Below are 57,243 nucleotides of genomic sequence, written 5' to 3' on the forward strand. Positions count from 1 at the left end.
CAGCGGACGGAACTACCTGGCCAACGCCTGGTGGCTGACGACGTTGCCCGGCCTGACGGTGGTCGCGACTGTGCTGTCGACGAACCGGATCGCCCGGGCGCTGGACGGCGAGTGGGCGACGCAGCGATGACCGCCGGCCAGACCCCACCCACCACCTCCACGGACGACAGCCTGCTCGCGATCCGCGGGCTGTCCGTCTCGTACCAGACCCGGACCGGGCCTGTCCCGGCCGTCCGCGGCATCGACCTCGACATCCGCCCGGGTGAGATCGTCGCGCTGGTCGGCGAGTCCGGCTCCGGGAAGAGCACGACGGCGCACGCCGTCATCGGCCTGCTGCCGCCCGGCGGCCGGATCGACGCGGGCAGCGTACGGTTCGGTGCCCACGACCTCGTCGGGCTCGGCGCGAGCGGGCTGCGCGCCATCCGCGGCGCCGGCATCGGGCTTGTCCCGCAGGACCCGGCCGTCTCGCTCAACCCGGTGCAGCGCATCGGCGACCAGGTGGCCGAGGTGCTGCGGATCCACCACCTCGCCGGACGCCGGGAGGCGGGCAGGGCGGCGGTGGGCCTGCTGGAGCGGGCGGGCCTGCCGGACCCGGAGACCAGGGCCCGGCAGTACCCCCACGAGCTGTCCGGCGGGATGCGGCAGCGGGCGCTGATCGCCATCGCGATCGCCGCCGGGCCGAGCCTGATCATCGCCGACGAGCCGACGAGCGCCCTGGACGTCACCGTGCAGCGGCTCATCCTTGATCACATCGAACGGCTGACGACCGAGYTCGGCACCGCCGTCCTGCTCGTCACCCACGACCTCGGCGTCGCCGCCGACCGTGCCCAGCGGATCGCCGTGATGTCGCGCGGCCGGATCGTCGAGACCGGCCCGACCGGGCAGATCCTCGACGACCCGCGCGACCCCTACACGCGCCGCCTGCTGCGCGCGGCCCCCAGCCTGGCCGCGGCCCGCGGCTGGCGACCGCCCGTCGCCGCCCACCCGCCCGCGCCACTCACGAAGACCGCTGACCAGACCACGGCGGGCGAGGCCGGCGCCCGGCCGCTGGTCGTGGTCGAGAACCTGGTCAAGGACTTCCCGCTGCCCAGGACGGCCGGCGGGGCGCGCGTGCTGCGCGCCGTCGACGACGTCAGCCTCACCGTCGGCCGCGGCGAGACGCTGGCGCTGGTCGGCGAGTCGGGCTCGGGGAAGTCGACGACCGCCCGGCTCGTGCTGCGGCTGGTGGACCCGACCGGCGGGCGGATCACCTTCGACGGCGACGACATCACCCGCGCCGGCGGCGGGCGGCTGCGGGCGCTGCGCAGGCGGGCCCAGCTCATCTACCAGAACCCGTACGCGTCCCTGGACCCAAGGTTCACTATCGAAGAGGTGATAAACGAACCGCTGCGGGTGTTCCACGTCGGCGACCGCGCGTCCCGCCTGGCCAGGGCCCGCGACCTGCTCGACCGGGTCGCGCTGCCCGCGTCCGTGCTCGACCGCCGCCCGGCGGAGCTCTCGGGCGGGCAGCGCCAGCGGGTCGCGATCGCCCGGGCGCTGGCGCTCGCCCCCGAGCTCGTCGTCTGCGACGAGCCGGTCTCCGCGCTGGACGTCTCGGTGCAGGCCCAGGTGCTCGAGCTGCTCGCCGAGCTGCAGGCCGACACCGGCGTCGCCTACCTGTTCATCTCGCACGACCTGGCCGTCGTCCGTCAGATCGCCCACCGGGTCGCGGTGATGCGCTCCGGCCGGGTCGTCGAGACCGGGACCACCGCGCGGCTGTTCGCCCATCCCGAGCACGAGTACACACGCGCCCTGCTCGACGCCATTCCCGGCGCCGCCCACGCCACCGACCAGCCCACGACCGCCCTGGCCGCGGCCGCCACCACCGGCCAGCCCGCCTGACCACCGTGCGGCGGACCGGCCCGCCACCGTTCACGAGGGAGCCACGATGACGAGTGCACCGGCCAGCGCGCCGGCCGTCGCCGACGGCGTGAGCCTGGCCGAGGTCCGCGGCCTGGCGGAGGCCCGCCACCCGGCACCGGCGGCCGAGGGGCCGGCCGGCTCGCCGGGCCGGCTGGCGTCGCTGGCGTTTCTGACGCCCGGGAACTATCCGGACGACGACCCGTACGCGGGCCTCGAGGAGACACTGGAGCTGTTCGAGTACAGCGAGCGGCTCGGTTTCGACGGCGGGTGGATTCGCCAGCGGCACCTGGAGCACGGGGTCTCGTCGGCCGCGGTGTTCCTCGCCGCCGCGACCCAGCGGACCTCGCGGATCGAGCTGGGCACCGCGGTGATCCAGATCGGCTACGAGAGCCCGTTCCGGCTCGCCGAGGATCTCGCGACCGTCGACGTGCTCTCCCGCGGCCGGCTGCAGCCCGGCTTCAGCGCCGGCAGGCCGCCGCACGCGGACCTGATGGGCGACCTGGTCTTCGACGGCGACTGGCGCAGTTACGACCTTTCTCACGACCGGATCGCCCGGCTCGTCGAGATCCTGCGCGGCGGCTACCTCGGCGACGAGGACACGGTCATCCACTCGCCGGGCAACGTGCAGCGCCCGCGCCAGCAGCCGCACGCCGCGGGGCTGACCGACCGGGTCTGGTACGGCGGGGCGAGCCTGCGCTCGGCGCGCTGGGCGGGGGAGCACGGACTGAACCTGCTGACCGGCAACGTCATCGACGGCTTCGTCGCCGACGGCCAGGGCAGCGACGACTTCGTGTCGGCGCAGCTCGCGCTCATCGGCGAGTACCGCCGGCTGGTCGGCGTCGACCGGCCCGGCCGGATCGCGCTGGGCCGCGTCATCGTCCCGCTCGACAGCGCCGACCGGGTGACGCGGGAGCGCTACCGCGCCTACGCCGCCAGCCGCTACGAGCGCACGCTCGCCGCCCATGGCGACCGGCGGACGCTGTTCGCCCTGGATCTCGTCGCCCCCGCCGCCGAGATCGTCGAACGGCTGCGCGCGGACGCGGCGGTGACCGCCGTGAACGAGCTGCGGATCGAGCTGCCATACGAGTTCGGCCGCGCCGACTACGAGCAGATCCTGCACGACGTCTCCACGCTCGTCGCCCCCGCGCTCGGCTGGCGGCCCCGATGAGCCCACCGGCTGTTCGACCACGCAGACCGAACGGGGACTGACACGCGATCACCCGCGCGCCGCGAGGGACCGAGCAGCGCGCAATCACAGGAGGCACGCCATGTCCGATGTTCCGCTTTCCGTTCTCGACCTCATCCCGGTCAGCGCGGGCGCGACCCACGCCGAGGCGCTGCGCAACGCGGTCGACCTCGCCCGGCAGACCGAGGCATTCGGCTACCGGCGTTACTGGTTCGCGGAGCATCACCTCGCCAGCGGCGTGATCGGCGCCTCCACGGCGGTCACCATCGCTCTGGTCGGCGGCGCGACGAAGACGATCCGCCTGGGCTCGGCCGGCGTCCAGATCGGGCACCGCACCCCGCTGTCGGTCGTCGAGGAGATCGGGCTGCTGAACGCGGCGTTCCCCGGCCGGCTCGATCTGGGCATCGGCCGGTCGCTGAGCCGGCCCGCGCCGAAGGGCGACAACGGCTCGGCGCCCGCGGGCGCGGAGCTCGTCACGTCCGGAGCCGCGACGAGCGCCGCCGCCGCGAGCGCCGCCGCCGCGAGCGCCGCCGGCGCGGACGCCGCCGGCGCGGCGGCCAACTACGTCGCGTCCCTCGGCGGTGCCGACCACACCGCCGACGAGTACACCGCGGGTGGCCTCCTGCTGCCGAAGAAGTTCGACATCGGCAGGCTGCTCGCCTCCGACCGGCTCGCGCTGACGTTGTCGCTGCTGCAGCAGCCCGGCGCCCACGCCCCGGAGTACGGCGAGCAGATCGACGACGTGCTCGCGCTGCTCGCGGGGACCTACCGCTCGCCCGGCGGCCTCCCGGCGCACGCCTGCCCGGGTGAGGGCGCCGACGTCGAGATCTGGATCCTCGGCGCGTCGGGCGGCGTGAGCGCGCAGGTCGCCGGCCAGCGCGGGCTGCCCTTCGCGGCCTCCTACCACCACAGTCCGAGCACCGTGCTCGACGGGATCCAGGCCTATCGGGCCGCGTTCCGCCCCTCGGCGCGGCTCGACAGGCCGCTGGTGGCCGTGTCCGCCGACGTCGTCGTGGCCGAGGACGACGAGACCGCCCAGCGGCTGGCCGCCGGCTACGGGCCGTGGGTGCTGGGCATCCGCGCGGGCTCGGGCGCGATCCCGTTCCCCGCTCCCGAGGACGCCCTCGCGCGCACCTGGACGGACGAGGAGCGGGAGCTGGTCGCCGACCGGGTGCGGACCCAGCTGGTCGGCTCGCCGCGCACCGTGGCCGACCGGCTGGAGCAGCTGCGCGACGCGACCGGCGCCGACGAGCTCGCGATCACCACGATCACCCACCAGCACGCCGACCGGGTGCGCTCCTACCAGCTGCTCGCCGACGAATGGAGCCGCCGCTGACCGCTCGGCCCGCACCCACACCGACGGGACCCGCGGGCCGGCCCAGGCGCGACCGCCCACGAGCCGACCGCCCACGAGCCGACCGCCCACGAGCCGACCGCCCACGAGCCGACCGCCCACGAGCCGACAGCACGCGACGCCGATGAGAAGGAGACCAGCTCCCCATGGCAGATCCGGCGACCACCGACCCGCTGCACCTCGCCGTCGCGCTCGACGGCGCCGGGTGGCATCCCGCCGCCTGGCGCGAGCCCGACGCGCGGCCGACGGAGCTGCTCACCCCGGGCTACTGGCTCGGCCAGGTTCTCGAGGCCGAACGCGGCCTGCTCGACCTCGTCACCATCGAGGACTCACTCGGCCTTCAGTCAGCCGGCTTCGGCGGCCCGGACGACCGGACCGACCAGGTGCGCGGCCGGCTCGACGCGGTGCTCATCGCGGCCCGGGTCTCTCCGCTGACCAGCAACATCGGCCTGGTGCCGACGGCGACCGTCAGCCACACCGAGCCGTTCCACGTCTCGAAGGCGATCGCCACCCTCGACTTCACCAGCCAGGGCCGGGCCGGCTGGCGGGTCCAGACGTCACGCCCGCCGGAGAGCTCGCACTTCGGCCGGCGCACGGTTCGCCCGTTCCGGCTGGCCGACTACCAGAAGCMCGAGGTGCAGGCCGTCGTGGCCGAGTCCTTCGACGAGGCCGCGGACTTCGTGGAGGTCGTGCGCCGCCTGTGGGACAGCTGGGAGGACGACGCCGAGATCCGCGACGTCGCCACCGGCCGGTTCGTCGACCGGGACAAGCTGCACTACATCGACTTCGAGGGCCGCTGGTTCAAGGTCCGCGGGCCTTCCATCGTGCCGCGCCCGCCGCAGGGCCAGCCGGTCGTCTCGGCGCTCGCGCACGCGACCATCCCGTACCGGCTCGGCGCCCGCGCCGCCGACATCGTGTACGTGACGCCGCCGGACGAGGCCGCGGCGGCGGCGATCGTGGCCGAGGTCCGCGCGGAGCAGGAAACGGCCGGAAGGGCCGGCGAGACCATCCACGTCTTCGGCGACCTCGTCGTCTTCCTCGACGACACCGCCGCGGCGGCCGCCGCCCGCCGGGACCGCCTCGACGAGACGGCGGGGGAGGAGTACACCAGCGACGCCCTCGTCTTCACCGGCACCGCGGCGGAGCTCGCCGACCTGCTGCTCGGCTGGCGACGCGCCGGCCTGTCCGGCTACCGGCTGCGGCCCGGCGCCGTCCCGCACGACCTCGAGGCCATCACCCGCGCCCTGGTTCCCGAGCTCCAGCGCCGCGGCGCGTTCCGCACCGCGTACGAGGCGAACACCCTGCGCGGGCTCCTGGGCCTCGCCCGGCCCGCCAACCGCTACGCGGCCGCCGCGGCCCAGGCGGCCGCCCACTGAACCCGGCGAGGACGCGAACCGAACAGGACGGTGGCGGACGGCAGGTCCGGGGGAGGGAGGCCCTTTTGCCGAGCTGGCCGGTCGGCCGGCCGGGCGGCGGCGCCTTCCGGTCAATCCGGACAGTTGGCTGCGCTCGTGGAGCTGTCTCGACGTCTGGCCATCGCCGGCGCGAGGTCCATGACAACGTCCACCGGAGAGCATTGTTTGGTTGTCCGACGGCCGGTGACCGGATCCGCCGACCGACAACGGGACGGGCGGGGCCGCCGTGTTGCCTGAGCGGGAGACGAACTATCTCCGCCACATCACCGAGTTACTCCGCGAGCTGTTCGCCGAGCGACTGGTCGCCGTCTACCTGTTCGGTTCGGGGGCCTACGGCGACTACGACCCGGGGCCCAGCGACATCGACGTTCAGGCGGTCATCGACGGCGCCCTCGAACCGGCCGAGCTGACCCGGCTCGTCGAGGGGCTCGACCACGCGGTGTTCCCGTGCCCGGCCCGCCATCTCGAGTTCGTCTGCTACGACGTCCAGGACGTCTCGCCGTCTGCTCGCCACCCGCGTTACCAGCTCAACCTCAACACGGGCTCGGACATCGACCGCCACGTCTCGACGGATCCCGCCACCGAGCCGAGCCACTGGTTCCTGCTCGACCTGGCGATCGGCCGCGCCCTCGGCCGGGCCCTGCACGGACCGCCGCCCGCGGACCTGCTGGCGGAGGTCCCCCGGACCTGGCAGCTGTGCGCGATCCTCGACTCGCTCTCGTGGCACGACACCAGCGAGCCGGCGACACCCAACCGCGTCCTGAACGCGTGCCGGAGCTGGCGGTACGCCGAGACCGAGACCTGGGGCTCGAAGCGGCAGGGAGCGCGCTGGGTCGCCAGCCGTCATCCGGATCTCACCGTGGTGGCCGCGGCGCTCTCGGGCCGCCGCGGCTACGGGGTCGTCGACCCCGCCGCCGCCGATGATCTCGTCACCAGGACGCGTGCCGCGGTCGACGCCGCGATCGAGACGACCAGCTGACCCCACTGAGGCGACTCGTCCAGCGGCGACTCGGCGAGCGCGGGCCAGCCGGTCGTCGGCGGGGAGGCGCTATCTGCCCAGGGCGGTGTCCCAGCCAGGGAGGACGGCGGCGACCTCGGAGAAGGTGGTGAAGTCGGTCGTCGCCTGGAACGCGGGGAGCTGGTAGAGGTGGCGGGCGTAGGCCCACAGGTTCGGGTAGTCCGACAGCGGCGGGAGGCGGTCCAGGTCGCGGGTACGGCCGCGGTAGCGGACCAGCGAGACCCACAGCCGGACGTCGGCCTCGGTGAGCTGCCTCCCGACCAGGTAGCGGGCGTCGGCGAGGCGGCCGTCGAGCCTGGCGAAAGCGTCGAGCAGCGTGGCCCGGACCGTCTTGTCGTGGGCGGCCTGGTGGACGCCGCGGTTCACCGCCGGGCCGATCCAGGAGTCGAGCTCGGTGATCTCGGCGCGCAGGTGCTCCGGATAGGTGCCGGCGTCGTTGGACCACTCGCCGAACCGGGTGGCGAGGTCGATCCCGAGGGTGATGAAGTCGTTGCTCACCACCTGGCGGGTCTCGCGGTCCCACAGCGTGGGAACGGAGACGTGGCCGTCGAACCCGGGCTCGGTCGCCTCGTAGGCGTCGCGCAGCAGGGTGAAGCCGTTCACCGGGTCCGGGCCGTAGGTCTCACGGAACGCCCAGCCGCGGGCGTCACGGCTGTTGTCGACGTAGGACACGCTGACGAGGTCTTCCAGGGCGTTGAGCGCGATCTGCAGGGTGATCCGCTGCGCCCACGGGCAGAACCAGCCGGAGTAGATGTGGTAGCGCCCCGGCTCGGCCCGGTAGCCGCTCGACCCGTCCGCGGTGATCCGCCCGGTGAACCGGTACAGGGGCCGCGGGTCGGCCGGGTCCCGCCTGATCGTGTACGCGCCGTACGTGTCGACGTCGGTGGGGGTGGCATAGCCGGTGAGGCCAGCCGTGATGTTGAGGCGGGCGGTGCTGGTGGGGCGGGCGGTGCTGGTGGGGCCGGCATGGATGGCACTCGCCGTCTGGGACACGGTCATCCTCCTCGTCAGGCGCGCCAGCGGCGGTGCCGCGAGCCCTCGCTGCTATTCCGGCCGGGCTGATGCGGAAAGCGGCCGGTCTCCCCGTTGAAGTCGCCGGTCTCCTCGCTGGAGGAGACGTACCCGCCGGGCGTCATGCCTCGTCATGCCTCGTCGCGCCGCGCCGGGCCTCGCCGCGCGCCTTGGCCTGTACGGCCCGGTCGCTCATGATCTGGTGGGATCCTCGGCGCTGGAACTCCCAAAATCGCACCAGATCATGAAAGCGGCTCGGTCGCGTCAGCCGGTCAGAGCCCCAACACGCCGGAGCCGGGTCAGCCGCCGATGACCTTGCGGTAGACGCGCGGGCCGTCGTAGTCGTTCACCGCGTAGTGCCAGGTGGCCAGGTTGTCCCAGAGCACGAAGTCGCCGGGTTTCCAGCCGAAGCTCACGGTGTAGTTCGGGGAGGAGGCGTGCGCCACGAGGAACGGCAGAAGGGCCTCGCCCTCGGCCTGGCCGATGCCGGTCAGGCGCAGGGCGTGCGAGCTGATGAAGAGCCCCTTGCGGCCTGTGTGCCGGTGGGTGCGCACGACCGGGTGCTCCACGGTCTCCGTCACCGCGGGCCGGTCATAGGTCCCGTCGCCGGGGTAGGCGCTGTACACGGCGCTGACCGATTCCAACAGCTCCTTGAACGGCTCGGACAGGCCGTCGTAGGCCGCCTGCAGGTCGGCCCACAGGGTGTGGCCGCCGACCTCCGGCACCACCTGGTAGGTCAGGGACTCGATGTTGAACGGCGGGTTGCGCCAGGTGCCGCCGACGTGCCACGCCGACGCGGCGCCGGCCTTCTCGAGGTTGAAGGTGTACACCAGCCGGTTGTCCTCGTGGCGGTAGAGCCACTGGGGATGGTCGAACGGCTCGTCGAAGATCTGCACGGCTCGCACGTGCGCGTCCGGCGAGAGGTCCTGGCCGCGGAACACCAGGACCTTGTGCTTCCAGAAATCCTCGCGTAGCGCCTCGGCCGTGGTGTCGTCGACACCACCCGCCAGGTCGACTCCGACGATCTCGGCCCCGAGTACAGGRCTGGCCTGGCGGACTTCATAAGGCGCGGTACGGACGGCGGTCACCGTAACCCCCTCTGGCTGGGATGCAACAGCTGCCACATCGATAGCGATCGGTCTGAAATCAGCGCACCGCGGCGCGGTCGCCAGTACCTCGTTCAGGAAGCGCAGAAAGACCCGGCGCTCATGGTCGACGGTGAGGCCGTTCGCGTTCAGCGTCGAAATGCGCGCACCAGGGATCGCCTGGTTGGGCGGACCTCGGTCGAGAGGAAAGAATGTCGCGGCGCGGCAGGCGAGAAGAGGCGAGAAGTGAGGCGAGGCGAGGCAAGCGACGAGAAGTCTCGCTCCGGACTCTGCCCACGAGAAGCCTGGCTGGTCCTTCGCGGCTGTCGGCCGTTATCGGGTCACGGGTGGGCCGTCAGATCAACAGAGCGCGGCGGCGACGCGCCCCAGGTCGATGTACCGGCGAACGTGCGCGCGGAACGTGGGCACAGCGGCGGGAGGTCGGCTGGTAGGCATCGACTCGCGGATCACCGGCACTCACACCTCCCTGGACGAACCGCCGCCATGCGACAGTCCGACGTTAACCCCGACGCCACCAATTCCGCAATCCCCACCGGATTTATGAACAAAGTGCCATGCGGACGTAGCGCCCGCGAAACAGAACCACGGCTCGCGGGCCTCAGGAGCGCGGTGGGTGGTGGGATGGGCAGGGCCGCGCCGGGTCGACCGCGTGGCCGGACGGTGACGGGTGGAGCCCAGCGCCTGGGACGGCTGGCCGCGGCTCGGGTGTGACAACACCCGTGAGGGGACAGTCCTGTGGTGGTCGGCGCCGGCGCCTGCCCCCCTCGGGACTGGCGCACCCCCGCCCCAGGCCCTCGTGCCAGGTGACGACGAGAGGACGACGATGGGTCACGACCCCGCAGAGTTCGGCTTTCTCGCGGAGGAGGCGGCCGAGGTAGGCGCCCCGCCCGAACTTCCGACGGTGCGCCGCGTCGATGTGACGACCTCGGACGGTGCCCTCAGCGCGCTGCTGTGGGGTGCCTCGCCGGAGCTCACCCTGCTGCACGGCGGCGGCCTGAACGCCCACACCTGGGACGGGACACTGCTTGCCCTCGGCCGCCCGGCCCTCGCGCTGGACCTGCCGGGCCACGGCGACTCGGCCTGGCGCGACGACTTCGACTATTCCCCGTGGCAGAACGCGCGGGCCGTGGCCGCCGTCCTCGACGCCACCGCGCCGGGCGCGCCGCAGACCGTCATCGGGCAGTCGCTGGGCGCCCATACCGCGATCGCGCTGGCGCACGCGCGCCCGGACCTGGTCCGCCGGCTGGTTTTGGTGGACGCCAGTCCCAACCAGCGGCTCGAGGACGCGGCGCAGGTGACCGACTTCCTGGCCGGGCCACAGGTGTTCGGCTCCCGCGAGGAGATCGTGGAGAAGGCCCTCGCCGCCGGCATCGGCTCGTCGCGGCCGGCGCTGACCCGGGGCGTCGTGCTCAACACCCGGGTCCGCGACGACGGCACGGTCGTGTTCAAGCACCACCTCGCCAGCCCGCCGCCGGGCGCGCGGTTCAGCATCGACCTGGGCGACCTGTGGCCGGGCCTCGCGGACCCGACGGTTCCGGTGCTGCTCATCCGCGGCCGGCACGGGTTCCTCTCCCCGGAGGTGGTCGAGGAGTTCCGCGTCCGGGTGCCGCGGGCCGAGGTCGTGGAGCTGGAGACGGGCCACAACATCCAGGAACAGCAGCCGGCCGAGCTCGCCGCCGCGATCAGCCGCTTTCTCGCCGCCACGGAGGGCTGAGCGGCGGTTGGATCGCGGCGACGCCGCCGGTCGCCTACGGGACGGTCGCCGACGGGTCGAAGTACTGGTAGGTGGCGATGGTCTTGGTCTGCTGCGGCCCGGTGAGGTCGATGCCGTGGGCGGTCAGCACGGTGGCGGTGCGCGCGGCGGCCGACAGCACGTCCGCCGGGCGGCAGCGGGTGGACAGTTCGATGAGCCGCGTGTCGTCCGGGTAGGTCCAGCATTCGGCGAGGAACGGCACGTCACACCCGTCCGGACGCAGCGTGCGCCGGCGGACGCTGACCGGGCCGATCGCCCGCAGGCCCCTGAGGTCGGCCAGGTCGACGTCGGCCGCGGACAGCCGCGCGCCGACCAGCCGTAGCTGGGTGGCGGACAGCAGCCGGCGTGGTGAGTGGCCGTGGCGTACGACGCGGTCGAGGTCGGATGAGCCAAGGTGGGTTTTCAGCGCGGCTGAGCAGACATAGCTGCCCGGCATTCCGTCGACCTCGACCGTGAACCGTTTCGACGCGCGCATGGATGGTGAGATCTCGGCGGGTACGGCCGGGCGCAGTTTGACCACCGCGTCGTCCGGCTGGTCCCGCCGGCCGCGGGCGCGGATGATGACGCCGTGCCGTTGCAGCAGCCGGTCCGGGCTGTCGAAGTAGTAGACCTGATGCTTCGGCGCGTGCCGGAACTGGACGCCGAGGGCCGCGCAGGCCGCGTCGTGGGCCTGGTGTGGCACGGTCAGCTTGAGCTCCACCCGGTCGACCTGGCGGGCTAGCGCGACCAGCTCGTCGAGCTCGTGCTCCGGCAGCCGCCAGAACCGGCGTGCCTCCGGCGTCGGCTTCGGTGGGGCCGTGGGCCTCGGTACCGTCCGGCGGCCGGATGACGACTTCCGTCGGTCCCGGGTCGTCCGGCTCGTCGGCACAACACCCCCTGCGTTCGGCCCGCTCCCCTCCAGGACCGCGGGCTGGTGCTGGTCCGTGAGGACCCGTTCCGACCATTGTGACGGATCGATGAACGGAAGGCGGCTTTCGATCACGCCCGATCGCGTCATTCGCGTAACCGGGCGGCAAGCGGGACGAGCTGGATGGTTCATTCCCCCAGCGTGGACGCACCTCGACAGGCGGCTGACCCGCGGCGGCGGCCCGCCCGGCGCGCTCACCGCGCACCTTCCAGCGGGCCGAGCGCCCGTGGCCCAACGGGGGTATACCCCGGCGGCTCGGCGGAGGGATCGGGCGGAAGGAGACGGCGTGACCTGGATCCAACTTTCTTCACTGGATCAGTGAAGAAGATGATAGTTGTCGAGGGTGAAGTCCTGGGCTTCGCCGGCCGAGCGRGAGACGAGTGATGAGATGCGGGCTGCCCGCGGGGCCGTTCGGCGYTGGAGGCCGCGAACCTGTCGCGGTACTGGCGCGACGCGCGCACCCATACATACCCTGCACGACCCCGCCCGCTGGAAACTTCAGCACATCGGCCGCTGGCTGCTGCGCGGAACGCCACCGCCCCGCCACGGCCTCCTGTGACCCCGCCGCTCAGGAGGTGCACATGAGATTCCAGGTGCTCGACATCCTGCCGAACATCCAGAACCCGGTGACCGGTCGGCTCGTCAGCACGGCCGAGCGGTACGCGCAGGCGCTGGCCTCCGCCCGCCGCGCCGAGGAGCTGGGCCTCGACGCGGTCGCGATCGGCGAGCGGCACGCAGGGCCGGTTCTCTCGTCCGGGGTCACGGTCCTGCTCGGCGCCATCGCGGCGACCACCTCGCGCGTGCGCATCCAGACCGGGGTGAGCGTGCTGTCCATCCTCGACCCGGTGCGGGTGGCCGAGGACTACGCGACCATCGACCAGCTCTCCCGCGGCCGCCTCGAACTGGTCATCGGGAAGGGCAACGAGCTGCGGCAACTGCCCCTGTTCGGCATCGAGGCCGGGACGCAGTGGGACGCGCTCGCCGAGAAGTACGAGCTGCTGCGGCGGCTGTGGCGGGAGGAGAACGTGACCTGGTCCGGCCGGTTCCGCCCGCGGCTGCGGGAGGCGACCACGCTGCCGCGCCCCTACGCCGGCGCGCCGCGCGTCTGGCACGGTTCGGCCACCACTCTGGCCTCCGCCGCGCTCGCGGCCCGGTGGGGTGACCCGCTGTTCAGCGCCAACGCTATCCAGCCCCGGAACAACTACACGGTCCTCATCGAGCACTACCGCGAGGAGTACGCGCGGCACGGGCACGACCCGCGCTACGGCTACGTCGCGGCCGGCGCCGGCTTCCTCTTCCTGGCCGACGCCACCGCGCAGGCTCGGGAGCACTTCGGCCCTACGTACGAGAAGATGGTCGAGTTCTTCAACCGGCCCGGCAACCACACCCCGGGCAACGAGATGGTCTTCCACGACATCGACCACGCCATCGCCGAGGGCCCGGTGCTGGTCGGCAGCCCGCAGCAGATCATCGACAAGATCATGTACTTCCACGCCGGGTTCGGCCATGACCTGCAGGCGTTCAGCCTGCCGACCATGATTCCGCACGAGCAGCAGCTGGAGATGCTCGAGCGCCTCGCCACCGAGGTGATTCCCGTCGTCCGGCGGGCGGTGCCGACCACGCTGTGGACCGACGAGGACCCCTATGGCGGCCGTCCGGCCTTCACCGGCGGCCAGGTCGCCGACGCCGCCGCCGTCATCGACGAGGCCGGGCGGCGGACGGCGGTGTCCCGATGACGGCGGTGTCCCGATGAGGGCGCTCACTGTTCGAACAGCACGCGTTTCATATACGAGGTGTCGCAGTACTCCGTGACCGAGGTGATCAGCCCGTCGCGTACCTGGAACACCACCGCGTAGTCGTTGTCGTAGGGTGTCCCGTCGCGGGCCTGGGCGTGGCTCGTCCATTCGGCGACGGCATGCTCGCCGTCGGCGATGATGCGGTGCAGGGTCTGTGTCACGGGCACCGTGGGGTCCAGCGTCGCGACGACCTGGGCGAGGAACCCGTCCAGGATCTCGTCGGCGCCGGTCCAGGTACCGGCGACCGGCAGGTCGCCGCGGATGGTCCACGTCGCCTTCGGCGCGAAGCTGGCTCGCAACGCGTCGACGTCTCCTCGCCGCAGCGCGGCGACATAGTCGGCGACGGCGGCGCGTGTGGTCTCGGTGGTCATAGGAAGGGCCCTTTCCTGGGAGGGTGCCGCGCGGGCGCCTGTTTCGGCGTCATCGAGCCGGACTCGCGCCACCGGGCCAGTCGACCAGCCTGGCCGTTCGCCTTCAACGAGCAACCATCCTCTAGTCTCATCACGACTCGTGATGAATCGAGGGCGCGGACATGGAGCTTCGGCAGCTGCGCTATTTCGTCGCCGTGGCGGACAGCCGGCACTTCGGGCGGGCCGCCGAGCAGCTGCACATCGTGCAGCCGGCCGTCAGCCAGCAGATCCGCCGCCTGGAACGCGAGCTGGGTGTGACGTTGCTCGACCGCTCCACCCGGCGCGTGGCGCTCACCGATGCCGGTCGAGTCTTCCTTGACCACGCCCGGGAGGCGATCGCCGCCGCCGACCGGGCCCAGGCCGCGGCCCGCGAACTCGGTGCCCCCACCGTCCGCACGCTGCGCCTGGGCACCAGCGCCGGCCTCGGTGATTATCTGACCCACGTGCTCCGCGACTTCGCGCGGCGCCAGCCGAACATCACCGTCGACCTGGTCAGGCTCGCCGAACGCGAGCGGATCGCGCACCTGTCCGGCGGAGACCTCGACGCCGCTTTCGTCCGCCGCCGCCCTGACAGCGAGATGGCCCGTCACCTTCGCTATGTGCATGTCCGGGCCGATCTGCTCGTCGCCGCGCTGCCCGCCGGCGTGACCACGGCCCGGCGCCGCACCGTCCGCCTGGCGGAGCTCGCCTCGCTGCCGGTGCGCCTCCCACCGCGCGACGCCAACCCACTGCTCGTCGACGCCGTRCTCGGTGCCTGCCGCGAGGCGGGATTCGAACCCGGCCACGCGCCCGCCAGCAACGACCAGGACATGCTGGCGCTGATCGCCGCCGGCGGCCCCAGCTGGACGGTCTTCTACCCCGACCAGGCCTACCTTCTCGCCAGGCAGGCCCTACCGGGGATTGCCTTCCGCCGCCTGGCCAGCCCTCCCATCAAGATAGAAACCGCTCTGGTCCACCGGGCTGTCGACCACAGCCCTCATCTCCTGGACCTGATCGCTGCCGCCCAGGYCGTCACGCCCAGCGATCCGACGGCCAGGTGAGAAGGAAGCCGTCTAGACAAGATCTACGGGAAGGTCTCAGCCTCTGGTGAGAGGCAGGCGGACCGCCGGCGGGAGCGGCGTCGGCACGGGGCTCGCCTGGAAAGACTGAATCATGAGCGCGGCGAAGCGGCGCGATGCCGCGACCCTCACTCCGGGTGACTCCGCGCGGATACCCTCGTTCGCCATCAGCGCCAGGACGATGTCCTCCAGGACGAAGTCTCCGCGCAGCGAACCCGCTTCCTTCGCGCGCCGCACGAGCTCGAGCAGCAGACGCAGCGTGTGATCGCGGTCCTCGGCCAGGCCGACCGCCGAGGGAAGCTGAGAAGTGAACGCGCGCGCGAAGCCCCGGTCGAGAGCGTGCATTTCCATGAGCTTCTCGATCACCAGGCAGAACCCGGTCCACGGGTCGGCCGCCGCCAGCCCTTCGCCCACGACCTGCGAGCACAGGGCCATCTGCTCGCCGAAGGCCTCGGAGAGCAGGGCCTCCTTGGTCTGGAAGTGCCGGTAGACGGTGGCGACGCCGACCTGCGCCCGCCGGGCGATCTCCCGGATCGGCACGTCGAGGCCCTCCGCGGCGAAGGCCGCGCGTGCGACGAGGAGGATCCGCGCGCGGTTGTCGCGGGCGTCCGAGCGAAGCATCGGCATCACCGCGGTGTCGATATCACTTCGGTGTCGATATCACTTCGGCCGTCACCGCTCTCACTTTAGCGAAACGGACGGGGTGCTCCGTTACGGTCGGCCGACCAGCCCAGACACATCCCAGAACCGGAGGCAACCGTGAAGGCAGTTGCGATCAGGGCGTTCGGAGGACCCGAGGGCCTCGCCGTCATCGAGATCCCCGACCCGGTTCCCGCCGCCGGGCAGGTACTGATCGCCACCGAGGCGATCGGTGTCGGCGGCGTCGACGTCATGATCCGAAGCGGCGCTGTCGCCGCCTACGGGTTCGAGAAGGGCCACATCCTCGGAGGCGAGGTGGCGGGCACCGTGGCCGCGGTCGGAGACGGCGTCGACACGGCCTGGGTCGGTCAGCGGGTGTGGGGGTTCACCGGCCTGGGCGGCGGCTATGTCGAGCGGGCGATCGCGCCGGCCGAGACGCTCGTCCCCCTCCCGGCCGACCTTTCCGCCGCCGACGCGGTGACGCTGGGCAGCTGCGGGCGGGTGGCCCACTTCGGCCTTCGCCACGCCCACCTCACGCCGGGCGAGTCGGTGCTGGTCCGCGGCGCGTCCGGCGGCATCGGGATCATGGCCGTCCAGCTCGCCGCCCGCCAGGGCGCGGGCACGGTCGCGGTCACGACGTCGTCGCCCGAGCGGGGTGACCGGCTGCGCAAGCTCGGCGCGACCCATGTGCTGGACCGCGCCGGCGAGGGGCGGGGCGACGAAGCCCAGGACGCTCCCGCCGGCCACGACGTCATCATCGACGTCGTGGCCGGCCCCGACCTGCCGTCGTTCCTCGCCAGGCTCAACCCGAACGGCCGCATGGTCGCCGTCGGCGCGGTCGCGGGCCCTCCACCGGCGGACTTCGCCGCGCACCTGTTCGCGGCGTTCCAGAAGTCGATGTCGTTCGCCACCTTCAGCACGGACACCATGACCGAGGCCGCCCGGCGCGCCGTGACCGCCGAGCTGTTCACCGCCGCGGGCCGCGGCGAGCTGCACGCGGTGGTTCACGAACTGCTGCCCCTGGAGCAGGCCGTGCTGGCCCATCAGAAGCTGGACGCCGGTGAGGTGTTCGGCAGGATCGTGCTCGTGAACTGATCGACGCCCAGACCGTCCGACCGGAGACGCCAGATCACCGGACTCCGCGGATCATTCCTGGAGGATGACGCGTTCACCCTCACCCACGGGCTCCTGGAGGTCGGCGAAGTAGCGTTCCAGGAGCTGGTCGGAGACGGTGACGCTGTTCGCGCCGTCGCGCCGGTTGCGGAGGGCGAGCCGGCGCCGGAGTGTTCCGAGGTCGGCCTTCAGACGGACGAGTTCCCACCGGCATCCGTGGCTCTCGATCGTGGCCTTGTACCGGTCTCGGGTGGCGCGGTTCCAGAAGCTGTAGTCGATGACCACGGGCGCCTTCGCCCTCATCAGGCGGATCAGGTCGTCCCACAGCTGCCGCGAAGCGGGCCGGCCACTCGGCCGCGAGGCCGGGATGGTCGGCGGCGGTGAATCCGGTGACGGTGAGGCGCTTGCCCGCGACGGTCATCGTGTCCACTGTCAGGGACGCGGGCTCGTGCGCGGCCTGGTGGGCCAGCGCGCCGCAGATCACGATCCGGCCCCGGGGCCGGGCCGCGTGGACCGCCGCGCGTAGCTGCGCACCGCCGACGTTGTCGAAGACCACGTCGACGCCGTCCGGGGCCGCGGCGCCCAGAGCATCGCCGATGGGACCGCGGCGGTAGTCGAGGGCCTGGTCATAGCCCAGGACGCCGGTGGCATAGTCGGCCTTGGCGGCCGAGCCGACGGTACCGATCACCTGGCCCGCGCCCAGCAGCCGGGCGAGCTGGCCGGCCACGCTGCCGACCGACCCGGCGGCGCTGGTGACCAGTACCGGCTCGCCAGCCGCCAGGCGTCCCGCGGCGATGAGGCCGGCGTAGGCGGTCAGCCCCGAAGACAGGTGAGCTACCGGATCTGGGTACAGGTCCGGGTCCAGCCGCAGGAAACCGGAGGCGGGGCCCACGCGTGCTCCCGCCACCCCGACCGGTGCCGCACCAGGTCCCCGGGCGCAAACCCCGGGTCGGTGGACGCGACCACCTCGCCGAGCGCCGGCCCCTGCATCACCTCCCCGACCCGGTACATCGGCAGGGGAACATCCTCGTCCGACATCAACGTCCGCATGGCCGCGCTCAGCGCCAGGTACGCGTTGCGTACCAGCACCTGCCCCTCGGCCAACGGCGGGACGTCCACCTCGACCAGGCGGAAGTCCGCGGGGATGGGCGTCCCCTCCGGACGGTGGGCAAGCAGGACCTGAGGCGAGGTCCGAGTCGTCGACACGGCGGCGACGCTAAGCCCTGACGCACACGTCAAGGTCAACGTCCGTCGCCGGCGGGCTTCTGCGCCCGTCCATGAGGCCTGACGCCGTGGTCTCCGCCTTTACGACTCGCTTCCGCGACGCCCTTGCGGTGATCGGACCATGGTGAAAGGAAAAAATTCTAGACTGAACGTTCCTATATCGGTACGCTGGCCGGGTGGGTAGATCGAAGGAGTTCGATCCTGACGCGGCGCTGGACGCCGCGCTCGAGCTGTTCTGGAGCCGTGGCTACGAGGCGACGTCGATGGCCGATCTCGTCGAGCACCTCGGCATCGCCCGGGCGAGCATCTACGCGACGTTCGGCTCCAAGAGCGACCTGTACATGAAGGCGCTCACCCGGTACCGCGATCGGGTCGACATGCGCCTGATGGCGGACCTGTCGTGGCCGGGCCCGGCACTGCCCGGTGTGCGGGCGCTGGTGGAGCGCTTCGCCRCCGAGGCGAGCCAGGACGAGCGCYGGCGTGGCTGTCTGGTCACCAACACAGCCGTGGAGCTCGCCTCGCACGACAACGTGGCGCAACAGCAAGTGCTCGCGAGCTGGGACGTCCTGGAGACCGCGCTCACCTCAGCGCTGCTGCGTGCCCGCGCCCAGGGTGAGCTACGCGTGGAATCCGACCCCAGAGCGCTGGCACGCATGCTCCTTGTGCTGATGCAGGGCATGCGAGTGGTCGGCAGGACCTCCGGCGGGACGGGGCGTCTCCAGGACGCCGCCCACGAGGCCCTCTCACTGCTCGCCTGACCCGCCAGGCCTCACCCGACCCCCGCGCCCGCCCGCGATCTGTCGCTCTGTCCGCGCCCTGGTCGTGCCCGTGGCACCGGCCGGCCTGTCGTCGTGTGGTCGTAGTCCGAGCAAGATCTGGATCGAACGGTCTAAAAAGACGACCGCGCCCCGCGGAAGACGCGGCAACCTTGGCATGACCTACTTCAGGGAGCACCTATGGCGAGTGGACGTTTCACTGACCGGACCGTACTGGTCACCGGGGGTGGATCCGGCATCGGTCGCGCGATCGCGCTCAGCTTCGCCCGAGAGGGGGCGGCGGTGGTCGTCGCCGGGCGTTCGGCCGGGCCGTTGAAGGGCACCGTCGGGCTCGTCGAGGCGTCGGGAGGCCGGGCGGGGTACGTGGTAGCCGATGTCACCCGCTCGCCGGACGTGTCCCGGATGGTCGAACGGGCCGCGAACCGCTTCGGCGGCCTGCACGTCGCCGTGAACAACGCCGGGGTTCTCGCTGGCGTGGCTCCTCTGGCCGACGTCCGCGAGGACGACTGGCGCAGGCTGGTCGAGGTCAACCTCACCGGTACCTGGCTGTCGATGAAGCACGAGATCGCCTACATGCGTGCGCACGGCGATGGCGCGATCGTGAACGTCTCATCCAACCTCGGCGCCCATCGCCGGCGGTCGAACCTCGGCGCCTATGTCGCGACCAAGGCCGCGGTCAGCGCGCTGACCCGGAACGCGGCGCTCGACCACGTCCACGAGGGTGTGCGGATCAACGCCGTCAGCCCCGGGGCGACCGACACGCAGGTGTCCTTGCTGCCGGGGGAGAGTGAGGCGGAGCGCGCCGAGCGGTCGAAGGCCGCCGTTCCCGTCGGGCGGGTCGGCAGGACTGAGGAGATCGCCGCGGCGGTGCTGTACCTCGCCTCGGACGACGCGGGCTTCGCTGTCGGCGCCGACCTCGTGGTCGACGGGGGTGTCACCGCGTAGACGTGGCGGTCAGTGCTGGCCCACGAGCCGTGCGTGAGGCGTTCGTCACCGCGTTGACTTGGCTGCCTGATGTGCTGCCAAGTCCACGCTCCACGCTCGGACCGCGTCCAGCACGGGTTCGAGGCGGCGCTCGCCGACGTGGATCTCGACGTGCCCGCCGGGCGGATCACCGCCGGCTGCTCGCCGACGTGCTCGCCCTGAACGACCGCCGCCGCCGTCCCCGCGCCGCCGTCCCCGCGCCGCCGTGAAACCCGGCTCCACCGCGACGCCCCGCCTCACCACCGTGCGGCCCGGCTCGGGTGCCCAGGCCGCGCTCCCTTCCGACCTGGGCGTGCCACCCGTGGTGTCGGCCGCCTGRCTCGCCGAGCACCGTGAGGAGGTGGTTCTGGCTGACGTCCGCTGGTACCTCGACGGTCGCAGCGGCCGCGACGCCTACCTGGCCGGGCACCTGCCCCGGGCCGTCTGGGTCGACGTCGACACCGACCTGTCCGCGCTCGCCCTCGACTGATCGGGGTCGACGGCGCCGCGCTCTACCCCGGCTCCTGGTCGGCCTGGTCCGCGGACCCGGCCCGCGCCGTCGCCGTCGGCGCGGATCCCGGGCCACCCCCGGTGCCGGCCCGGGATCCCCGGGGGCGCGGTATGAGTGGCCTGTTCGGGTCCCGGCTCGTGTTCGGCGCCGGCGGGGCCGTCGCCGGGCTGACCGCCCAGCGAACCCTGGACCTCGCGCAGAGCGCCGACGAACTCGGATTCGAGCTGTTCAGCCTCAGCGACCACCTGCACAGCAACAGCACGACCGTCGAACCACTGGTCACGCTGAGCTGGCTCGCCGGGAAGACCCGCCGCATCGAGCTGGCCACCAACGTCCTCGCGCTGCCCTACCGGCCGCCGGCGGTGGTCGCCAAGACGGCCGAGACGGTGGACCGGCTCTCCGGTGGCCGGTTCGTCCTCGGGCTGGGCGGCGGCGGGTTCGACCAGGAGTTCCACGCCTTCGGCCTGACCGAACGGACGCCCGGCCAGAAGATCACCGGCCAGCGGGAGGCGATCGGGATCATCCGCGGCCTGTGGGCGAACGAGTCCACGACCCTCCACGGCCAGGAGTTCGCCGTTGACGACGCCCGCATCGACCCGCTGCCGGACCACCCGATCCCGATCTGGCTGGGCTCCTACGGGCCCAGAGCGCTCGCGCTCACCGGCGAGCTGGCCGACGGCTGGCTGCCCTCGATCGGCCGGATCGGTCTGGACCGCGCCCGGCAGATGCGGCCCGCCGTGCTCGCCGCCGCGCGCGATGCCGGCCGTGATCCGGCCGCGATCACGTGTGCCTGCAACGTGATCGTGCGTCTCGACCCGGTCGCGCGGCCCAGCCCCCAGGCGGTCGGCGGCGGCGTTCCGGCCGTGGTCAAGCAGCTCGTCGAGATCGTGGCGGCCGGTTTCACCGCGCTGCTGCTCGCCGTCCCGACCGTCGCCGACCAGGAGATCCTCGCCCGGGAGGTGATCCCCGCCGTCCGCGCGCAGGCAGCCGCGCGCGGTCTCGTCGCCGTGTAGCGTGCTCCCGCCAGGATCTCTAGCCGTTTTCCTTGGCGATCGCCGCGCGCACCGCTGGGACGATCTCCTGGGCCCAGCGGGCGACGGAAACAGCGTCCGGCGTGCCACCGCCGGGCGAGAAGAGCAGGAAGCCTGATGCTCCATACCCGAGCACGGCCCCGGTCAGTTCCTCGACCCACTGGTCGGCGCCGCCGCCGGTCCAGCGGCCGTCACGGTCGCGGGTGGCGGCCGTGGGCCGGTCGGTGATGCGTCCTGGGACGTTGAAGACCGTCCGGATCTCGCGCGGGTCGCGGCCCGCGGCGGCCGCCGCCTCGTCGACCCTCGGCCGCGACTCCCGGTAGCGCTGACTGAGCCAGTCCGCCGCGTGGCCGGGGATCCAGCCGTCGGCCACGCGTCCGGTGGCGGCCAGGGACTTCGGGCCGACCGATCCGGTCCACACGGGGGCGGCGGCCACCGGAGCCGGCTCGATCTGGTTCACCTGGTAGTAGCGGCCACGGTGGGTGACCGGCGGGCCGCCACCGGACAGCTTCCTGACCAGGACGATCGCCTCCTCGAAGGCGCCGACGGCGTCGCCAGGCGACAGATGGGGCACGCCCATGTCGGATATCCGGTCCCACAGCCCGCCCACGCCCATGCCGAGCACGACGCGGCCGCCGGAGAGCGCCKACAGTGACGTCACGGTCCGCGCCAGCATGGGAGCGGGCCGGGTCGGCAGGTTCGTGACGTTGGCGAAGGCCGCGAGATGCCTGGTCTGTCCGAGGACGAATCCGATGGAGGCGTAAGCGTCCAGCCGCCCGCCGAGATAGGGATGATCCGACAGCGAGAAGATGTCGAGCCCGTCCCGGTCGGCCTGTTCGGCCAGGCGCAACAGCTCCGGCCCGTCGTCGATGCCGCTGTGCGCACCGAAGCCGAAGACGACTTCTGGTACAGACAATGTCCTGCCTTTCGGTCGAGAGGCTGATTCGCAGCTGATTCGCATGTCGAGCTCGACGTCTTCGAGCGCCTTTTCCGACTGTCCCGGTCCGGGACGCGGCCGAGAAGGCCGGCCTGAGGGTGGTAGCGGCAGGGACACCATCCCGCCGACGAGCCGACGAGCCGACGAGCCGACGAGCCGACGAGCCGACGAGCCGACGAGTCGACGAGCCGAGTCGGGCGGACCGGGGTGGCCAGGACCTGGTTGTCACCGCCGTAGCCGACCGCCGTCCCGGCAGGCGGCGAACGGATGGCCTTGCGCGGGTGAGCGCCGCTGTGCCGCGCTCTCCTCGTGCATCAGGTCAGGCGTCCCTGGAAAGGCGGGAGGCCGGCGTCGCGGCGCTGGTGCGATGGAGCGAAAGCAGGCACATCCGGACGGAGATCGCCGAGCGCTCGGGCTGCGAGCTGTCGCCGCGCGAGCTGCGGTTGCTGGAGTTCTTCGACCTGGCCGAGCCGCTGCGATCAGAGCGCTCTACGCCTACGTCACTGGTGATCGCCGAGGGGGAGCCTCGTGACGTCCGGCCAGGCCATGCGCAGCTTGAGCGGCGCGCCGTGGAGCCGGGCCGGGTCCTCGCCGGGGGGTGACACCGGCGCCGTCCCCTCGGCGGTGGCTCCGAGCGCGCGGTAGAACTGCTGCGCGGCGGTGTTCTGCCGCAGTACCCAGAGATACATCGCGTTGTCGGCCCCGTGCCCGGCGACGGCGCGGGCGGCCCGGCGGAGAAGCTGTGTGCCGATACCCATCCGGCGGAGGTCGTGGGTCACGTGCAGGTTGTCGACGAGGCTGCCCCACCGCGGATCGTCGTCGAATCCGACGTGGACGAAGCCCACCACTCGGGCGTCCTGCTCGGCGAGGATCGTCTCGCTGTTGGCCGGTCCGCCCAGCCGTGCCGACCACACAGCACGGCGGTCGGCTTCCACATCACCGTCGAGGAACGAGTCGGCATAGGCGCCGCGGTAGTTGCGGCGCCAGCTGTCGGCGTGGAGAGCGGCGATCTGCTCGGCGTCGTCCACACCGGCGCTCCGGAACCGCGCCGATCGCGGCAATGGGTTCTGTTCGTCGGGCGTGGCGGTGGCGCCGAAAGATGAAGGCACGGCCGGGAAGCTCCTTGGGAACGCGGCTTGCCCGACACATCACGTGCCGAGCCGGGTCCTCACCCGGAGCACCCCGCCCGCGAAGGAGGGTTGCCGGCCAGCAAGCCGGGGCTTCACGCTGGCGCTCGTGACCTGTCCGTGAGCGTAGCAGTCTGGTCGCATGGCCGGCTCGGCCCCTACTCGGCCCCCAGGTCCGTGAGCTCGGCTCGGTCGGGTAGCGCCCAGTGGGCACCGGTGTGGGTGCTGGCCGATGCGGCGGTGGGCCGGCCACCGCACTGGTCGTCAGGTCAGGCGGGATCCGTCGGCCTGGTCGTAGGCCCGGATCTCGGACAGGCGGCGGTCGCGCAGCTTGGCGGTCCAGCCCGGGTCGGACAGCAGGGCGCGGCCGAGGGCGACCAGGTCGAACTCGCCGCGGTCGAACAGCTCCAGCAGCGGGGCGAGGCTCAGCGTCGCCGCAGGGTCCTCGGCGTCGCCCCGGAAGGCCGTGGGCACGCCGATCGAGCCGATCGCGATGGTGGGCAGGCCGGTGAGGTTCTTCGCCCAGCCGGCGAGGGTGCGGGTGGAGCCCTCGAAAGCCGGCAGCCAGWAACGGCGGGTGGAGACGTGCAGCGCGCTGGCCCCGGCGTCCGCGAGCGGGGTGAGCAGCGCCGCGAGCTCGTCGGGGGTCTCGGCGATCCGGGCGTCGTAGTCGGCGCCCTTCCACTGGGAGAACCGGTAGATCACCGGGAAGTCCGGTCCCACCTCGCCGCGGACCGCGGCGACGACCTCGGCCCCGATCCGGGCCCGTGCCGCCAGGCTGCCGCCGTAGCCGTCGGCGCGGCGGTTGGTCCGCGACCAGAAGAACTGATCAAGCAGATAGCCGTGCGCCCCGTGCAGCTCGGCGCCGTCGAACCCGGCCCGGCGGGCGTCGGCCGCGGCGCGGGCGAAGGAGGCGACCACCTCGTCGATCTCCGCGGTGCTCGGCTCGGCGCCGACCACCGTTCCGTCGGGCCGCAGGCCGGATGGCGAGAACACCGCCGCCTCCGGATGTGGGGGATCACCAGCCGTCCGGCCGGCGCCGAGGTGCCACAGCTGCGGGACGATCCGCCCGCCGACCGCGTGCACGGCGTCCACGACCTGGCGCCAGCCCGCCAACGCCTCATCGCCGTAGAACCGTGGAACCCGGTCGCTGGCCCCGGCCGACGGATGATCGACATAGGTGCCCTCGGTCACGACCAGGCCGACGTGCTCCGCCCTCCGCGCGTAGTAGCCGGCGACGTCCTCGCCCGGCACTCCGTTCGGGGAGAACTGACGGGTCATCGGCGCCATCACGAACCGGTTGGCGAGCTCGACGCCGGACAGCGAGAACGGGGTGAACAACGGCGCCGCGTCCACCCCGTCCAGCAGGCGCTCGCTGCTCAGCGGGGACGCGGCCGCCGTGACGCTGGCCGTAGCACTCGAAGACACAGTCACATCGCGTTCAATCCAGGCTCCGCCGCCGATGTTCCGCCGGGATCTGTGGTGTTCGCCCTGCCTGCTCGCCCATCCGACGTCAGTGTGCCCGCCCGGTCGTGGAACGTCAGGTTGGCCAGTCGAGTTGCGAATCGGGGATGCCGTGAGCGCGGCCGTATTCCTCGGCCTCGGCGCGTCCCTGCGGATCCCCTCGTCGGTAGCGTATGACTCGCCCGGGGAACACGATGAAGCTGTCCTGGGCGGTGTGAAGGTCGACATACCACCCGGGTGCAGCCAGAGCGTCGCTCAGTTGCGTGGCCAGGGCCTCAGCTTCGGTATCGGCGACGTCGAAGAAGACGAGCGTCCAGACGGGTGGCTGGTCGGCGGTGACATTCCCTGGCGCCGACCGTTGAATCTTCCGGACGATGAGCGAAACATCGTCCAGATCCGTTCCGGCACGCAGGCTCTCCGCGATCAGTACTCCGGCGGCCACTGGAACCTCCCATGGGCAAGGTCAGACCCGGCTGACAGGACGCTCCGCGTCTGTTCGCCTTCGACGCATTACCATTACTGCACCGTCAACCTGGGACGGATTCTCAGGTACCGCGCGAGAAAGCCTAACCACTGCTCATTCTCTACTCACGACGCGCCGGGCGCCGTCTTGGGGTGTCATCGCTCTTACCCGTCCGTCAGAGGTCGGCGGAAGGTCACCATGGGTCGCCCCGGGCCGTTGTAGTCCGACACGGGACCGCCAACGACGAAGCCGAGGCGGCGGTGGAACGCGATCGAGCTGGTGTTGCCCGGCCCGGTGATCGCGTGGACCTCTCGGCAGCCCGCCGCCCGGGCGCGGTGGAAGAACTCCTCGTAGAGGCGGCGTGCCCAACCGCCGCGGCGCTGGTCGGGCCGCACGCCGACGAAGTGGATGTAGGCGACGTGTGGCTGAGATGGTGAGAAGAAGGCGACGAGTAACGCCGCCAGGCCGTGGTCGTCCTCGACGACCCGGCTGGACTGGTGGAAATGGTCGAGGAAGAGCCGCGGGAACGCTGCCCCGATGGGCCGGCCCCACCAGTCGTCCGCCACCGCCGCGATGGTGTCGTAGTCGTCCGGCCGAGCCGCCCGGACCCTGAGGGCGTTCATCCGCCCACAATTCCCGATGCGGCCGGCTTGGTGCCCGTTGAGGCTGGCTCGACTGCTCCGCCGTACCGGATACCCGAGGGCGCCGGGAAGAGGAGGGCCGGGGCGCGGCCGTTGACGAAAAGATCGCCGATCTCGCCCGGTCAGTAGTGGATGGGGCCGGGGGTGCCGCCACCGGCGGCGAGGGACTCGCCGGTGATGGCGGCGGCGACGGGTGAGGCGAGGAAGGTGACGACGGCCGCGACCTCGTCCGCCGTCACGACCCGGCCGATGACGATGCCCTTGGCCGCGGCGGCGAGCTGCTCCTCGGTCACCGTGATGGTGCCATCGTGCCGGTCGGTCCGGGTGAAACCGGGGTGGACGGCGTTGACGGTGACGCCGTGGGCGCCGAGCTCGTCGGCGAGGGTCTTCGTCAGCGCGACGATGCCGGCGTTGCGGATCGAACCGGAGACGAGGCCGACCTGGCGGGCGGCCAAGCCGCCGATGTTGATGATGCGGCCCCATCGCTGTGCCGCGAAGTGCGGAATCACCTCCTGCGCGGTCCGCAGGTAGCCGAGCACCTTCACGTTGAGGTCGGCGGCGGCGTCCGCCGTGGCGAGGCCGCGGACGCCACCGGGGCCGCCCGCGCCACCGACGCGGGCGGCGTTGTTCACCAGGATGTCGACCCCGCCGAACTCGTCGACCGTGCGCGCGACCAGCTCACGCACGGACTCGTCGCTGCCGGTGTCCGCGACGACCGGGACGACCACCGCGCCATCGACGCCGGCAGCCAGCCGGGCCGCGGCCGCCTTGAGCCGCTCACCGTCGCGCGCCGCGATCACCACCCGGGCGCCCTCGGCGAGCAGCGCACCGGCCACCGCCAGCCCGATGCCCCGGCTGCCGCCCGTCACGATCGCGCGTCGCCCCGCAAGTTCAAGATCCATGATTCATCCCCTGGCCCTGGCCGCCGCGGTGTCGGCGGCGCTGGTGAACTCATTGCCGGACTGCTGGTCATCCCGTCCAACCGCCAGCTCTCGCCCCAAATGCCTCCGCTACAGCCGTGTTGCCGCCAGAATGCATCCTGAAAGCTGGGGCGCCCACGGGCTCCGCTAGTAGGTGTGCCAGGAGCGGCATGGTGCGCCTCCCGAGGCGGTGGTTCGGTTTCCAGGTCCGACGGGACGGACCCAGTGATCAGGCGGGCGGAGCCGGGGCGGATGTCATCGCCGGCGTCGGGTTTCCGGTGTGGAGGGCGTGCGCGGCCGCCTGCGCGAGGTCGGTGAGACGGYCGCGGTCCGCCGTGTCCAGTGAGCCGCAGCTGTCGGTGATCGCTTCGGCCACCGCGGTGCGGATCTGGGGCGCGAGAGCCGCGCCCTGCTCGGAGAGCGTCACCCGGCTGACCCGGCGGTCGGCCGGGTCGGGGGTCCTGCGGACAAGCCCACGCCGTTCGAGCCGGTCGACCATCCCCGTCACGTTGGTCTTGTCGCAGCCGAGCATGCCCGCGAGCTCGCCGAACGACGGGGCGCGGCTGTCCAGGTGGCAGAGCAGCTCGATCTGCTGGGTGGTGAGCCCGAACCGGCGGGCGATCACCCCGTACAGGACGTCCACCTGGCGGTGCAGCGCCGACAGCGCGGCGGCCAGATCGCGATCAGCCTTGCTGGGTTGCACCCGTGAAGTCTACCTGGTCGACAGTTGACATCCTCGACCATATTTGTCGATGATATCGACTATCGGTGTACTGGACTATGGAGGCCGCGTGTCCGACAGGGTCGCGATCGTGACGGGAGGCTCGCGGGGCATCGGTCGCGCGATCGCGCGGCGGCTCGGCGCCGGCGGCGCGGACGTCGTCGTCAACTACCGGTCGGACCGCCCGGCGGCCCTGGAGGTCGTCTCCGCGGTGGAGGCCGCCGGTCGGCGCGCCGTCGCCCTGGCGGCGGACGTCGCCGTCCCGGACCAGCTGCGCGGGCTGTTCGACGCGGCGCAGCGGCACTACGGCGGCATCGACATCGTGGTCAGCAACGTCGGGCTCGCCCGGTTCGCGCCGATCKCGGACACGTCCGACACCGACTACGACCAGATGTTCACCACGAACACCCGGGCGACGTTCATGGTGCTGCGCGAGGCGGCCAAGCGGGTACGCGACGGCGGCCGGATCGTCGTCGTGTCCAGCGGAGCGGCCGTGACCCACCGCCCCGGCGCCGGTGTCTATGCCGCGAGCAAGGCGGCGGGCGACGAGCTCGTCCGCGTCCTCGCCCGGGAGCTTGGACCACGCGGGATCACCGTCAACAGCGTGCTGCCCGGCGCGACCCGGACCGAAGCGCTCACCGCGACCCAACCGCCAGCCGTGCTCGAACAGATCGCCGCGCAGAACCCGTTGCGGCGCCTGGGTGAGCCGGACGACATCGCCGAGATCGTCGCCTTCCTCGCCTCGGACGCCGCCCGCTGGCTGACGGGCCAGACCGTGCACGCCGGCGGCGGCCTCTTCTGATCGGCACCGTGAGCCGTGACCGTGGACCGATGAGCCGTGAGCCGTGAGCCGATGACGTGGTGGTCGGGCCGGCGGTGGCCTCTTCCGCCGGTCGCCGGGGAGCAGGTGCCGGCGCACGGTCGGGCGACTCATCCTGTCCGGCGTCACGGGGAATCCTGGCAGACGTCAGGGGCACCACCGGCACCGTTTCGTGGCCCTGGCGTCAGACAGGAGGTCCGGATCTCCCGGTGTCGCTCGCCAGTTGATCTGAGGCGTTGCCAGCATGTCTGAGGCATCCCGGTGCTTCTGCCACTTGTGTTGAGGCACACCACGTTGATCGTCGTCTCAGTTAGTGGTGAGCGTGGGCGGGTGGCTGGGCTGCGTGTCGCGACGGACACCATCTCGGCCGCGGCCAGGCGTCGCTCCGCGGCCGAGCAACGGAGTTGACCTCAACCATGGTTGAGGTATGAGAGTGTCATCATGATTCTCGCCGAGGTTGAGCGCCRGTATCTCGCCACGCACCCGCTGCGACGTCTCGCCGGCATCGGGCCATAGGGTGCGCCGCACATCCACGCAGTCGCCCTCTGGATGAACCTCGATACCGAGACGATCGATATAGGCGGCCCCCGCGCTGCGCCGCAGCCAGAAGTTCCGCGACGTCCAGGCCGACCCGCGGATCTCCCTCATCGTTGACGATCAAGTCACACCCGAGGAATCGGTAGGGCCGGGTRGTCAGACGGGGCGCGGCCTGGAGATCCGCGGCAGTGTCGAGATCCTCGTCGTCGAGCAACCGCTGATGTCTGCGTTCGACAACGACGTGCTCCGAATCCACCCGCACAAGATCATCTCCTGGAATCTCGACGGACCGGGTTTCACCGCACGCACCGTCTCGGCGGCCGACACAACCTCACCCAAGCGCTGGGTTCGGCCTCCGCCGAACAGCGGCGAACCTGCTTAGCCGAGGAGCCCAAGGACCGCAGCCTCATCTCAAGGAATGGAGTACCGATGATCCTGGTGACCGGAGCGACCGGCAAGGTCGGTGGTCACGTCGTGGCCCAGCTGCTGCGCGACAGCGTGGAGGTACGGGCGCTGGCGCGAAACCCGGAAGCCGCCCGCCTGYCCGACGGCGTGCAGGTCGTACGCGGCGACCTGGCCACACCGGCCGGTTTGAAGGACGCGCTGGACGGGGTGGAGGCGGTGTTCCTGCTCTGGCCTACGCTGGCGGCCGACCACGCCGCCGAGGACGCGATCGCCACGATCGCCCAGCACGCCGCCCGCATCGCCTACCTGTCGTCGCGAGGCGTACCCGATGACGATCCGGCGACGATCCTCGGCTCGCACACCATGGTTGAGCGGCTAATCGAGGACTCCGGAATGGAGTGGACCTTCCTGCGGCCCGACGGTTTCGCGTCGAACGCGCTGATGTGGGCCCAGCAGATCCGCGAAGGGCTCGTCCGCTGGCCGTACGCCGACATGTCGAGGCCAGTGATCCATGAGCACGACATCGCGGCCGTCGCCGTCCGGGTGCTTCTCGACCGCGGACATGCTGGTGCCAAGCACGTACTGACCGGACCCGAGCAGGTGACCCAGGCTGACCAGGTCCGCCTCATCGGCGAGGCGATCGAACTTCCGGTTCGTTTCGAGGAACTGTCCCCGGAGGCCGCCCGGGAGAAGCTGATCGGTGACGGCTGGCCGCCGGAGGCCGCGAATCAGGCTCTGCAGGCGTGGGCCGAGATGCTGGCCGCGCCGCTGCCGGTCACCTCCACGGTTGAGGAGATCACAGGCGAACTTCCGCGCACGTTCCGCGAATGGGCCGCCGATCACGCCAAGGACTTCGCACCGTAGGTGAGAGCTTGCCGCAGGTGGAAGCCGTCACAGATGGCCGCTTGAGGGCCGTTTCTCAGCCCACCGGTAACCGCGACTTGCCTCAGATCTCACGGCAGATCAAGGCCCGCGACTCCGCCAGTCAATCTGAGGCACCCCAGATCACGGTCATGATCCTGCCTCACCTACGTTGGCGGACGACACCCGGGTGTCCAGCGCGCCTGACGCGGCGGGCCAGAGGGCGAAGGCGCGCAGGAAGGTGTCGACGCCGGCGGTGATGACCGCGTCGAGCTGTTCCGGTGGGGCGGGCCGGGTGCCCAGCGCGGTCAGTGCCGGTAGCTCGTCGCCGATCAGCGCGATGAAGCGGACGCGGTTTCGCCGGTCCGGTGAGCTGAACAGCGGGCATCTTCTCCCGGTGCCGTTGACGCGGACCTCGCTGGCCGTGACCGTCGAGAATGCCCGCATCGCGCGGGACGCCCTGCCAGTGCCACTCGCCGTCGAGAACGTCGCGCCCCTGTTCGGCTGGACCGGCGACGAGCTGTCTCCGGTGTCCTTCCGACCGAGCTGGTCGACCGGGCCGGCGTCGACCTCCTGCTGGACGTCGCGAACCTGGGCGCCGCCTGGATCAACCTGGACCACGATCCGATCTCCTGCTGCGGGACCTGCCGGTGGAGCGGGTCGCCTATGTGCATGTCGCCGGCGGCGAACCGCGGGACGGACTGTGGTACGACACGCACGCACGCACGCACGCCCGTCCGGTTCCGGAATCCGCCTGCGACTGCTCGCGGAGCTGACGGCGCGGTGCGACCCACCGGGAGTCCTTCTCGAACGCGACCGTGACTACCCACCCGCGGGGGAGATCGCCGCCGAGCTGGCACTGATCCGGAACACGGTCGAAGAGGCTCGCGCCTCCCGGTCGGCCACCGGACCGCGTGCCCCCCGCGTCCGCTCGCGCGGCGGCCACCGTCTCGGCCCGCGCCAGGCGGTCACCCGCCGCCTTCCGGGCGAGGTACGGGACCGCCTGGGTAAGGCGCAGCACGACCTGCTCACCGCCCTGGTCGGGAACGGCCCGGTGCCGGCCGGGTTCGACGCCCCCCGCCTCGGCGTCCAGGCTCGGGCCCTGGTCGAGCGGAGGGAAAGAATGGTCAGCCCGCTCCTGCCCGGTCTGGTCTGGGACCTCGGCGCCCGCTTCGGGACGCTGTTCCGTGCGTACGCCGCCGAACACCCACCGCCGGTCGAGGGCCCGCGGTACGACGCGGACACGTTCGCCCGCTACCTCGCGAGCCGGACGAGATCGGCGAGATCGTCGTCCTCGCCTCCGACGCCGCCCGCCTGCTGACCGGCCAGACCGTGCATGCCGACGGCGGTCCCTTCTGACGCCGATCGTGAGTGCCCTCCGAGGCGCTGGCCGTCTCAGGTTCGGGAGCCTCTCGGCCGGACGTCGGGCCGGCCCGGCGGCGCGTCGGGCTCGGCGGCGTGACCGCCCTCGACCCGCAGGCCGTCGAGAATCACCGTGGTCAGGTGGTCGTCGGCGCGCGCGCCCGGGCGGCAGAGCATGACGTTCAGCAGGCCGACGACCTCGGCGGGCGGGATGTCGGCCCGCAGCGACCCTTCGCGCTGTGCCTGCGCGGCGGTCCGCTCCAACAGCGCGTTCAGCTCCGTGACCAGCTCCTGGACCGGGGGGCGCGGTGGCTGGCCGCCGGCCAGCTCCTTGATCAGCGCCAGCGGCAGGTCCGTGCAGCGGCGCACCAGCTGGAGCAGGACCTCCCACCCGGTCAGGCCCCGGGCGTGTTCGGCCCGGCCCGCCGCGAGCAGTTGCCCGACGGCGTCGGCGGCGATGTCCTCCAGGAGGGTCCGCCGGTCCGGGAAGTGCCGGTAGAGCGTCCCGACGCCGAGGCCGGCCGCGCGCGCGATCTCCTCCATCGACACCGCGGCCCCGCGCTCGGTCAGCAGCCTGCTCGCGGTAGTGACGATGAGCTCGCGGTTGCGGCGGGCGTCGGTGCGCACGACGGCGACCCCCTCGGGCGAACCCCTCGACGAAACGGAACTGGAAGTTCATGTTACGGTCCACCTGATAGCGGAACCGGAGCGTCCGATTCACCTTGGAGAGATCGTGAAGATCGGTCTGTACGTCAACGGGGTCGGCCCGAGCCCACAGGCGCTCGTCGACCAGGTCCGGGCCGCCGCGGCGGCCGGCCTCGACAGCGCCTACTTCAGCCAGATCTTCTCCTGGGACGCGCTCACGGTCGCCGCCCTCAGCGCGCAGGCGGCACCGGGCCTCGCGCTGGGCACGGCCATCGTGCAGACCTACCCCCGGCACCCGATCGCGCTCGCGGGGCAGGCGCTGACCGTCCAGGCGGTCAGCGGGCAGCCCTTCACGCTCGGGATCGGCCCGAGCCATCCACCGCTCATCGAGGGCATGTTCGGCTACTCGTACGACAAGCCGACTCGCCATGTCCGCGAGTACCTGTCGCCGCTGCTGCCGCTGCTGCGCGGCGAGCAGGTGGACTACCACGGGGAGACGCTCACCGCGGTCGGCGCGGTCGACGCGCCGAACACGCCGGCGCCGTCGGTGCTGCTGTCCGCGCTCGGGCCGGTGATGCTGCGGATCGCCGGTGAGCTGGCCGACGGAACCGTGACGGTGTGGACCGGCCCGAAGATGATCGGGGACTACATCGTCCCGGCCATCACCGAGGCGGCCGCGCGGGCCGGGCGGCCGGCTCCCCGGATCGTGGCGACGGTGGTGGCGAGCGTGACCGCGGATCCCGACGCCACCCGGCGGTGGGTCGCCGAGCAGGTCGGGTTCGCCGCCCAGTTCCCCGGCTACCGGGCCGTGCTGGAGCGCCAGGGCCTCTCGGGCGTCGAGGACACGGTCGTGGCCGGCGACGAGGACACGGTCGCGCGGGCCGTCGCCGAGTACGCGGCGGCCGGCGTCACCGAGCTGGTCGTCGGCCCGGTCGGCGAGCCGCTGGACTGGGCCAGGACGGTGGAGCTGCTCGCCAACCTGCGCGGCGAGCTCACCCACGTGACCTGAGCCGCACGCCCCTGGCCCCGGCAGGCGGACGGGCTAGGCGTCCTCCGGGAGCGCCTGGCCCAGCGCCCGCGGGCCGCGGCCGCCGCGCGCGACGACGACGAGCACGGCGAGCGTCACGAGGTAGGGGAGTGCGGTCAGCACCTCGACCGGTACGGCCATCGCGGCGCCGGACTGGATCGCGACCGAGTCGAACAGCGCGAACACGCCGGCGCCGGCGAGCGCGCCCCAGGGGGACCAACGTCCGATGATGACCGCGGCCAGCGCGACGTAGCCGCGCCCCGCGGTGACGTTGGCGTCGAACGAGCCGAGGTAGCCGACGGTGATGACCGCTCCGCCGAGGGCCGCCAGCGCGCCGCCGAGCGCGAGCGCCGCCGTCCGCGTCGCCCGCACCGGCACGCCGCGCAGCGCCGCGCGGGCCGGGTCGTCGCCCGCGGCGCGCAGCGCGAGCCCCGCCCCGGTGCGCCGCAGCGACCAGGCCAGCGCGACGGCCAGGACCACGGCCGCGTAGCTGAAGACCGACTGCTCGAAGAGCGCCGGCCCGACGAAGGGGATGTCGCGCAGGCCGGGCACGTGCACCGTGGGCGCGAGCGGGATGTTCGGCGCCTCGGTGCCGGTGGGCCGCCACAGCTCGTACAGGTAGGTCGCCGCGCCGGTGGCGGCGAGGGTGATGGACAGCCCGACGACCAGCTGGTTGGCGCGGCCCCAGAGGGTCGCCAGCGCCGTCACCAGGCCGAGGAACACGCCGACTCCGAGCGCCAGCGCGACGCCGGCGCCCCAACCGGCCTCGGAGGCGCCGTAGGCACCGGCGAGCGCCCCCGCCAGCATCGTGCCCTCGATGCCGAGGTTGATCGTGCCGGACCGCTCGACGACGGCCTCCCCGAGCGCCGCGAGCGCGACCGGGGTCGCCAGCCGCACGGCCCCGGCGAGGATCAGCTCCGCGTCCATCGCTACGCCACCCCCCTGCGGCGACGGCGGGCCTCGAAGCCGATCGCCACGAAGAACAGCAGCAGGCCCTGGATCACCGTCGCGAGGGAGGCCGGCACGCCGGTGTCGATCTGCAGGCCGTCCGCGCCCGCGCTCAGCGCGCCGAACACGAGCGCCGCGACGAGGATCCCCGCCGGCCGCAGGCCGCCGAGCAGCGCGACAAGCACACCGCTGAACCCGAGGCCGCCACTGACGCTCGGGTAGAGCGTGCCGTCCACACCCGCGACCTTGAGCCAGCCGGCGAACCCGGCCGCGGCGCCGGCGACGACCATCGCCCCGGCGACCGCCCGGCCGCGGCGCACCCCGACCCGCGCGGCGAGCGCCGGGTTGGCGCCGAGCACCTCGTAGGCCAGCCCCCGCGGGGTGCGCATCCACCAGGCCAGCGCGGCGGCGGCCAGCGGCGCGGCCAGGACGCCCCAGTGCAGCCGGGTGCCGGTCAGCAGGTTGGGCAGCATCGCGGGGGCGGGCAGCGGATCGCTCTGCAAGGTGGAGTCGCCGGTCGAGGTGCCGAGCCAGGTCCGCAGCGAGTAGTTCAGCAGCGCGAGCGCCACGTAGTTCAGCAGCAGCGTGGAGAGGATCTCGTTGACCCGGGCGCGCACGCGCAGCAGCGCCGGCAGGACCGCCCAGGCGCCCCCGGCGAGTGCGCCGGCCACCGCGGCCGTGGGCAGGAGCAGGACGGCGGGGGCGCCGCCACCGAGCCCGACAGCCGTCGCCGTCGCGGCCAGCGCGCCGACCGCGAGCTGGCCCTCCGCCCCGATGGTGAAGACGCCGGCGCGCAGCGCCGGCGTCACCCCCAGCGCGATGAGCGCGAGCGGCAGTGCGCGTACCAGCGTCTCGCCGAGGCCGTATCGCGAGCCGAACGCGCCGGTGAGAAGCGCGTCGTAGCCGTCGAGCGGGTCGCTGCCCGCGACGCTCAGCAGCACGCCACCGAGCACGAGCGCGGCCAGCAGCGCCGCGGCGACCGCGCCGCCCGAGCGCAGCGAGCGTACGGAGGCCAGCGAGCGCACGGAGGCCAGCGAGCGAAGGGCGGGCACGGACGGCAGCCGCGGGGGCGCGAGCCTCACTGGTACAGCCCAGGCTCGGGTTCCCAGCCCTCGAGCACGTGGCGGCCGATCTCGACGTGCTTCCACGCGACCGGGTCGTGCAGCGAGAGCGTGCGCGCGTTGCGCCAGAACCGGTCGAAGCCGAGCTCGCGCTTCGCGGACCGGGTGCCCATCAGCGCGAAGATCTCCGAGGTCGCGCGCAGCGCCGCGCGGCTGGCCGTGGCCTTGGCCGCGTAGATCGGCACGGCCAGCTGCGTGCGGTCGATCTCGCCGGCCTCGAAGGCGTCGAGCAGGTCGCCGGTGGCGATGACGGCGGTGTAGGCGGCGACGAGGTCGGCCGTCAGCTCGCCGGTGAGCGCCCGCACCGTGGGGTCGCCGGAGGCGCGCTCCGTGTCGGCCGACGGCCACGGCCGGCTGCGGTCGCGGACGAACGGCGCGGCGGCGCGCAGCGCGGCGACGCCGAGGCCGACCAGCTCGGCGGCGAAGCCGGCCTGGAAGCGCGGCCCGGAGTGCGGCATGAGCCCGGTGGCGAGCAGGCCGCCGAGCGGCGGCTCGACCTCGACGGCGGTGAAGGTGATGGTCCCCGACTCGGTGGCGCGCTGGCCGAGCGCGTCCCAGTCGTAGGCGACGCGCACACCCGGCGCGCCGGGCGGCACGAGGAAGGTCCTGATGCCCGCGATCGGGTCCTCGGCTCCGGCGACCGGGTCGAACGCGGCCACGGCGATCAGGTCCGCGCCGGCGGCGCCGGTGGTGTAGATCTTGGTGCCGTCGAGGACGTAGGAGCCGTCGTCGCGGCGGCGCGCGAGCGTCGTCATCGGGCTGTCGACGCGCCGGCCGTTCTCCGCGGCGGCGAGCCCGACCACCTTGCGCTCGGTGGCGAGCAGCTCGCCCAGCCGCGTCCGCAGCGCCGGGCCCGCGGTGACGTGCAGCTCGCGGACGCAGTCCTCGTGGACGCGGAAGATCTGCGCGACCGAGCTGTCGGCGACGGCCATCCGTACCTGTGCCTCCAGCGTCAGCCGGTGYGACGCGGCGATCCCGCCGAGATCGCGCGGCAGCGAGGCGAAGGTGATGCCCGTCGGCTTGAGGGCGGCGATCGACGAGGCCGGGTAGCGCCCCCGGGCGTCGTGCTCGGCGGCGGCCGGCTCGACGCGCTCGTCGAGCGCGACCTGCAGGCGGTCGAGGACGCCGCGCTCCTCGTCGCCCAGGCGCGGCGGCGGGAACGCCCGGTCGAGCAGGCCGCGCGCGGCACCGCCGGACGGGGTGCCGCCGGACGGGGTGCCGCCGGACGGGGTGGAGGTGCTCATACGTCGGACTCCGCGGTGGGATGGCCGGCCATGGCGCGCCCGAGACGGGCGGCGTCCGGCCGGTCGTCGGTGGTGAAGGTGTCGGTGATCCGGCCAGCGCTGAGGACCAGCACGCGGTCGGCGATCGTCAGGATCTCGTCGAGGTCGGTCGAGAGGACCACGACCGCGGCGCCGCCCGCGGCCGCCGCGCGCAGGTCGTCGCGGATCGCGGTCGCGGCGCGCAGGTCGAGCCCCTGCGTCGGGCCGTGCGCGACGACGACGCCCGGTGTGCCGCTGAGCTCACGCCCGACGAGCAGCTTCTGCTGGTTGCCGCCGGAGAGTGTGCCGGCGGGCAGGGCCGGGTCGCGCGGCCGCACGTCGAAGCGTTCGAAGAGCTCGCGGGCCCTGGCCCGCTCGGCCCGCCGGTCGCGGATGCCGGTCCAGCGGCGGCGCAGCGACCGGTCGCGCAGGGTGGCCAGCAGGATCGCGTTGTCGCTGCCGGGCAGCCCCGGGACGATGCCGTCGGCCCGGCGCTCGGGGATGTACGCGACGCCGGCGGCCACGGCGGCCCGGGGGTCGCCGGTGATCGGCACGCCGTCGACGGCGACCGTCCCGCGCTCGGGCGCGCGCAGGCCCGCGAGGACCTCCGCGAGGACGTGCTGGCCGCTGCCGGCGATGCCCGCGACGCCGACGATCTCGCCGGCCCGCGCGGCGAGGTGGACGCCGCGCAGCGGGCCGGCGTCCACGCCGTCGGCGACGAGCCGCTCCGCCCCCGGCGCGGCGCGGGTGACCTCGGCGGGGGAGGGGACCTCGCCCACCATGTGGGTGGCGAGCGTGTCGGCGTCGAACTCGTCCACGCGCCCATGGTGCACGCGGCGCCCGCCGCGCAGGACCGTCACGCGGTCCGCGGCGCCGAGCGCCTCGCCCACCCGGTGGGTGACGAGGACGACCGCGCCGCCGCCGGCCGCGACGGCACGCAGCGCGCCGACGAGCCGCTCCACCTCGGCGGGCCCGAGGCTCGACGTCGGCTCGTCGACGATCAGCACGCGCGCGCCGAGCGCGAGCGCGAGGCCGAGCTCGCCCAGCTGCTGCTCGGGCAGGCTGAGCCGCTCGGTCGGGACGTCCGCCGGCGGCGCGGCGCCGAGCCGCGCCGCGGCGTCGGCGAGCCTGGCCCGCGCCGCGCCCGCCGAGAAGCGGCCCAGCCCCCGTCCGAGGCCCCGACCGATCCCCTGGCCGATCCCCTGGCCGAGCGCGACGTGCTCGGCCAGGGTGAGCGCCCCGACCAGGGACAGGGTCTGCGGCACGAGGGCGACCGACGCGGCGCGGCGCACCTCGCCCGCGTCGGGCGCCGTGGCGCCGGCGAGGATCCGCGCGAGCGTCGACTTGCCCGCGCCGTTCTCGCCGACGACGGCGTGCACCTCGCCGGCGAGCACGTCGAAACTGACGCCTTCGAGCGCCACGGTCCGCCCGTAGCGCTTCACGACGGCGTCGGCGGCGACCAGGACCTCGCCGGCGGCACTCACGAGAAGCTCGGCAGCTTCAGCTCGCCCGACGACAGCTTCGCGGAGAGCTCGTCCACCTTGGCCTGCAGGTCCGCGGGGACGCCGGCCGACGCGGCGGTGTTCACCGGGTCGATGCCGATCTGCTTGTTGGCCAGGGTGCCGGTCTCGAACCGCTTGCCGAACGTGCCCGCCTTCAGCCGGTCGAGGTAGCCGGCGTAGACCGAGGTGAAGTCGAGGTTCGGCGACGTGATGTTCACCTGCCTGGCCGCCGCGCTGCCGGCGACGGCGGCCCCGACGGTCGGGACGCCCGCCTGCTGGGCCGCCGGCGCCACCCCGTTGCCCTCGGCCGTGTTGGCGGCGACGAGCTGCGCGCCCTTGGCGACCAGGCCGCGGACGGCCTCCTGCTCCTTCTGCGCCGAGTAGAACTCGCCGGTGAACGTCGACGCGGTGGTCGCCGACGGGTTGGTCGACGCGAGCCCGGCGACGAAGCCCTTCAGGCCGGCCTGCACGAACGGGATGTCGGGCCCGCTGACGATCCCGACGTTGGTGACGTCCTTGACGGTGCCGGCGACGAAGCCGGCCACGTAGCCGAACTGGCCGAAGTCGTAGGTCCAGCCCTCGACGTTGGGCAGCAGCTTCGGCTCCAGGGTGGCGTCACCGGTCGTGGCGAAGTGCACGTCGGGGAACTGCGCCGCGACCTTGAGCACCGAGGCCGACAGGTCGATGCCGTGCCCGATGATCAGGTCGAACCTGCGGCTGGCGAACTGGCGCAGTACCGGCTCGGCCGCGTTGGGGTCGCTGAGCTGCTGGCGGACCTGCAGCGTGATCCTGCCGTCCGACTGCAGCTTCTGCAGGGCCTGCGCGGCCCACTGGTTGAAGCCGCCGTCGTTCGTGAGGCCGCTGGTGAGCAACGCGACACTGAGCGGCTTGGCGCCGCCGGCCGTGGCGGCGGTCGCGGATCCGTCCTCGTCGCTCGAGCCGCACGCCACGACGGCGATCATGGCGACGGGCAGGAGGATGGCGGCAATCAGGCCGCGCAGGGATCGGGGCACTGGGGTTCGTCCTCTGGTCGTGGGCACGGCGCTCGGGCCGCGCGCGATGAATCCATACCTTAACCAGCGGTTTTGTAGAGTTTGGCGCGTGACTCCGCCCGCGACCCGATCCTCACCCACGTCCGGACCCGCATCCGGCACCGAGGTGCTCTGGTACCTCACCGCTCCCGACGGCCGCGYACCGTGGTCACCGGGCGGCGTGCGCGACGTGGACCTCGCCTACCTCAAGCAGCTCTCGGGCGCGATCGACGGCCTCGGCTACGACGGCGCCCTGCTGGCCACCGGCCCGCACGACGTCCACATCCTGGCCGCGGCCCTCGCCACGCACACCGAGCRCATGCGCTTCCTGCTGGCCGTCCACCCGCCGCTGCTGTCGCCGATGCTGGCCGCGAAGATGGCCGTCACGCTCGACCAGTTCACCCGCGGGCGCGTCCTGCTGAACATCGTCAACGGCGACGCGGCGACGCTCGCCTCGATGGGCTCGGCGCTGGCTCACGACGACCGCTACCGCTACACGGACGAGTGGATCCCGGCGTGGCGGGCCGCCGTCGCGGGCGAGGTCGTCAACGTCGAGGGCGACTTCATCACCGTGCGCAACGGGAAGATCGCGTTGCCGTCCGTGCAGAAGCCGACGCCGCCGCTGTGGTTCGGTGGCGCGTCGCCGGCCGCGGTCGAGGTCGCCGCCCGCCACATCGACACCTACCTCGTCTACGGCGACACCCCGGCCAACACGGCCGACCGGATCGGCTGGGTCGCGACGCGCGCCGCCGAGCTCGGGCGGACCCTGCGCTACGGCATCCGGCTGTACGTCGTCGTCCGCGACACCGACGACGAGGCGTGGGCCGAGGCCGGCCGCATCCTGCGGACCATGGACCCGGCCGTCGTCGCCTCCATCCAGCGGGCGTTCGCGGGCACCGACTCGCAGGTCCAGCAGCACCAGCTCGCGCTGCACGGCGGGCAGATCCCGGCCGACCCGCGGGCGCTGGAGTTCGACGAGGCGCTCTGGTCGGGCTTCGGCCTGGTGCGCCCCGGGGCCGCGACGGCGATCGTCGGCTCGCCCGAGACCGTGCTGCGCCGGCTGCGTGACTTCCAGGCCGTCGGCATCTCGACGTTCATCCTCTCCGGCGTCCCGCTGCTGGAGGAGGCCTACCGGTTCGGCGAGCTGGTGCTGCCGGCCCTGCGGGGGACCGCGGGCCTGCCGGGCGGCGACGCCGCGCTCGGCTACGGCACGCTCGTGGGGGAGGGGCGCCGATGAGCGGGCACGCACCGGCGGCCGGTGCGCGGCACCCGCTGCGTTTCGGAGTCTGGGCGCTGATCAGCGGTACCTGGGCCTCGCTGCACCACCCCGACGACCCGGTCGACGCCAGCTGGCGGCGCAACCGGCGCCAGATCCTCGAGGCCGAGGCGCTCGGCTACGACACGACGCTGGTCGCCCAGCACACGATCAACCCGTGGAGCGACGAGCTCGACGGTCTCGAGGCGTGGACCGCCTCCGCCGCGCTCGCCGAGGCGACGGAACGCATCGAGATCATCACGGCGATCAAGCCGTTCCTGTACCACCCGGTCGTGCTGGCCAAGCAGGCGCTGCAGATCGAGGAGATCAGCCAGGGCCGGTTCGCCATCAACCTGGTCAACGCCTGGTACAAGCCCGAGATCGAGAAGGCCGGGCTGCCGTTCCTGGAGCACGACGAGCGCTACGCCTACGGCCGCGAGTGGCTGACGGTCGCGCGCTCGCTCCTCGAGGGCCGGCGCACGACGTTCCACGGCCGGCACTTCGACGTCGACGGTTACCTGCTGCGCCCGGAGGACCGGTTCCGGGACCGCCCGCGCGTCTACCTCGGCGGCGAGTCCGAGCCGGCGCGCGCGCTGGGCGCGAGCCACGCGGACCTGTTCTTCATCAACGGCCAGCCGATCGAGCGGGTGCGTGCCATCGTCGCCGACGTCGCCGGGCGTGCGCGAGCGGGCCAGCCGCCGCTGCGTTTCGGGCTGTCGGCGTTCGTGATCGCGCGCGAGACCGAGGCCGAGGCGCGCGACGCGCTCGCGTTCGCCTGGGAGATCGCGGCCAGGGACGAGCCGAAGGTGGCCGAGATGCTCAGACACATCGACACCAGGGCGGTGATGTTCCAGACCCACGCGCAGTTCCCCGCGATCGGCACCAACGGCGGGACCGCGGCCGGTCTCGTCGGCACCTACGACCAGGTCGCCGAGCGGATCCGCGACTTCCACGCCGAGGGGATCGAGACGTTCATGCTGCAGTTCCAGCCGTTCGAGCCGGAGATGCGGCGGTTCGCCGAGCACGTCATCCCCCGGGTCCGCCGCCTGGCCCCGCACGCCGGCGGGACGCCGGCGGTGGCGTCATGACCAAGACCGGGGCCGAGACCAACACCGGGGCCGAGACCGGGACCGGGGCAGAGCACGGCCGGGCGGCGGGCACGGTGGCCGGTGGAGCGCACGTCGTCGGCTCCGACGCCGAGGCCCTGGAGATCGCGGACGCGTTCGCGGCGGCGCTGCGCGACGGCGCGGCCGAGCGTGACCGGCAGGCGCGGGTGCCGGTCGAGGAGCTCGCGGCGCTGGGCCGCGGCGGGCTGCTGGGGCTGACGGTGCCGGCGCGTCTCGGCGGCGCGGACGTGTCGACCGTGACCCTCGTCGAGGTCTTCCGGCGGCTCGCGGCCGCCGACCCGTCGGTGGCCCAGGTGCCGCAGAACCACTACGTGTTCGTCTCCGTCCTGCGCCACGACGGCACCGAGGAGCAGCAGCGGCGCCTGCTGGGCGACGTGCTGGCGGGCGCGCGGTTCGGCAACGCCCTCTCCGAGCGCGGCACGAAGCATGTCATGGACATGAGGACCCGGCTGCTCCCGGCGGCCGACGGGACGCTGCGCCTCAACGGCACCAAGTACTACTGCACGGGCGCGCTGACGGCGACGTGGATCCCGGTCTTCGCCCTCGACGCCCAGGACCGGCTGGTGGTCGCGTACGTCCCGCGCGGCGCGGACGGCGTGGACGTGCTGCAGGACTGGACCGCCTTCGGGCAGCGGGCGACGATGAGCGGGACGACGCGCCTCACCGACGTGGTCGTCGCGCCGGAGAACGTCGTGGCGCACTGGCGGGCGTTCGAGCGGCCGCAGGTGTCCGGCGCGTTCGGCCAGATCCTGCACGCGGCCATCGACGTCGGCATCGCGGGCGCGGCACTCGCCGACGGCGCGCGGTTCGTGCGCGAGAAGGCCCGGCCGTGGTTCGAGGCCGCGCAGGAGCGCGCGGCCGACGAGCCGCACGTGCTCCTGCGCTTCGGCCAGCTCGGCGCCAAGGTCCACGCGGCCGAGGCGCTCCTGCGCCGGGCGGCGGAGACGCTCGACGCGGCGGTCGCCTCCGGGCCGCGGCCGAGCGCCGAGGCCGCGGGCGCGGCGTCACTGGCGGTGGCGGAGGCGAAGGCGTTCGGCGGCGACGTCGCGGTGGAGGTCGCCAGCGAGATCTTCGGCCTGATGGGCGCCTCGGCGTCCGACGCCGCGCATGACCTCGACCGCCACTGGCGTAACGCCCGCACGCACACCCTGCACGACCCGGCGCGCTGGAAGTACGTCCACAACGGCAACCACATCATCAACGGCGTGCTGCCACCGAACCACGGCCTGGTCTGACCGGGACGCGGCCCGCGGGTGCGGAGTCCCCGAGGTGAGACGACCACGTCATCTACAGGGCTACACGTCCTCCTCGGGGACGTTGAAGTACTTGGTGTACCTGGCCGTGCGGGCGCGGACCTCGGCGAGGTCCAGCCCGGTGTCGGCGAAGTCGTAGCTGTGCCCGCTCGTGTCCCGCTTGTTGCCCCGGATGAAGTCCGCCATCCGGGCCTCGCTCTGGGGGTTCAGCTCGAAGCCGAACCGGTCGTAGATCGCCCGCACCGCCGCCATCGGGTCGGCCATGAGATCGGCGAACTGGATGTCGATGACCTGGTCGGCAGGCACGGTCCCGTCGAGCCGGGCATCGAGGGAGCGCTCCACCCCGTCGAGGAGAAATTCGGCGAACAGCGCCGCGGTCTCCTCCCGGTCGACCTGATCGGAGTGCAGGCTGCGCAGCGCGGCGGACAGGCTGGTGTTCGAGGCGACCAGCCTCGCCACGTCGCGGTGGGTCTGCACGAGCAGGGCGTTCGGGTACTGCGCCATCAGCTGCGGCAGCGTCCAGATGTGCGACGGCCATTTGATCAGCCACCGCTCACTGTGGTGCTCGCTCTGCAGCACCTCGAGAAAACGACGGTGCCAGACGTACGCACCCGCGATATGGCCGTCCCTGACGGCGTCGTGCAGCCACCAGTGCATGTAGCCGGGCACGTGGTACTGGTAGGGGAAGATCGTGCTGATGAACGCGGTGCCCATGATGCGGCCGCATTCCTGCGCGAGCCGTCCGCCGAGCTGGTGGATCGTGCGGAAGCCCGGGATGAGCGCATCGGTGGCGCCGTAGAGCTCGTCGGCCTCGGCGATGCGCGGGTCGGTCTCGTAGGTCTCGGTCCGCGGCGGCGGCACCGGCTGCTCGACCTCCCAGGTCATCGGCGCCCGATGGGCACGGTCCTGGGCGAGGGTGTCATGCAGCAGCGTGGTGCCGGTGCGGGCCTGTCCTATAATGATCACTGGCGGTGCGATGTCGCGATCCCGGATCCGCGGGTTGGCGCGGTGGTAGTCCACGATCCGCAGCCGGCGGCTGAGGTACGCGCCCATCTCGAGCCCGAGGGCCAGGTGCCCCAGCTCGTTGAACCGCGCCCCGGGAAGATCGTCGATCAGTCGGGCAAGCCCGTCCCGCCACCCGTCCCCACCGAAGAGCTCGTCGTCGCCGAAGTCGGACAGCCCGGTGCTGTCCACCGCCGTCGCCAGTAGATCGTCTGCGCGCATGCCTCAACCTCTCGCCGTGGGACGACCCACATGGCAAGGGGCCTATGAGGCGAAAAATAACAAAGGCCGCATCGACGAGCACGGGCGGGTCGACCCAGTCCGGACGACTCGACAGCCAGCGACCCCGCAGCGTGCGGCCCCGATGCGATCGCCTGGGGCTCACTTTCGCGTGGCGCATCGGGTCCGGTGTCATATTTCGACGTTCCCTGTCGACATTGTTGCTTGATTCGCGAGATCATGGTTTTCGACTGGGGCTGCGTCGGATCGGCCTGGCAGGCCTGGCCAGGCTGGCTGTGTTGGCCGGGTTGGTCGGGTTGGCTGTGCTGGCCGGGTTGGTCGGGTTGGCTGTGCTGGCCGGGTTGGCTGTGCTGGCCGGGTTGGCTGTGCTGTGCGTGGCCGGTCTGCGCACACGGGCCGATGTGGCCAGCGCGGCCAGACCGGCCGATGTGGTCGGTGCCACCGGTGCGGCTGGCTGGCATGCGCCGGGTCGAGCTGATCTCCGGCGGCCCGGTCGGTTCCGCCGACCCGCGGATGGGGCAGACGCACGTCGCCTTCGTGGCGGGTCGGCGAACCACCGCGACGGCCGCTCCGACGGCCGCATCTACCTCGTAGAGGGGCAACCCGCGCGTCGCCCTCCTGGAGGGAGAGAAGGTGTGGATCGAGGCCGGCCCCGGTGACTACCTCTACATCTACGCATCGCAGTGGGCGCCGCACCTGGAAGAGAGATCGTCACGCCGGGATCTGAGGGAGCCCGGGGTGCGATCCCCCCAGGCCACCCGACCGATCTTGAAACAGTCCCAAGCAACAAATCGAGGCCTTGACCAGGGTTGAGGGTGTCATTCCTGCACTCGTGCAGAGGTGGGCCGTGGTCGTGGGTCCGCCGCCGTGGCTGATTGGGGCGACGGGCAGGGCGAGCGTCGGGATGATGCGGGCGTGGATGACTGGCCGGACCAACCCCCGTCGCCGCGGCTTGTCGCCGTCTGGTGGGTGCTCGGCACTGTGCCGATGGAGCGGGTCCCGTTCTGGGCCGCGCGCTGGCTGATCGCCGGCTACGACGGCAAAGCCCTGGGTGACCTCGCTGGACTCAGCGGACGCGCCCCGTGCCGTCCACGACCTGCTCGGGGGCGCACTGGTCGACTGCGGCGTGGACAGGTCCGACCTCGACACCGCGAAGCCAGGCCGGGAACGCGCKGCCGCCATGACCGCCTTCACCGCCATCGCCGAACCACACGCCCAGGGACGCGTGACCGAACAATGGGTCCTCGGCGAGGTCTACAGGATGGTCGACCCCTACTTAGATGGGCCGGTCACCAACCCCCCATCGGGCCGGCTGTACCTCCTCGCCGACGAGTGGGAGTACCTGGGGACACCTACCGAGGATCAGATACGGGCGATTGTCCACCAGGCGTGTCGCGCGCAGCTCGACGCGGCCGTCAACAGCCCGACCCCGACCGCCCGACCAACCAGCACGACAGCACAGCACCAAGGAGTTGAACCGCCCGGGGGTGCTGGCAKCCGCGTGGTCAAAGATCACCGGCACGCTCGCTCGACCGGGCGGCCATTCGAGGCAAACCCGCAGGTCGTAGTCGTCTCCGCCAAGCCATAGGTGGAGGCCTTGCCCAAAATCGAGAGTGGTGTTGGGTGTGGCTGCGCAGACCAAGTGTTGATCTCTACCGCGCCAGGCCGCTTCTTCTCGATTGAAGAACACGGCGTTGACGGCGACGAGCCCGCCGGCAGCGGAGGCCACCAGGACAGTCGATGATCTGGTGGGATCTTCGGAGCTGGGACTCCGAAGATCCCACCAGATCATGAACGGCCCAGTGATCTGGTGGGATCTTGGGTGCGGCCTGGCGCGCTGCTCCGGTTCTCCCGCCAGACGATCAGACAGAGAATCGATTTTCCGCTCTCAGGCTGCGAACCCGCAGTTCGCAGTCGTCTGCGTGGAGCGACAAATGAAGTCTTTGACCACAGCCCAGGACGGCGACTCCACCAACCCCAACGAGGCCTCTTCACCTGGACCACCCCCTCCGGCCGCACCCACCACGCCGACAGCAATTCCAACGAGGAGGAGGCCCCTCTCCCGGAGGAAGACGGTCGGACCTGGACCATCAACTCCGCCAGCACCCCACACGGCACCCAGACCACCACCCAGAACCCGCTGGGAAGCCGGTCTACGGCCGGCGACCCCTGCCCGTTCTAGAACCCCAAGGACGCACGACCCCGGCACCCGGCCCACTGGCGCCACAGAGTGGAGCCCATCGGAAACGACCTCGCCGCCGCCACCCGGCGATGATCTCCGCCCCTCCGGCTGACGGCTCCTGGCTGGCTTTCCCTGATCGGCGCTCGTCCGGCAATGACAGTTAGAACGTGGACGGGCCGGCGGGTCTGTCGGAACGTGGACGGGCGGGCGGGTCTGTGGTTCTGGCGCCCGCCGGCCTGCGCACATCCCAATTCAATGGGGAGATCCCGGCTCCGCGAGCCTGGACCGCCGCTGCTTTCCGCGAAAGAGTACCGACGTGCTGGATCCGGGAGATGTCGAAACCTACGAGCGTGGGTTGCATCGATCCGGAATGGACGGCGGCTCCCGCCCCGTGACCGGCGGTGTTACGTCTGCTGGTCCATGGACGGCCGGCCGATCCCATGGGCGGACGGTGACGGCCCAACGCGTTCCGACGAAAATCGAAAATCAGGTGCAGGCCTTCTGGAGCGCGGTTCCCGCGGTGATCAGCGGGGTGTTGTCGGGCATCTGTGGGGTGGTGGAGGTGGAACTGGCGAGGCCCTCGACGAACGTGCCCAGACCGTCCATCGCCTCGGCGACCCGCAGGCCGGCGCTCTTCACGTCGCCGCTCGCGCCGTTGGCGGTGGTCCGGATCTCGGCCGCCTGGTCGTGGTAGGTCTTCGCCATCGCGGTCGGATCGCTGACCTGCGACATGCTGGTCGTGCTGAGATCCTGGATAGACTTCTGCATCGACGTGCAGGCAGCGGTGTTATCGCCGCCGCTCGAACAGGCCGCCGTCAGTCCGAAGAGTCCCGCGAGGGTTCCGACAGCGAATACCGTCGACAGGCGATGGGGCACCATGGGCATGCGACGTTTCCTTTTCTTTGCTTTGCGGAAGAATCTGCGCACACGGTACACCGCCCAAACCGGACCTCGTCGGCGGTGTCGCGCGCCGGTCGTGTGGCCAGTTCCGCGAAGAACCATCGATGACGTGGTATTCCTGTGATGCGGGATGCGACCACGGGTCCGTCCGAGGGCAATCGACGCGACAAGTATGGCAATTAGGCATGACGCGAGGCTGGACGGCTGGCGGGGCTGAGCCTCGCGGCCGTTTGGTGCACGGTGGGCGCCGTGCTGGGGGAGTGGGCCGCGATGACCGCTGCCCCTTCGACCGTCAGCTCAGTGCGACCGTCAGCTCAGTGCGAAGAAGCGGATGCAGACCATGCCGTCCTCACGGCGGGCCATGCCGATGAACACCGTGGAGGTCAGCCAGGTGTGCGCGGGGGCGTCCGTGCGGAACACCGGTGAGGTCCGGAAGTAGAAGTTGGCCTCGTTCAGCGGCTCGCCCGCCCGCAGCCGCTCCATCGCCTCGGGACCGACATACCCGATGCCCCGGTTGTGGACGTCGATGATTCCGCCGTCGTCCGCGCGCAGCAGGTAACGGGCATCCAGCGTCGTCTCCCCGCGCCGCGTGGCCGCCCAGTCCCCGCCATACGGGAGGACCTCACCGTTCAGCCGTGGGCCAGTGACCACACCGCCGGTGATGGGGATGAACCGCAGCTCCTCCGGCTCGCGGGTGACCTGTACCGGCTCGGCAATCCTGACCTGCGCCTCGAAGGCGAAGGCCAGCTCTGGCTCAAGTAACCGCACAGCGACAGCTCCTCTCATCACCGGACGATCGGCCAGGCGGCAGCCACGTCCGCGGCCACGTCCACGTCCACGTCCACGTCCGCCGTGCGCTCGCGCGCCTCATGCGCACTTTCTAGCCCAGCCTGGTCGCCTGACGTCGAGGAGAATGGCGAGGCCTCGCGGGCAACCTCTCCGCGCGACCTCGATCTGGGCAGGGGAGCCCACCGAAGTACCAGTGATCACAACCAGATTCGCGCCCTGGCTGGGATCGCCGGCCGCGGGACAGCCCGGCCGTGGGACGGGGTTTGTTGACGCTCGGCACCGGAAACGATCCGCACCGTGCCAGAGCCGTCCGTGCCCGCGACGCCCGCGATGCCACCCACGCCTTTGTTCTCGGCGCCTGCTCCACCCCTGACGGCGGGCACGGTGGTGCGTAGGTCGCCCGACGCCGACCGTTCCTGGCGCCGCCGGGTGCGGATCGGGGGCGCGATCCTGGTCGTCCTCGCTTTCCTGCAGGTCACCGCCGTAGCGCTGGGCGTTGTCAGGCCTGGGGTGCTCGTCGCCATTCCCGAATTGATGGCGATCGTCGCGCTTGCCTGGCGGACGCGGCGGAGGGAACGTCGCGAGGAGCTGGCCCTGCGGGACGGCGCGCTCGTGCACGGTGATCCGGCTGAGCCCCGGCTGGTGATTCCGGTCGGCGACATCCGCCAGCTCGCGCTCCTCAGGCTCGCCCAGCACGGGCGCGGCCCCGAGCCCGGCCTCCTCGTCGTCGAACGAGGCTCGGGCGCGACGCCAGGCTGGGTTCGAGCGGATGCCTGGGAGGAGGACAGGCTCGCGGATCTGCTCCGCCGTACCGGCGCTCCCGTGCGACGCCTCGAGGAACCGATGACATCCGCCAGTGCCGCGGTGCGCTTTTCTGGGCTGCGGCTGCCCCTGGCGGTCAGCGACCCGGGGTTGGCCATGGCCATTCGCAACAGCGTCGCCTTCGGCGTCATCTACATGTCCACCCAGCTGTCCGCCGCCGCGCTGGACGCGATCCTCTGACGATCTCGTTGGCCCAGCGGGTAGCCGTCCGTGTCAGGTGGCCGTCGGGGTCCGCGCGCCGAAGGCGTGCAGGAATGTGTCGACGGCCGTCCGCGCGATGGTCCGTTTCTCGTCGTCGGGGATGGCGCGGGTGCCGAACCGGCCCCGGGCCTCCAGTGAGCCGGTCAGCAGGGCGGCGAGCTGCTCGGCCGCTATGGCCGGATCCGCCGTCCGCAGCTGGCCGGCCAGGGCCAGGCGGGCCAGCCGGTCGGCCAGCGCCTCGGTGACCGGGCTCGCCTGGAACGTCGGCAGTCTGATCGTCTTCCGGGTGTTCCAGGGACTCGCCGCCGGCGTCCTCGACCCGCTGGTGCTGACGCTGCTGGCCCGTGCCGCCGGTCCTGGCCGGGCGGGGCGGGTCATGGGGTTGATGGGCATGGTGCTGTCGGCCGGTCCGGTGCTCGGCCTGATCCTCGGCGGGATCATCCTGGAGAGCTTCTCCTGGCGGTGGATGTTCCTCATCAACCTCCCCATCGGGGTGGTCGCGTTGCTCGGCGCCGTACGGGTGGTGCCGGCCGACCCGCCGCGCGCCCCGGGCAACGGCACCCGCCTCGACGTCGTCGGCGTCGGCCTGCTCGGCCCGGGATTCGCGGCCATGGTGCTGGCCCTCACGCAGGCCGCCGACCGTTCCGCCGTCGTGGCCTGGCAGGTGCTCGTCCCCGTCGCCCTCGCCGCCGCGCTGCTCGCCGGATATGGGCTGCACGCCCTGCGGGGAGCCGCCGCCCGGCGACGCACGCCGCCGCTGATCGACCTGCGGCTGTTCGGCAGCGCCGGGTTCTCCGCGAGCGTCGGCATCATGACCCTGGTCGGACTGTCGATGTTCGCGACGCTCTTCGTGCTGCCGCTGTACTACCAGCAGGAGCACGGGCGGGGCACGCTCGCGTCCGGGCTGCTGGTGGCGCCGTTCGCCCTGGCCGCCGTCATCGCCATGCCGCTGTCCGGCCGGCTCTCGGACCGGTTCGGAGCCCGGTCCCTCGTCCGGGGCGGCGCGGTCGTCGCCCTGCTCGCGGAGCTCGGGTTCACCCGGATCAGCGGGCAGACCAGCGAGGTGTGGCCGGCGCTCGCCGCGTTCGCCCTCGGCGCCGGCCTCAGCTTCGTCGGAGCGCCGACGATGGGATCGATGTACCGGACGCTGCCCGCCGCGGCGGTGCCGCAGGGCAGCTCGGTGCTCTACATCCTCAACCAGCTCGGCGCGGCGATCGGCGTCGCCGTCGTCACCCTCATCCTCACCACTGTCGGGAACGACGGCGCGGAGCCTGTGGCCGGCTTCCACGGGGTGTACTGGTTCGCGATGGCCGCGCTCGCGGTCGTCCTGGCCGCGAGCGTCCTCCTGCCGCGACGCGAGCCGAGCCCGGTCAGCGCGCCCACGCCCGCCGCCGCGACAGGAGAAAGCGGATGAGAACCATCGTGATAACCGGTGGGCGCCGACGGGATAGGGCGGGGCCTCGCCGCCGCGCTGCTCGGCCGCGGCGACCGGGTCGTGGTCGTGGGCCGTGACGCGGACAAGGGCCGGCCTTTCTCGACACCGCCCGGCGGGACGGGGCCGAAGGGAGGGCCTCGTTCATCCGGGCGGAGCTGAGCCTCGTCAGCGAGAACGAGAACGTCCTGGCGCGGCTGCGGGAGCGGTTCGACGCGCTGGACGTGCTGGTGCTCGGCGCGCGGCACTACCGTTCGGTGCGCCGGGAGACCGCGGAGGGGCTCGAGGAGAACTTCGCGCTGTTCTACCTGAGCAGGTTCGTCCTCAGCCATGGGCTTGTCGACCTGCTGGAGAAGGGCGCGAACCCGGTCATCGTGAACATCGCCGGACCGGGAGCGGACCTGTCCGTCGTTCGCTGGGATGACCTGGAACTGAGACGGGCCTACCAGCAGCCGCGGCCGCGCGTCGACCGTCGTCAGATCGTGTTCAGGGGCACGAAGCCGGTCTCGCCGCCGTTCCCCGGCCGCGGTCAGGGCCGCGTGTCGGGGCTCTCGACGGTGGCCAGCTCGGTCAGCCCGCTGATCCGCAGGGCCGGCAGCAGGATCGGGTTGCAGATCAGGTGCAGGTGCTCGGCGTGGACGAACAGCGCGTTGATCGCGCCGCTGTCCAGGTAGTCCACGGCGGTGAGGTCGACGACGACCGGGGTGGCCTCTGCCGCCGCGGCGGACACCCACAGTCGGTCGGCGAGCGCGGCCGCGCGCAGCCGGATCACCCCGGCGGGGTGGTCACGGTGGCCGTGCTCGACCGCGTTGTTGCACGCCTCCCCGATGGCGATCAGCAGGTCGTTGATCTGCTGGGCGTTCAGGTCGCAGCGGCGCAGCCAGGCCCGCACGGTGTGCCGGACCGGGGCGAGCTCGCTGGCCGCGGCCACGAAGTCGACCTCCAGCGGGCCCGGCGGGCGATAGAGCAGCAGCGCCACGTCGTCCTCGTAGCCGCCCTCGGGGGTGAGGACGGCCATGAGGTGGCTCGCCAGCTCCTCCACCGGCAGGGCGCGGCCGTCGTGGACGGTGCCCGCGGCGCGGGCGATGCCCTCGTCGAGGGGGCGGCGGCGGCGTTCGACCAGTCCGTCGGTGTAGAGCAGCAGGGTCGCGCGCGGCGGGATGACGAGGCTGTCCTGGTCCCGGTGCTGGTCGAGGCGCAGCCCCAGGGGGATGCCGCGGCCGCCGTCGACGGTCGAGGTGGTGCCGTCGGCGCGCACGAGGATGGGCGGCGGATGCCCGGCGGTGCTGTACACCAGCTCGCCACTGGCCGGGTCGAGCATCGCGCAGAACACGGTGGTGCACTCGGCCCCCGGCAGCAGCGCGGCGAACCGGTCCAGGCCGGTCAGCGCCCGCGCGGGGCTCGCGTGTTCCAGCAGCAGCGCGCGGCAGGCACTGCGCAGCTGGCCCATCACCGCGGCCGCGTCCAGCCCGTGGCCCACGCAGTCGCCGACGACGATGCCGATGCGGTCCTCGGCCAGGGGCACGGTGTCGTACCAGTCGCCGCCGACCTGCAACGGGCGGATCGCCGGCTGGTAGCGCGCCGCGAACCCACCGGGCAGGCTCGCGGGCCCCAGGATGGCGTGCTGCAGGGCCACCGCGGCCTCGCGCTGCTGGTCGATCTCGTACACCCGCTGCACGCCCTGCCCCAGCCGGCCGGCCAGCACCGACAGCAGGGCGTGGTCCTCCGCGCCGGCGGGGCGCCGCTGACCGAGCTCGATCCACACCACCAGCACGCCGCCGGGATAGCCCACGGTGATCCCGGCGGATCCGGGCCGGTCGAGCTGGGGCGTCAGCAACGGCGCCTCGCGCAGCGCGGACAGGAGCTCTCGCAGCTCCGGTGCCAGCCCGGACCACTGGCTGTGCTCGCTGGTGTGGATCAGGTCCGGTTCCGGGCGGTGTCCGGCGGACGTGGCGGGAAACGCGGCGATGATCACCCGATTGGCCGACCAGGCGCGGCGCAGCTCGGTCACCGCGGCGGCCAGGGCATCGGGCACCGTGTCGGCCCGGGCCAACTGCTCGGCCAGCGCCGCCAGGGCGGTGTCGCGCTGGACGGTGAAGTGCTCGGCGGTGATGTCGCGGACCGTGCCCACGATCACGTACCGGCCGGCGCCGGGATCGTCGACCCGGTTGAAGGCGGCGCGCAGCCAGACCCGGTGCCCGTCCCGGTGGACCAGCGGGAGATCGGCCGCACCGCTGGCGCCCGCGACCATGCGGGCGAACTCCCGGTGGACCCGCTGGTAGGCGAGCGGGTCGGTGTCGGGGTCGGGCCACCAGGGCAGGGGCGGGCGGTAGGGAACCCCGTCGGGCCCGTAGCCGAGGATCCTGGCGAACGTGGCGTTGACCTCGATCACCGTGCCGTCGGCGTCGCTGAGGAAGAACCCCTCCTGCAGCGAGTCCACGAGAGCGGCGCAGCGCCTCCCGCACGAACGGCTCGGCGCTCGCCGGGTCGTCACCGCCGCCGAGGTCGTCACCGCCGCCGTGGCCCCGTCCACGGCGTCGGCCGGCAGGTGGGCGCGGCCGAAGGGCAGGCGGATCGTGAACGTGGTGCCCTGGTTCTCCGCCGAGGTGGCGGTGATGGTGCCGCCGTGCAGGCCGACCAGCTCCCTGACCAGAGCCAGCCCGATGCCGCTGCCCTCGCTGGAGCGGGACCGGGCGTGCTCGATGCGGTGAACCGCTCGAACAGCCGGGGCATCTCCGCCGCGGCGACGCCGACGCCGGTGTCGGCGACCGTCACCACCGCGTGGCCGTCCTCGGCGCGCACGCGGACGGCGACCGTRCCGTCGAAGGTGAACTTCACCGCGTTCGACAGCAGGTTGAAGATCATTTCCTCCCACATGCCGCGGTCGACGTAGACCGCCTCGGGCAGCATGGGGCAGTCCACGTCGAACCTCAGCCCGGCCCGTTCGACCGCCGACCGGAAGACGCTGGCCAGCTCCCCGGTCACCGCCGCCAGGTCGACCGGCTCGTAGCTGGCCCGCATCCGGCCGGCCTCGATCCGGGAGAAGTCCAGCAGGGCATTGACCAGCCGGCCGAGGCGCAGCCCGTTGCGGTGGATGACCTCCACCTCCTCCCGCACCGCGGGATCGGCGTCGGCCAGACGGGCCCGCAGCTCCTGCACCGGCCCGGTGATCAGGGTCAGCGGGGTGCGGAACTCGTGGCTGATGTTGGCGAAGAAGGCGGTCTTGGCGCGGTCCAGCTCGGCCAGCTCCTCGGCCCGCCGCTGCTGGGCCCGGTAGCTGCGGGCGCTGAGGACCCCGATGGCGACGTGCCTCGCGACAAGGTCGACGAAACCGCGGTAGCCCTCGTCCAGAGGGCGGTACCGGTTCAGCGCGGCCACGATGAACCCCACCGACGCGCCGCCGTGCCGCGGCAGCGGCACCACCAGCGCCCGCCTGGGCGGCCGCGGCCAGGCCCCGGACGGCAGCGCGCCCCAGGCCGAGCCGTCGGGCGCTGAGCCGCCGAGGTCGACGAGTACCGGCTCGCCCCGGGCCGCCGCCTCGGCCGGCCACACCCCGGTGCCGCCGGATGTCGGCAGGTGCCGCGGGGCGGCCGGGTGCCCGCTCGCGATCCCCGTCGCCGCCGCCAGCCGTGYCCCGCCGTCGTCGCCGTCGTCGAACAGGTAGGTCAGGGTGAACGGCAGGTCGCGCTGGTTGCGGCCCAGCTGGTCCGCGGTGAACTCCAGCATCTCCCGCTCGGTGCGCAGCACGCTGGGATCCGAGCCCAGATCCCGCAGCGTGGCCATGCGCCGCTCGCCGATGACGCGCCGGGTGTCCTCGATGACCACGCACAGCATCCCGACGACCGCGCCCTGGTCGTCGCGCAGCGGGCTGTAGGAGAAGGTGTGGTGGGTCTCCTCCGGATATCCCGAACGTTCCAGGAACAGCATCAGCGCTTCGTCCCAGGTCGCCTGGCCCGTGGCCAGCACCCGGTCGATGCGGGGGCTGATGTCGTCCCAGATCTCCTCCCACACCTCGCCGGCCGGGCGGCCCAGCGCCCACGGGTACTTCTGCCCCAGGGTGTCGCGGCGGTAGGCGGCGTTGCAGAAGAACGTCAGCCGCGGGCCCCACGCCATCCACATCGGGAAGCGCGACGACAACAGGATGCTCACCGCGGTCCGCAGGCTCTGCGGCCATCCGGACGGCTCACCGATCGGCGTCGCCGACCAGTCCACCGCCGCCAGGCCCCGGCCGACCTCCGCGTCGGCCGCGAACACCCCGGCCCCGGCCGCCGCCTCGGACGGGCGGGCCCCGTCGTCGGCTCCACTGCTCACGGGGCCGTCCGCTCGCCCTTACGGCCGAAAGCCTCTCCTGCCGACACGAGGGAAACGATGTCCTGACGCCACGCGTGACACCGACCCGCCTCTGGGCCAGCTCAGCCGGTACTCGATTCCGCCAGCGTGTGCCCGCCCGTGTCCCGCAACGTACCAGACAAGTGATTACCGCCCAGATCTGATGATCGACTCGCGAGCCGCCTGTTGACAGGTCGCTCGGGGCGCCGACGGCTGCCGTCGGCGCCCCTCGGGGGCGATGGTCGTGCCGGGCGCGCTCCTACCAGGCGAAGTGCTCGGGAGCTGTCCGGTAGCCGGGGAAGATCTCGTCAAGCCGGGCGAGCGCCTTCTCGTCCAGGCGCACGTCGAGCGCCCGGACGGCGTCGTCGAGCTGCTGGCGGGTGCGCGGGCCGACGATCGGGGCGGTGACGGCGGGCTGGTGCAGCAGCCAGGCGAGCGCGACGTCACCGGGCTCGTGGCCGAGCTCGGCGGCGAAGTCCTCGTAGGCCTCGATCTGCGCGCGCTTCGCGTTGAGGGTCTGCGCCGCCCGGCCTTCGAGGCGCCGCAGGCCTTCGCGCTCCTTGCGCAGCACGCCGCCGAGCAGCCCGCTCTGCAGCGGCGACCACGGCAGCAGGCCCAGGCCGTAGTGCTGGGCGGCCGGGAGGACCTCCAGCTCGATGTCGCGGGTGATCAGGTTGTAGATCGGCTGCTCGCTCGACAGGCCGACCAGCCCGTTGCGCGCGGCGGCGGCCTGCGCCTGGGCGATGTGCCAGCCGGCGAAGTTGCTGCTGCCGACGTAGAGGATCTTGCCGGCGGTGATGGCGACGTCGATGGCCTGCCAGATCTCGTCCCACGGCGTCGTGCGGTCGATGTGGTGGAACTGGTACAGGTCGATGTGGTCGGTCTGCAGGCGGGCCAGGCTCGCGTCCAGGGCGCGGCGGATGTTGAGGGCCGACAGCCTGCCCTCGTTGGGCCAGTCACCCATGCTGCCGTACACCTTGGTGGCCAGCACGGTGCGCTCGCGGCGCCCGCCGCCCTCGGCGAACCAGCGGCCGATGATCGCCTCGGTGGAGCCCACGCCCTCCCCGTGGCCGGAGACCCCGGCCGAGCGCAGCCCGTAGACGTTGGCGGTGTCGAAGAAGTTGATGYCGTACTCGTGCGCCGCGTCCATGATCGCGTGTGCGTCGACCTCGTTGGTCAACGGGCCGAAGTTCATCGTTCCCAGGCACAGGCGGGAGACGGACAGACCGGAACGGCCGAGCTGAGTGAACTGCATCCTGAGCGGAATCCTCTCTGAGGACGGGGGATCGGCCGACACCGCTGTCRGAGCGCCCCCGCATGGCACCTGACCAGTCTCCAACTTCGAGCACGCTCCAGGTCAAGCACGAAGCCCTGGGTCGGCGGAGCCTCGGGTCAGCCCACCCAGACGGACTTCTGGTTGCAGAACTCCCGGATCCCGACGGCGCCGAGTTCCCGCCCGTACCCGGACCTCTTCACCCCGCCGAACGGGAGCTCCGGGTAGGAGGTCGTCATGCCGTTGATGAAGACGGCGCCGGCGGCCAGCTCGTCGGCGAACCGGTCCTGCTCGGCCGGGTCGTTGGTCCAGGCGTTCGAGCCGAGCCCGAAGGACGTGGCGTTGGCGATCTCCAGGGCCGCGTCGATGTCCGGCACCCGGTAGAGGGTGGCCAGCGGGCCGAAGGCCTCCTCCAGGTGCAGCCGCATGGTCGGGGTGACGTCGGCGACGACGGTCGGCGGGAAGAACCAGCCCGGGCCCTTCGGCGACGTGCCGCCGCACAGCACGGTCGCGCCCTTGGCGACGCCGTCGGCCAGCAGCTCCTCCAGGTCGACGCGGCCCTGCTCGGTGGCGATCGGCCCGATGTCGGTGCCGTCGGCCATCGGGTCGCCGACCGTCAGCGCGGCCATCTTCTCGGCGAACAGCCGGGCGAACTCGTCGTAGACGGCGTCGTGGATGATGAACCGCTTGGCGGCGATGCAGGACTGGCCGTTGTTCTGGCACCGGGCGGTCACGGCGACCGTGGCGGCCCGCTCCAGGTCGGCCGACGGCATGACGACGAAGGGGTCGCTCCCGCCGAGCTCCAGCACCGTCTTCTTGATCTCGTCGCCGCAGATCGACGCGACCGACTGGCCGGCGGGCTCGCTCCCGGTGACCGCGGCCCCGGCGACCCGCGGGTCGCGCAGCACCCCCTCCACCTGGCGGGCGCCGATCAGCAGGGTCTGGAAGGCGCCCGCCGGGAAGCCGCCCCGCGCGAACAGGTCCTCCAGGTAGAGCGCGCACTGCGGCACGTTGGAGGCGTGCTTGAGCAGGCCGACGTTGCCGGCCATCAGCGCGGGCGCGGCGAACCGCGTGACCTGCCACAGCGGGAAGTTCCACGGCATCACGGCGAGCACGACGCCGATCGGCTGGTAGCGGGCGTACGCCCGGCTCGCGCCGATGGCGGACGGGTCGCCGAGCGGCTCGTCGGCGAGGAACGCCTCGGCGTGCTCGGCGTAGAAGCGCATGCCCTTCGCGCACTTGGCGGCCTCGGCCCTGGCGGAGGCGAGCGTCTTGCCCATCTCGGCCGTCATCGTCACGGCGATGTCGTCCAGTTCGGCGTCGAGCAGGTCCGCCGCGGCGTGCATCAGGCCGGCGCGCTCGGCGAAGGTCGTGCGCCGGTAGCTAGCGAACGTCGCGGCCGCCCGGGCCAGCCTGGCCTCGATCTCGCCGTCACCCAGCGGGTCGAACSTCTTCAGGACGGCGCCGGTCG

Annotated in this window: 53 protein-coding genes, 4 pseudogenes and 1 riboswitch (2 of these 58 running past the window's edge); of the genes and pseudogenes, 26 read left to right on the forward strand and 31 right to left on the reverse strand. The window is 72.4% G+C overall.

All coding sequences use genetic code 11. The annotated features are described in order from the left end of the window. The 6 genes from BL253_RS22055 to BL253_RS22080 all read left to right on the forward strand — a co-directional run. Window positions 1-130, forward strand: partial view of an ABC transporter permease gene (locus tag BL253_RS22055; protein ID WP_076819088.1) — the 3' end only. The gene continues 839 nt to the left of window position 1, outside the view; the window shows 130 of its 969 coding nt (coding positions 840-969); its start codon lies off the left edge, out of view; it ends in the stop codon at window positions 128-130. Further along, complete coding sequence (locus BL253_RS22060) at window positions 127-1,881, forward strand: dipeptide ABC transporter ATP-binding protein (RefSeq protein ID WP_076819087.1); 1,755 nt, start codon at window positions 127-129, stop codon at window positions 1,879-1,881. The genes BL253_RS22055 and BL253_RS22060 overlap by 4 nt, the downstream gene beginning before the upstream one ends. Window positions 1,882-1,927: 46 nt before the next feature. After that, complete coding sequence (locus BL253_RS22065; RefSeq protein ID WP_081438553.1) at window positions 1,928-3,070, forward strand: LLM class flavin-dependent oxidoreductase; 1,143 nt, start codon at window positions 1,928-1,930, stop codon at window positions 3,068-3,070. Between the two features lie 100 nt (window positions 3,071-3,170). Next, on the forward strand, window positions 3,171-4,424 hold the full coding sequence (locus BL253_RS22070; RefSeq protein WP_076819033.1) for an LLM class flavin-dependent oxidoreductase: 1,254 nt from the start codon (window positions 3,171-3,173) through the stop codon (window positions 4,422-4,424). Between the two features lie 164 nt (window positions 4,425-4,588). Continuing rightward, the gene (locus BL253_RS22075; RefSeq protein WP_076819034.1) at window positions 4,589-5,818 is read left to right on the forward strand and encodes an LLM class flavin-dependent oxidoreductase; all 1,230 of its coding nucleotides are present in this window, start codon (window positions 4,589-4,591) and stop codon (window positions 5,816-5,818) included. Window positions 5,819-6,083: 265 nt separating this feature from the next. Beyond that, complete coding sequence (locus BL253_RS22080; protein WP_076819035.1) at window positions 6,084-6,836, forward strand: aminoglycoside adenylyltransferase domain-containing protein; 753 nt, start codon at window positions 6,084-6,086, stop codon at window positions 6,834-6,836. A 69-nt stretch (window positions 6,837-6,905) separates the two neighbouring features. Here the strand turns inward: BL253_RS22080 and BL253_RS22085 are convergent, their stop codons facing one another. The 3 genes from BL253_RS22085 to BL253_RS22090 form a co-directional block, all read right to left on the reverse strand. Next, complete coding sequence (locus BL253_RS22085; RefSeq protein ID WP_081438554.1) at window positions 6,906-7,874, reverse strand: glutathione S-transferase C-terminal domain-containing protein; 969 nt, start codon at window positions 7,872-7,874, stop codon at window positions 6,906-6,908. An 8-nt stretch (window positions 7,875-7,882) separates the two neighbouring features. After that, a complete protein-coding gene (locus tag BL253_RS44820; RefSeq protein WP_274535235.1) occupies window positions 7,883-8,011 on the reverse strand; it encodes a hypothetical protein in 129 nt (42 codons plus the stop codon). Between the two features lie 174 nt (window positions 8,012-8,185). Continuing rightward, the gene (locus BL253_RS22090) at window positions 8,186-8,974 is read right to left on the reverse strand and encodes a TauD/TfdA dioxygenase family protein (RefSeq protein ID WP_076819036.1); all 789 of its coding nucleotides are present in this window, start codon (window positions 8,972-8,974) and stop codon (window positions 8,186-8,188) included. An 841-nt stretch (window positions 8,975-9,815) separates the two neighbouring features. Here BL253_RS22090 and BL253_RS22095 point away from each other — a divergent pair. Beyond that, entirely contained in the window at window positions 9,816-10,706 is an 891-nt protein-coding gene (locus BL253_RS22095; RefSeq protein ID WP_076819037.1) for an alpha/beta fold hydrolase, read from the forward strand. A 34-nt stretch (window positions 10,707-10,740) separates the two neighbouring features. Here BL253_RS22095 and BL253_RS22100 read toward each other — a convergent pair whose 3' ends face one another. Continuing rightward, window positions 10,741-11,613, reverse strand: a complete 873-nt coding sequence (locus tag BL253_RS22100) for a CYTH domain-containing protein (RefSeq protein ID WP_241835005.1) — start codon at window positions 11,611-11,613, stop codon at window positions 10,741-10,743. A 620-nt stretch (window positions 11,614-12,233) separates the two neighbouring features. Here BL253_RS22100 and BL253_RS22110 point away from each other — a divergent pair. Continuing rightward, complete coding sequence (locus BL253_RS22110; RefSeq protein ID WP_076819038.1) at window positions 12,234-13,388, forward strand: LLM class flavin-dependent oxidoreductase; 1,155 nt, start codon at window positions 12,234-12,236, stop codon at window positions 13,386-13,388. 23 nt (window positions 13,389-13,411) lie between these two features. Here the strand turns inward: BL253_RS22110 and BL253_RS22115 are convergent, their stop codons facing one another. Further along, complete coding sequence (locus BL253_RS22115; RefSeq protein ID WP_076819039.1) at window positions 13,412-13,819, reverse strand: nuclear transport factor 2 family protein; 408 nt, start codon at window positions 13,817-13,819, stop codon at window positions 13,412-13,414. A 161-nt stretch (window positions 13,820-13,980) separates the two neighbouring features. On the opposite strand from BL253_RS22115, the gene BL253_RS22120 reads away from it, so the two are divergent. Beyond that, entirely contained in the window at window positions 13,981-14,898 is a 918-nt protein-coding gene (locus BL253_RS22120; protein ID WP_076819040.1) for a LysR family transcriptional regulator, read from the forward strand. 36 nt (window positions 14,899-14,934) lie between these two features. Here BL253_RS22120 and BL253_RS22125 read toward each other — a convergent pair whose 3' ends face one another. Continuing rightward, entirely contained in the window at window positions 14,935-15,537 is a 603-nt protein-coding gene (locus BL253_RS22125) for a TetR/AcrR family transcriptional regulator (RefSeq protein ID WP_241835006.1), read from the reverse strand. Window positions 15,538-15,675: 138 nt separating this feature from the next. Between BL253_RS22125 and BL253_RS22130 the strand changes: the two genes are divergently transcribed. Next, a complete protein-coding gene (locus tag BL253_RS22130; protein WP_076819041.1) occupies window positions 15,676-16,650 on the forward strand; it encodes a zinc-dependent alcohol dehydrogenase family protein in 975 nt (324 codons plus the stop codon). A gap of 51 nt (window positions 16,651-16,701) precedes the next feature. On the opposite strand, the gene BL253_RS43915 is transcribed toward BL253_RS22130, so the two are convergent. From BL253_RS43915 to BL253_RS22145, 3 genes and pseudogenes are all read right to left on the reverse strand, one after another. Beyond that, on the reverse strand, window positions 16,702-16,971 hold the full coding sequence (locus tag BL253_RS43915) for an AAA family ATPase (RefSeq protein ID WP_241835007.1): 270 nt from the start codon (window positions 16,969-16,971) through the stop codon (window positions 16,702-16,704). A 112-nt stretch (window positions 16,972-17,083) separates the two neighbouring features. Further along, a pseudogene (locus tag BL253_RS45450) lies at window positions 17,084-17,575 on the reverse strand (zinc-binding dehydrogenase); the annotation flags it as partial. After that, complete coding sequence (locus BL253_RS22145; RefSeq protein ID WP_076819042.1) at window positions 17,503-17,874, reverse strand: MDR/zinc-dependent alcohol dehydrogenase-like family protein; 372 nt, start codon at window positions 17,872-17,874, stop codon at window positions 17,503-17,505. The gene BL253_RS22145 and the pseudogene BL253_RS45450, both read right to left, overlap by 73 nt. Window positions 17,875-18,068: 194 nt before the next feature. On the opposite strand from BL253_RS22145, the gene BL253_RS22150 reads away from it, so the two are divergent. The 4 genes from BL253_RS22150 to BL253_RS22165 all read left to right on the forward strand — a co-directional run bounded on the left by BL253_RS22150 (window position 18,069) and on the right by BL253_RS22165 (window position 21,155). Further along, window positions 18,069-18,650, forward strand: coding sequence for a TetR/AcrR family transcriptional regulator (locus tag BL253_RS22150; protein ID WP_076819043.1), 582 nt, complete (start codon window positions 18,069-18,071; stop codon window positions 18,648-18,650). 198 nt (window positions 18,651-18,848) lie between these two features. After that, window positions 18,849-19,613 carry an SDR family NAD(P)-dependent oxidoreductase gene (locus BL253_RS22155; RefSeq protein WP_076819044.1) on the forward strand — a complete coding sequence of 255 codons (765 nt, stop codon included), beginning with the start codon at window positions 18,849-18,851 and terminating at the stop codon, window positions 19,611-19,613. 244 nt (window positions 19,614-19,857) lie between these two features. Then, on the forward strand, window positions 19,858-20,121 hold the full coding sequence (locus tag BL253_RS22160) for a rhodanese-like domain-containing protein (protein WP_198946355.1): 264 nt from the start codon (window positions 19,858-19,860) through the stop codon (window positions 20,119-20,121). A 131-nt stretch (window positions 20,122-20,252) separates the two neighbouring features. Then, window positions 20,253-21,155 carry an LLM class flavin-dependent oxidoreductase gene (locus BL253_RS22165; RefSeq protein ID WP_076819045.1) on the forward strand — a complete coding sequence of 301 codons (903 nt, stop codon included), beginning with the start codon at window positions 20,253-20,255 and terminating at the stop codon, window positions 21,153-21,155. A gap of 19 nt (window positions 21,156-21,174) precedes the next feature. Here BL253_RS22165 and BL253_RS22170 read toward each other — a convergent pair whose 3' ends face one another. The 7 genes from BL253_RS22170 to BL253_RS22205 form a co-directional block, all read right to left on the reverse strand. Beyond that, on the reverse strand, window positions 21,175-22,089 hold the full coding sequence (locus BL253_RS22170) for an LLM class flavin-dependent oxidoreductase (protein ID WP_076819046.1): 915 nt from the start codon (window positions 22,087-22,089) through the stop codon (window positions 21,175-21,177). Between the two features lie 521 nt (window positions 22,090-22,610). Then, window positions 22,611-23,138: a GNAT family N-acetyltransferase gene (locus BL253_RS22180; RefSeq protein ID WP_241835008.1), complete on the reverse strand. Its 528-nt coding sequence runs from the start codon at window positions 23,136-23,138 to the stop codon at window positions 22,611-22,613. Between the two features lie 99 nt (window positions 23,139-23,237). Beyond that, a riboswitch (SAM riboswitch) is annotated at window positions 23,238-23,352 on the reverse strand. Window positions 23,353-23,501: 149 nt separating this feature from the next. After that, entirely contained in the window at window positions 23,502-24,671 is a 1,170-nt protein-coding gene (locus tag BL253_RS22185; protein ID WP_076819048.1) for an NADH:flavin oxidoreductase, read from the reverse strand. A gap of 106 nt (window positions 24,672-24,777) precedes the next feature. Next, window positions 24,778-25,143, reverse strand: a complete 366-nt coding sequence (locus BL253_RS22190) for a CHRD domain-containing protein (RefSeq protein ID WP_076819049.1) — start codon at window positions 25,141-25,143, stop codon at window positions 24,778-24,780. A 185-nt stretch (window positions 25,144-25,328) separates the two neighbouring features. Further along, entirely contained in the window at window positions 25,329-25,787 is a 459-nt protein-coding gene (locus tag BL253_RS22195) for a GNAT family N-acetyltransferase (protein ID WP_076819050.1), read from the reverse strand. A gap of 140 nt (window positions 25,788-25,927) precedes the next feature. Then, the gene (locus tag BL253_RS22200; protein WP_076819051.1) at window positions 25,928-26,707 is read right to left on the reverse strand and encodes an SDR family NAD(P)-dependent oxidoreductase; all 780 of its coding nucleotides are present in this window, start codon (window positions 26,705-26,707) and stop codon (window positions 25,928-25,930) included. 247 nt (window positions 26,708-26,954) lie between these two features. Further along, window positions 26,955-27,428, reverse strand: coding sequence for a MarR family winged helix-turn-helix transcriptional regulator (locus BL253_RS22205; protein ID WP_076819052.1), 474 nt, complete (start codon window positions 27,426-27,428; stop codon window positions 26,955-26,957). An 88-nt stretch (window positions 27,429-27,516) separates the two neighbouring features. Here BL253_RS22205 and BL253_RS22210 point away from each other — a divergent pair, with 88 nt between their 5' ends. From BL253_RS22210 to BL253_RS43925, 4 genes and pseudogenes are all read left to right on the forward strand, one after another. Then, on the forward strand, window positions 27,517-28,248 hold the full coding sequence (locus tag BL253_RS22210; protein ID WP_081438558.1) for a glucose 1-dehydrogenase: 732 nt from the start codon (window positions 27,517-27,519) through the stop codon (window positions 28,246-28,248). Between the two features lie 984 nt (window positions 28,249-29,232). Continuing rightward, entirely contained in the window at window positions 29,233-30,072 is an 840-nt protein-coding gene (locus BL253_RS22215; RefSeq protein WP_076819054.1) for an SDR family oxidoreductase, read from the forward strand. A gap of 337 nt (window positions 30,073-30,409) precedes the next feature. Then, a pseudogene (locus BL253_RS45455) lies at window positions 30,410-30,547 on the forward strand (hypothetical protein); the annotation flags it as partial. Between the two features lie 225 nt (window positions 30,548-30,772). Further along, entirely contained in the window at window positions 30,773-31,390 is a 618-nt protein-coding gene (locus BL253_RS43925) for a DUF692 domain-containing protein (protein ID WP_241835010.1), read from the forward strand. A 74-nt stretch (window positions 31,391-31,464) separates the two neighbouring features. On the opposite strand, the gene BL253_RS22235 is transcribed toward BL253_RS43925, so the two are convergent. Continuing rightward, window positions 31,465-32,058, reverse strand: coding sequence for a TetR/AcrR family transcriptional regulator (locus BL253_RS22235; protein WP_076819056.1), 594 nt, complete (start codon window positions 32,056-32,058; stop codon window positions 31,465-31,467). A 106-nt stretch (window positions 32,059-32,164) separates the two neighbouring features. Between BL253_RS22235 and BL253_RS22240 the strand changes: the two genes are divergently transcribed. Continuing rightward, window positions 32,165-33,085 carry a TIGR03564 family F420-dependent LLM class oxidoreductase gene (locus BL253_RS22240; protein WP_076819057.1) on the forward strand — a complete coding sequence of 307 codons (921 nt, stop codon included), beginning with the start codon at window positions 32,165-32,167 and terminating at the stop codon, window positions 33,083-33,085. 33 nt (window positions 33,086-33,118) lie between these two features. Here BL253_RS22240 and BL253_RS22245 read toward each other — a convergent pair whose 3' ends face one another. From BL253_RS22245 to BL253_RS22265, 5 genes are read right to left on the reverse strand one after another with little or no spacing between them, the layout of a single operon-like run. Beyond that, complete coding sequence (locus BL253_RS22245) at window positions 33,119-34,030, reverse strand: ABC transporter permease (RefSeq protein WP_076819058.1); 912 nt, start codon at window positions 34,028-34,030, stop codon at window positions 33,119-33,121. A 2-nt stretch (window positions 34,031-34,032) separates the two neighbouring features. Continuing rightward, window positions 34,033-35,133 (reverse strand): ABC transporter permease, encoded by a 1,101-nt coding sequence (locus BL253_RS22250; protein ID WP_158230396.1) that lies wholly within the window; start codon window positions 35,131-35,133, stop codon window positions 34,033-34,035. Next, window positions 35,130-36,416, reverse strand: a complete 1,287-nt coding sequence (locus BL253_RS22255; protein ID WP_076819059.1) for an acyl-CoA dehydrogenase family protein — start codon at window positions 36,414-36,416, stop codon at window positions 35,130-35,132. The genes BL253_RS22250 and BL253_RS22255 overlap by 4 nt, the downstream gene beginning before the upstream one ends. Next, window positions 36,413-37,918, reverse strand: coding sequence for an ATP-binding cassette domain-containing protein (locus tag BL253_RS22260; protein WP_081438561.1), 1,506 nt, complete (start codon window positions 37,916-37,918; stop codon window positions 36,413-36,415). Before BL253_RS22260 ends, BL253_RS22255 begins: the two co-directional genes overlap by 4 nt. Continuing rightward, complete coding sequence (locus tag BL253_RS22265) at window positions 37,915-38,949, reverse strand: BMP family lipoprotein (RefSeq protein ID WP_076819060.1); 1,035 nt, start codon at window positions 38,947-38,949, stop codon at window positions 37,915-37,917. Before BL253_RS22265 ends, BL253_RS22260 begins: the two co-directional genes overlap by 4 nt. A gap of 88 nt (window positions 38,950-39,037) precedes the next feature. Here BL253_RS22265 and BL253_RS22270 point away from each other — a divergent pair, with 88 nt between their 5' ends. From BL253_RS22270 to BL253_RS22280, 3 genes are read left to right on the forward strand one after another with little or no spacing between them, the layout of a single operon-like run. Next, window positions 39,038-40,204, forward strand: a complete 1,167-nt coding sequence (locus tag BL253_RS22270; RefSeq protein WP_096336059.1) for an LLM class flavin-dependent oxidoreductase — start codon at window positions 39,038-39,040, stop codon at window positions 40,202-40,204. Continuing rightward, window positions 40,201-41,310, forward strand: a complete 1,110-nt coding sequence (locus tag BL253_RS22275) for an LLM class flavin-dependent oxidoreductase (RefSeq protein WP_076819061.1) — start codon at window positions 40,201-40,203, stop codon at window positions 41,308-41,310. The genes BL253_RS22270 and BL253_RS22275 overlap by 4 nt, the downstream gene beginning before the upstream one ends. After that, window positions 41,307-42,584, forward strand: coding sequence for an SfnB family sulfur acquisition oxidoreductase (locus BL253_RS22280; RefSeq protein ID WP_241835011.1), 1,278 nt, complete (start codon window positions 41,307-41,309; stop codon window positions 42,582-42,584). Before BL253_RS22275 ends, BL253_RS22280 begins: the two co-directional genes overlap by 4 nt. Before the next feature lie 60 nt (window positions 42,585-42,644). Here BL253_RS22280 and BL253_RS22285 read toward each other — a convergent pair whose 3' ends face one another. Next, window positions 42,645-43,826 carry a sulfotransferase family protein gene (locus tag BL253_RS22285; protein ID WP_076819062.1) on the reverse strand — a complete coding sequence of 394 codons (1,182 nt, stop codon included), beginning with the start codon at window positions 43,824-43,826 and terminating at the stop codon, window positions 42,645-42,647. Between the two features lie 462 nt (window positions 43,827-44,288). Between BL253_RS22285 and BL253_RS42385 the strand changes: the two genes are divergently transcribed. After that, window positions 44,289-44,438 (forward strand): hypothetical protein, encoded by a 150-nt coding sequence (locus BL253_RS42385; protein ID WP_158230397.1) that lies wholly within the window; start codon window positions 44,289-44,291, stop codon window positions 44,436-44,438. Between the two features lie 457 nt (window positions 44,439-44,895). Beyond that, window positions 44,896-45,432: a hypothetical protein gene (locus tag BL253_RS22290; protein ID WP_076819063.1), complete on the forward strand. Its 537-nt coding sequence runs from the start codon at window positions 44,896-44,898 to the stop codon at window positions 45,430-45,432. A gap of 1,080 nt (window positions 45,433-46,512) precedes the next feature. Here the strand turns inward: BL253_RS22290 and BL253_RS22295 are convergent. Both BL253_RS22295 and BL253_RS22300 read right to left on the reverse strand, forming a co-directional pair. Next, entirely contained in the window at window positions 46,513-46,911 is a 399-nt protein-coding gene (locus BL253_RS22295) for a hypothetical protein (protein ID WP_131831543.1), read from the reverse strand. Between the two features lie 324 nt (window positions 46,912-47,235). Next, window positions 47,236-47,694 carry a DUF3237 domain-containing protein gene (locus BL253_RS22300; protein ID WP_198946356.1) on the reverse strand — a complete coding sequence of 153 codons (459 nt, stop codon included), beginning with the start codon at window positions 47,692-47,694 and terminating at the stop codon, window positions 47,236-47,238. A 318-nt stretch (window positions 47,695-48,012) separates the two neighbouring features. Here BL253_RS22300 and BL253_RS22305 point away from each other — a divergent pair, with 318 nt between their 5' ends. Continuing rightward, complete coding sequence (locus BL253_RS22305) at window positions 48,013-48,717, forward strand: hypothetical protein (protein ID WP_131831544.1); 705 nt, start codon at window positions 48,013-48,015, stop codon at window positions 48,715-48,717. A gap of 33 nt (window positions 48,718-48,750) precedes the next feature. Here the strand turns inward: BL253_RS22305 and BL253_RS45870 are convergent, their stop codons facing one another. Continuing rightward, on the reverse strand, window positions 48,751-49,131 hold the full coding sequence (locus BL253_RS45870) for a TetR/AcrR family transcriptional regulator C-terminal domain-containing protein (protein WP_338013735.1): 381 nt from the start codon (window positions 49,129-49,131) through the stop codon (window positions 48,751-48,753). Here BL253_RS45870 and BL253_RS43935 point away from each other — a divergent pair. Next, window positions 49,025-50,152 (forward strand): MFS transporter, encoded by a 1,128-nt coding sequence (locus BL253_RS43935; RefSeq protein WP_338013736.1) that lies wholly within the window; start codon window positions 49,025-49,027, stop codon window positions 50,150-50,152. The two genes, BL253_RS45870 and BL253_RS43935, sit on opposite strands and share 107 nt — an antisense overlap. 547 nt (window positions 50,153-50,699) lie before the next feature. On the opposite strand, the gene BL253_RS45875 is transcribed toward BL253_RS43935, so the two are convergent. The 5 genes and pseudogenes from BL253_RS45875 to BL253_RS22335 all read right to left on the reverse strand — a co-directional run. Further along, the gene (locus tag BL253_RS45875) at window positions 50,700-52,610 is read right to left on the reverse strand and encodes a SpoIIE family protein phosphatase (RefSeq protein ID WP_274535237.1); all 1,911 of its coding nucleotides are present in this window, start codon (window positions 52,608-52,610) and stop codon (window positions 50,700-50,702) included. A 180-nt stretch (window positions 52,611-52,790) separates the two neighbouring features. After that, window positions 52,791-53,045 (reverse strand): annotated as a pseudogene (locus BL253_RS45880) (hypothetical protein); the annotation flags it as partial. Then, window positions 52,934-54,289: pseudogene (locus tag BL253_RS45885) on the reverse strand (sensor histidine kinase); the annotation flags it as partial. The pseudogenes BL253_RS45885 and BL253_RS45880, both read right to left, overlap by 112 nt. A 469-nt stretch (window positions 54,290-54,758) precedes the next feature. Then, the gene (locus BL253_RS22330) at window positions 54,759-55,754 is read right to left on the reverse strand and encodes an aldo/keto reductase (RefSeq protein ID WP_076819069.1); all 996 of its coding nucleotides are present in this window, start codon (window positions 55,752-55,754) and stop codon (window positions 54,759-54,761) included. A gap of 137 nt (window positions 55,755-55,891) precedes the next feature. Continuing rightward, on the reverse strand, window positions 55,892-57,243 hold the 3' portion of the coding sequence (locus tag BL253_RS22335) for an NADP-dependent succinic semialdehyde dehydrogenase (protein ID WP_076819070.1). It continues 25 nt past the right edge of the window; 1,352 of the gene's 1,377 nt are visible here — the last part of the coding sequence; its start codon lies beyond the right edge, outside the window; the stop codon is at window positions 55,892-55,894.

The sequence above is a fragment of the Pseudofrankia asymbiotica genome (assembly GCF_001983105.1).
In the GTDB taxonomy this organism is placed as follows: Bacteria; Actinomycetota; Actinomycetes; order Frankiales; family Frankiaceae; genus Pseudofrankia; species Pseudofrankia asymbiotica.

Excerpts from the sequence above, each read along its gene's own strand:
- BL253_RS43915 (WP_241835007.1), bottom strand. The coding sequence starts at position 16,971 with ATGAGGGCGAAGGCGCCCGTGGTCATCGACTACAGCTTCTGGAACCGC.
- BL253_RS22285 (WP_076819062.1), bottom strand. The coding sequence starts at position 43,826 with ATGCGCGCAGACGATCTACTGGCGACGGCGGTGGACAGCACCGGGCTG.
- BL253_RS22115 (WP_076819039.1), bottom strand. The coding sequence starts at position 13,819 with ATGACCACCGAGACCACACGCGCCGCCGTCGCCGACTATGTCGCCGCG.
- BL253_RS22245 (WP_076819058.1), bottom strand. The coding sequence starts at position 34,030 with ATGGACGCGGAGCTGATCCTCGCCGGGGCCGTGCGGCTGGCGACCCCG.
- BL253_RS45870 (WP_338013735.1), bottom strand. The coding sequence starts at position 49,131 with ATGCCCATCAACCCCATGACCCGCCCCGCCCGGCCAGGACCGGCGGCA.
- BL253_RS22110 (WP_076819038.1), top strand. The coding sequence starts at position 12,234 with ATGAGATTCCAGGTGCTCGACATCCTGCCGAACATCCAGAACCCGGTG.
- BL253_RS22065 (WP_081438553.1), top strand. The coding sequence starts at position 1,928 with ATGACGAGTGCACCGGCCAGCGCGCCGGCCGTCGCCGACGGCGTGAGC.
- BL253_RS22125 (WP_241835006.1), bottom strand. The coding sequence starts at position 15,537 with ATGCTTCGCTCGGACGCCCGCGACAACCGCGCGCGGATCCTCCTCGTC.
- BL253_RS44820 (WP_274535235.1), bottom strand. The coding sequence starts at position 8,011 with ATGACGCCCGGCGGGTACGTCTCCTCCAGCGAGGAGACCGGCGACTTC.
- BL253_RS22280 (WP_241835011.1), top strand. The coding sequence starts at position 41,307 with ATGACCAAGACCGGGGCCGAGACCAACACCGGGGCCGAGACCGGGACC.
- BL253_RS22200 (WP_076819051.1), bottom strand. The coding sequence starts at position 26,707 with ATGGATCTTGAACTTGCGGGGCGACGCGCGATCGTGACGGGCGGCAGC.
- BL253_RS22295 (WP_131831543.1), bottom strand. The coding sequence starts at position 46,911 with ATGCCCATGGTGCCCCATCGCCTGTCGACGGTATTCGCTGTCGGAACC.
- BL253_RS22195 (WP_076819050.1), bottom strand. The coding sequence starts at position 25,787 with ATGAACGCCCTCAGGGTCCGGGCGGCTCGGCCGGACGACTACGACACC.
- BL253_RS22095 (WP_076819037.1), top strand. The coding sequence starts at position 9,816 with ATGGGTCACGACCCCGCAGAGTTCGGCTTTCTCGCGGAGGAGGCGGCC.
- BL253_RS22085 (WP_081438554.1), bottom strand. The coding sequence starts at position 7,874 with ATGACCGTGTCCCAGACGGCGAGTGCCATCCATGCCGGCCCCACCAGC.
- BL253_RS22165 (WP_076819045.1), top strand. The coding sequence starts at position 20,253 with ATGAGTGGCCTGTTCGGGTCCCGGCTCGTGTTCGGCGCCGGCGGGGCC.
- BL253_RS22155 (WP_076819044.1), top strand. The coding sequence starts at position 18,849 with ATGGCGAGTGGACGTTTCACTGACCGGACCGTACTGGTCACCGGGGGT.
- BL253_RS22070 (WP_076819033.1), top strand. The coding sequence starts at position 3,171 with ATGTCCGATGTTCCGCTTTCCGTTCTCGACCTCATCCCGGTCAGCGCG.
- BL253_RS22275 (WP_076819061.1), top strand. The coding sequence starts at position 40,201 with ATGAGCGGGCACGCACCGGCGGCCGGTGCGCGGCACCCGCTGCGTTTC.